This window comes from Massilia sp. UYP11, from assembly GCF_050434805.1.
Lineage (GTDB): Bacteria > Pseudomonadota > Gammaproteobacteria > Burkholderiales > Burkholderiaceae_D > Telluria.
Genome location: NZ_JBNDJE010000016.1, coordinates 56361 through 113024 on the forward strand (window position 1 = coordinate 56361; position 56664 = coordinate 113024).

52 protein-coding genes (2 of these 52 running past the window's edge) are annotated in these 56664 nt (G+C 65.1%); 22 read left to right on the forward strand and 30 right to left on the reverse strand.

The window, feature by feature from the left end; translation table 11 throughout:
- The 5 genes from flgF to flgB form a co-directional block, all read right to left on the reverse strand.
- A protein-coding gene (flgF, locus tag ABIB38_RS18515; protein WP_429206091.1) for a flagellar basal-body rod protein FlgF crosses the window boundary here: on the reverse strand, window positions 1–247 show its 5' portion. The gene continues 494 nt to the left of window position 1, outside the view; the window shows 247 of its 741 coding nt (coding positions 1–247); the start codon lies at window positions 245–247; its stop codon lies off the left edge, out of view.
- Between the two features lie 64 nt (window positions 248–311).
- Window positions 312–1835, reverse strand: coding sequence for a flagellar hook protein FlgE (locus ABIB38_RS18520; RefSeq protein ID WP_429206093.1), 1524 nt, complete (start codon window positions 1833–1835; stop codon window positions 312–314).
- Between the two features lie 38 nt (window positions 1836–1873).
- Window positions 1874–2587 (reverse strand): flagellar hook assembly protein FlgD, encoded by a 714-nt coding sequence (locus ABIB38_RS18525; RefSeq protein ID WP_429206095.1) that lies wholly within the window; start codon window positions 2585–2587, stop codon window positions 1874–1876.
- A 14-nt stretch (window positions 2588–2601) separates the two neighbouring features.
- Window positions 2602–3003, reverse strand: coding sequence for a flagellar basal body rod protein FlgC (flgC, locus tag ABIB38_RS18530; RefSeq protein ID WP_429206096.1), 402 nt, complete (start codon window positions 3001–3003; stop codon window positions 2602–2604).
- A gap of 14 nt (window positions 3004–3017) precedes the next feature.
- On the reverse strand, window positions 3018–3434 hold the full coding sequence (flgB, locus tag ABIB38_RS18535; RefSeq protein ID WP_429206098.1) for a flagellar basal body rod protein FlgB: 417 nt from the start codon (window positions 3432–3434) through the stop codon (window positions 3018–3020).
- A gap of 167 nt (window positions 3435–3601) precedes the next feature.
- Between flgB and flgA the strand changes: the two genes are divergently transcribed.
- The 3 genes from flgA to ABIB38_RS18550 all read left to right on the forward strand — a co-directional run bounded on the left by flgA (window position 3602) and on the right by ABIB38_RS18550 (window position 5205).
- Entirely contained in the window at window positions 3602–4303 is a 702-nt protein-coding gene (gene flgA, locus ABIB38_RS18540; RefSeq protein WP_429206100.1) for a flagellar basal body P-ring formation chaperone FlgA, read from the forward strand.
- A 116-nt stretch (window positions 4304–4419) separates the two neighbouring features.
- Window positions 4420–4731 (forward strand): flagellar biosynthesis anti-sigma factor FlgM, encoded by a 312-nt coding sequence (gene flgM, locus ABIB38_RS18545; RefSeq protein ID WP_429206102.1) that lies wholly within the window; start codon window positions 4420–4422, stop codon window positions 4729–4731.
- Window positions 4732–4734: 3 nt separating this feature from the next.
- Window positions 4735–5205: a flagella synthesis protein FlgN gene (locus tag ABIB38_RS18550; protein ID WP_429206104.1), complete on the forward strand. Its 471-nt coding sequence runs from the start codon at window positions 4735–4737 to the stop codon at window positions 5203–5205.
- 30 nt (window positions 5206–5235) lie between these two features.
- Here the strand turns inward: ABIB38_RS18550 and ABIB38_RS18555 are convergent, their stop codons facing one another.
- Window positions 5236–6120, reverse strand: coding sequence for a LysR family transcriptional regulator (locus ABIB38_RS18555; RefSeq protein ID WP_429206106.1), 885 nt, complete (start codon window positions 6118–6120; stop codon window positions 5236–5238).
- A gap of 133 nt (window positions 6121–6253) precedes the next feature.
- Here ABIB38_RS18555 and ABIB38_RS18560 point away from each other — a divergent pair, with 133 nt between their 5' ends.
- The 3 genes from ABIB38_RS18560 (at window position 6254) to ABIB38_RS18570 (ending at window position 9404) form a co-directional block, all read left to right on the forward strand.
- Window positions 6254–7351 carry an NADH:flavin oxidoreductase gene (locus ABIB38_RS18560; RefSeq protein WP_429206108.1) on the forward strand — a complete coding sequence of 366 codons (1098 nt, stop codon included), beginning with the start codon at window positions 6254–6256 and terminating at the stop codon, window positions 7349–7351.
- 96 nt (window positions 7352–7447) lie between these two features.
- Window positions 7448–7876 carry a hypothetical protein gene (locus tag ABIB38_RS18565; RefSeq protein ID WP_429206109.1) on the forward strand — a complete coding sequence of 143 codons (429 nt, stop codon included), beginning with the start codon at window positions 7448–7450 and terminating at the stop codon, window positions 7874–7876.
- A gap of 181 nt (window positions 7877–8057) precedes the next feature.
- Window positions 8058–9404: a chloride channel protein gene (locus ABIB38_RS18570; protein ID WP_429206111.1), complete on the forward strand. Its 1347-nt coding sequence runs from the start codon at window positions 8058–8060 to the stop codon at window positions 9402–9404.
- A gap of 196 nt (window positions 9405–9600) precedes the next feature.
- Here ABIB38_RS18570 and rfbC read toward each other — a convergent pair whose 3' ends face one another.
- From rfbC to rfbB, 4 genes are read right to left on the reverse strand one after another with little or no spacing between them, the layout of a single operon-like run.
- Complete coding sequence (gene rfbC / locus ABIB38_RS18575) at window positions 9601–10146, reverse strand: dTDP-4-dehydrorhamnose 3,5-epimerase (protein ID WP_429206113.1); 546 nt, start codon at window positions 10144–10146, stop codon at window positions 9601–9603.
- The gene (gene rfbA, locus ABIB38_RS18580) at window positions 10146–11036 is read right to left on the reverse strand and encodes a glucose-1-phosphate thymidylyltransferase RfbA (protein WP_429206114.1); all 891 of its coding nucleotides are present in this window, start codon (window positions 11034–11036) and stop codon (window positions 10146–10148) included. The genes rfbC and rfbA overlap by 1 nt, the downstream gene beginning before the upstream one ends.
- Window positions 11033–11938, reverse strand: coding sequence for a dTDP-4-dehydrorhamnose reductase (gene rfbD / locus ABIB38_RS18585; protein WP_429206115.1), 906 nt, complete (start codon window positions 11936–11938; stop codon window positions 11033–11035). Before rfbD ends, rfbA begins: the two co-directional genes overlap by 4 nt.
- A complete protein-coding gene (rfbB, locus tag ABIB38_RS18590) occupies window positions 11935–13011 on the reverse strand; it encodes a dTDP-glucose 4,6-dehydratase (protein WP_429206117.1) in 1077 nt (358 codons plus the stop codon). Before rfbB ends, rfbD begins: the two co-directional genes overlap by 4 nt.
- Window positions 13012–13359: 348 nt before the next feature.
- Here rfbB and ABIB38_RS18595 point away from each other — a divergent pair, with 348 nt between their 5' ends.
- Complete coding sequence (locus ABIB38_RS18595; RefSeq protein WP_429206119.1) at window positions 13360–14433, forward strand: M35 family metallo-endopeptidase; 1074 nt, start codon at window positions 13360–13362, stop codon at window positions 14431–14433.
- A 120-nt stretch (window positions 14434–14553) separates the two neighbouring features.
- On the opposite strand, the gene ABIB38_RS18600 is transcribed toward ABIB38_RS18595, so the two are convergent.
- The 6 genes from ABIB38_RS18600 to flhF form a co-directional block, all read right to left on the reverse strand.
- Complete coding sequence (locus tag ABIB38_RS18600) at window positions 14554–15057, reverse strand: hypothetical protein (RefSeq protein ID WP_429206121.1); 504 nt, start codon at window positions 15055–15057, stop codon at window positions 14554–14556.
- A gap of 98 nt (window positions 15058–15155) precedes the next feature.
- On the reverse strand, window positions 15156–15911 hold the full coding sequence (gene motD / locus ABIB38_RS18605; protein WP_429206123.1) for a flagellar motor protein MotD: 756 nt from the start codon (window positions 15909–15911) through the stop codon (window positions 15156–15158).
- Between the two features lie 14 nt (window positions 15912–15925).
- Window positions 15926–16669, reverse strand: coding sequence for a flagellar motor protein (locus ABIB38_RS18610; protein ID WP_429206124.1), 744 nt, complete (start codon window positions 16667–16669; stop codon window positions 15926–15928).
- The gene (locus ABIB38_RS18615) at window positions 16651–17379 is read right to left on the reverse strand and encodes an RNA polymerase sigma factor FliA (protein ID WP_429206126.1); all 729 of its coding nucleotides are present in this window, start codon (window positions 17377–17379) and stop codon (window positions 16651–16653) included. The genes ABIB38_RS18610 and ABIB38_RS18615 overlap by 19 nt, the downstream gene beginning before the upstream one ends.
- 44 nt (window positions 17380–17423) lie before the next feature.
- Window positions 17424–18245 (reverse strand): MinD/ParA family ATP-binding protein, encoded by an 822-nt coding sequence (locus tag ABIB38_RS18620; RefSeq protein ID WP_429206127.1) that lies wholly within the window; start codon window positions 18243–18245, stop codon window positions 17424–17426.
- Complete coding sequence (flhF, locus tag ABIB38_RS18625; protein WP_429206129.1) at window positions 18238–19629, reverse strand: flagellar biosynthesis protein FlhF; 1392 nt, start codon at window positions 19627–19629, stop codon at window positions 18238–18240. Before flhF ends, ABIB38_RS18620 begins: the two co-directional genes overlap by 8 nt.
- 267 nt (window positions 19630–19896) lie before the next feature.
- On the opposite strand from flhF, the gene ABIB38_RS18630 reads away from it, so the two are divergent.
- The 3 genes from ABIB38_RS18630 (at window position 19897) to ABIB38_RS18640 (ending at window position 21072) form a co-directional block, all read left to right on the forward strand.
- Window positions 19897–20244 (forward strand): hypothetical protein, encoded by a 348-nt coding sequence (locus tag ABIB38_RS18630; RefSeq protein ID WP_429206131.1) that lies wholly within the window; start codon window positions 19897–19899, stop codon window positions 20242–20244.
- Window positions 20245–20326: 82 nt separating this feature from the next.
- Entirely contained in the window at window positions 20327–20785 is a 459-nt protein-coding gene (locus ABIB38_RS18635) for a DUF2778 domain-containing protein (RefSeq protein ID WP_429206133.1), read from the forward strand.
- A gap of 23 nt (window positions 20786–20808) precedes the next feature.
- On the forward strand, window positions 20809–21072 hold the full coding sequence (locus ABIB38_RS18640; protein ID WP_429206134.1) for a hypothetical protein: 264 nt from the start codon (window positions 20809–20811) through the stop codon (window positions 21070–21072).
- A 20-nt stretch (window positions 21073–21092) separates the two neighbouring features.
- Here the strand turns inward: ABIB38_RS18640 and flhA are convergent, their stop codons facing one another.
- The 3 genes from flhA to ABIB38_RS18655 form a co-directional block, all read right to left on the reverse strand.
- Window positions 21093–23207 carry a flagellar biosynthesis protein FlhA gene (gene flhA, locus ABIB38_RS18645; protein WP_429206136.1) on the reverse strand — a complete coding sequence of 705 codons (2115 nt, stop codon included), beginning with the start codon at window positions 23205–23207 and terminating at the stop codon, window positions 21093–21095.
- Between the two features lie 4 nt (window positions 23208–23211).
- A complete protein-coding gene (flhB, locus tag ABIB38_RS18650) occupies window positions 23212–24399 on the reverse strand; it encodes a flagellar biosynthesis protein FlhB (RefSeq protein WP_429206137.1) in 1188 nt (395 codons plus the stop codon).
- 125 nt (window positions 24400–24524) lie between these two features.
- Entirely contained in the window at window positions 24525–25808 is a 1284-nt protein-coding gene (locus ABIB38_RS18655) for an MraY family glycosyltransferase (protein ID WP_429206139.1), read from the reverse strand.
- Between the two features lie 397 nt (window positions 25809–26205).
- Here ABIB38_RS18655 and ABIB38_RS18660 point away from each other — a divergent pair, with 397 nt between their 5' ends.
- The gene (locus ABIB38_RS18660) at window positions 26206–27303 is read left to right on the forward strand and encodes a hypothetical protein (protein ID WP_429206141.1); all 1098 of its coding nucleotides are present in this window, start codon (window positions 26206–26208) and stop codon (window positions 27301–27303) included.
- A gap of 74 nt (window positions 27304–27377) precedes the next feature.
- Here ABIB38_RS18660 and ABIB38_RS18665 read toward each other — a convergent pair whose 3' ends face one another.
- The 3 genes from ABIB38_RS18665 to ABIB38_RS18675 form a co-directional block, all read right to left on the reverse strand.
- A complete protein-coding gene (locus ABIB38_RS18665; RefSeq protein ID WP_429206142.1) occupies window positions 27378–28379 on the reverse strand; it encodes a fumarylacetoacetate hydrolase family protein in 1002 nt (333 codons plus the stop codon).
- Window positions 28380–28603: 224 nt separating this feature from the next.
- A complete protein-coding gene (locus ABIB38_RS18670) occupies window positions 28604–29740 on the reverse strand; it encodes a phospholipase A (RefSeq protein WP_429206144.1) in 1137 nt (378 codons plus the stop codon).
- A gap of 153 nt (window positions 29741–29893) precedes the next feature.
- Entirely contained in the window at window positions 29894–30610 is a 717-nt protein-coding gene (locus ABIB38_RS18675; protein WP_429206146.1) for a pseudouridine synthase, read from the reverse strand.
- 215 nt (window positions 30611–30825) lie between these two features.
- Here ABIB38_RS18675 and ABIB38_RS18680 point away from each other — a divergent pair, with 215 nt between their 5' ends.
- Window positions 30826–31248: a hypothetical protein gene (locus ABIB38_RS18680; RefSeq protein WP_429206148.1), complete on the forward strand. Its 423-nt coding sequence runs from the start codon at window positions 30826–30828 to the stop codon at window positions 31246–31248.
- Between the two features lie 351 nt (window positions 31249–31599).
- Here ABIB38_RS18680 and ABIB38_RS18685 read toward each other — a convergent pair whose 3' ends face one another.
- From ABIB38_RS18685 to ABIB38_RS18700, 4 genes are read right to left on the reverse strand one after another with little or no spacing between them, the layout of a single operon-like run.
- On the reverse strand, window positions 31600–32601 hold the full coding sequence (locus tag ABIB38_RS18685; protein WP_429206150.1) for a S49 family peptidase: 1002 nt from the start codon (window positions 32599–32601) through the stop codon (window positions 31600–31602).
- On the reverse strand, window positions 32598–33008 hold the full coding sequence (locus ABIB38_RS18690) for a Rieske (2Fe-2S) protein (protein WP_429206177.1): 411 nt from the start codon (window positions 33006–33008) through the stop codon (window positions 32598–32600). Before ABIB38_RS18690 ends, ABIB38_RS18685 begins: the two co-directional genes overlap by 4 nt.
- A 16-nt stretch (window positions 33009–33024) precedes the next feature.
- The gene (locus ABIB38_RS18695) at window positions 33025–33684 is read right to left on the reverse strand and encodes an HAD-IA family hydrolase (protein WP_429206152.1); all 660 of its coding nucleotides are present in this window, start codon (window positions 33682–33684) and stop codon (window positions 33025–33027) included.
- 58 nt (window positions 33685–33742) lie between these two features.
- Window positions 33743–34780 (reverse strand): RluA family pseudouridine synthase, encoded by a 1038-nt coding sequence (locus ABIB38_RS18700; protein WP_429206154.1) that lies wholly within the window; start codon window positions 34778–34780, stop codon window positions 33743–33745.
- A 656-nt stretch (window positions 34781–35436) separates the two neighbouring features.
- On the opposite strand from ABIB38_RS18700, the gene ABIB38_RS18705 reads away from it, so the two are divergent.
- From ABIB38_RS18705 to ABIB38_RS18720, 4 genes are all read left to right on the forward strand, one after another.
- Window positions 35437–38667, forward strand: a complete 3231-nt coding sequence (locus ABIB38_RS18705) for an Rne/Rng family ribonuclease (protein WP_429206156.1) — start codon at window positions 35437–35439, stop codon at window positions 38665–38667.
- Between the two features lie 249 nt (window positions 38668–38916).
- Window positions 38917–40029, forward strand: coding sequence for a GTP 3',8-cyclase MoaA (gene moaA / locus ABIB38_RS18710; protein WP_429206158.1), 1113 nt, complete (start codon window positions 38917–38919; stop codon window positions 40027–40029).
- A 33-nt stretch (window positions 40030–40062) separates the two neighbouring features.
- Complete coding sequence (moeA, locus tag ABIB38_RS18715; protein ID WP_429206160.1) at window positions 40063–41946, forward strand: molybdopterin molybdotransferase MoeA; 1884 nt, start codon at window positions 40063–40065, stop codon at window positions 41944–41946.
- 129 nt (window positions 41947–42075) lie between these two features.
- Complete coding sequence (locus ABIB38_RS18720) at window positions 42076–42612, forward strand: REP-associated tyrosine transposase (RefSeq protein WP_429206162.1); 537 nt, start codon at window positions 42076–42078, stop codon at window positions 42610–42612.
- 73 nt (window positions 42613–42685) lie between these two features.
- Here the strand turns inward: ABIB38_RS18720 and rmuC are convergent, their stop codons facing one another.
- From rmuC to ABIB38_RS18740, 4 genes are all read right to left on the reverse strand, one after another.
- Window positions 42686–44017, reverse strand: coding sequence for a DNA recombination protein RmuC (rmuC, locus tag ABIB38_RS18725; protein WP_429206163.1), 1332 nt, complete (start codon window positions 44015–44017; stop codon window positions 42686–42688).
- Window positions 44018–44025: 8 nt separating this feature from the next.
- Entirely contained in the window at window positions 44026–44451 is a 426-nt protein-coding gene (locus ABIB38_RS18730; protein ID WP_429206164.1) for a group II truncated hemoglobin, read from the reverse strand.
- Window positions 44452–44596: 145 nt separating this feature from the next.
- Window positions 44597–47128 (reverse strand): ABC transporter permease, encoded by a 2532-nt coding sequence (locus tag ABIB38_RS18735; protein WP_429206165.1) that lies wholly within the window; start codon window positions 47126–47128, stop codon window positions 44597–44599.
- Window positions 47129–47149: 21 nt separating this feature from the next.
- Window positions 47150–48157, reverse strand: coding sequence for an adenosine deaminase (locus tag ABIB38_RS18740; RefSeq protein WP_429206166.1), 1008 nt, complete (start codon window positions 48155–48157; stop codon window positions 47150–47152).
- A 604-nt stretch (window positions 48158–48761) separates the two neighbouring features.
- On the opposite strand from ABIB38_RS18740, the gene ABIB38_RS18745 reads away from it, so the two are divergent.
- The 6 genes from ABIB38_RS18745 to ABIB38_RS18770 form a co-directional block, all read left to right on the forward strand.
- The gene (locus ABIB38_RS18745; protein ID WP_429206167.1) at window positions 48762–50684 is read left to right on the forward strand and encodes a PrkA family serine protein kinase; all 1923 of its coding nucleotides are present in this window, start codon (window positions 48762–48764) and stop codon (window positions 50682–50684) included.
- Window positions 50685–50873: 189 nt separating this feature from the next.
- Window positions 50874–52145 carry a YeaH/YhbH family protein gene (locus tag ABIB38_RS18750; protein WP_429206168.1) on the forward strand — a complete coding sequence of 424 codons (1272 nt, stop codon included), beginning with the start codon at window positions 50874–50876 and terminating at the stop codon, window positions 52143–52145.
- 36 nt (window positions 52146–52181) lie between these two features.
- On the forward strand, window positions 52182–53708 hold the full coding sequence (locus ABIB38_RS18755; protein WP_429206170.1) for a SpoVR family protein: 1527 nt from the start codon (window positions 52182–52184) through the stop codon (window positions 53706–53708).
- A gap of 869 nt (window positions 53709–54577) precedes the next feature.
- Window positions 54578–55240 (forward strand): energy transducer TonB, encoded by a 663-nt coding sequence (locus ABIB38_RS18760; protein ID WP_005665793.1) that lies wholly within the window; start codon window positions 54578–54580, stop codon window positions 55238–55240.
- An 85-nt stretch (window positions 55241–55325) separates the two neighbouring features.
- Window positions 55326–56267, forward strand: coding sequence for a MotA/TolQ/ExbB proton channel family protein (locus tag ABIB38_RS18765; RefSeq protein WP_429206172.1), 942 nt, complete (start codon window positions 55326–55328; stop codon window positions 56265–56267).
- A gap of 3 nt (window positions 56268–56270) precedes the next feature.
- Window positions 56271–56664, forward strand: the 5' portion of a protein-coding gene (locus ABIB38_RS18770) for an ExbD/TolR family protein (protein WP_005665791.1). The gene runs 26 nt beyond the window's last position; only the first 394 of its 420 coding nucleotides appear in the window; it begins with the start codon at window positions 56271–56273; its stop codon lies off the right edge, out of view.

The window sequence follows — 56664 nt, forward strand, 5'->3', positions numbered from 1 at the left end:
TCACTGCCACGTCCAGGTCGCGGCCCGTGACCTGCAGCGCGCCCGACGAGAAGTCGTTGCCAGCGGTCGAGTCGACCACGAAGGCGCGCGTCGGCAAGCCCGGACCCTGCACCGGCGCCGAGCGGAACACGTCGAGCTGGGCGCGAAAGCCCGTGGTGCTGACGTTGGCCAGGTTGTTCGAGGTCGTGGCCTGCTGTTCGAGGATGTGCTTGGCGCCGGAGGCGGCGGTGTAGATCAGGCGGTCCATGTCGTGGTCCTTGAGGTGGGCAAAATGCGGCGGTGCTTGAACGCACCGCCGGCACGTTCAGTCATCAGCGCAGGTTCACCAGCGTCTGCAGCACCGAGTCCTGGGTCTTGATGGTCTGCGCATTGGCCTGGTACACGCGCTGCGCGGTGATCATGTTGACCAGCTCGGCGGTCAGGTCGACGCTCGAAGCTTCAGTGGCGCCTGCCTGCAGCACGCCCATGCCGCCGGTGCCGGCGGTGCCGATCAGCGGGGTGCCGGAATCGGCCGATTCGGCCCAGGCGTTGTTACCGAGCGGCTCCAGCCCGTTCGGGTTGGTGAAGTTGGCCAGGATCACCTGGCCCAACGGCTTGGTCTGGCCATTGCTGTACTGGCCCAGGATGATGCCGTCGGCGCCGGTGGTGAAGCGCTGCAGGGCGCCCGGCTTGTAACCGTCCTGGTCCAGGCGTTTCTCGCTGGTGGCGTTGCCGTACTGGGTGCTCTTGGCGAAGTCGAGCGTGACCGGGATCTGCAGCTCGGCGCCGGTCGACGGCACCACCGGCAGCGAGGCGGCGAACTTGCCGTTGAAGCCCGGGCCAGTGCCGCTGGTGGCCATGTTCAACGCGCCATTGGTGTCGAAATTCAGGGTGCCGAGCGGTTTCGGCGCCACGGCCAGCGAGTCCAGGATGGCGGCGTTGACCTGTTCCGGCGTGGCGCCGGGCACCGCGGCGGCGGCGTTGGCGGCGGCGCCGATCTTGGCCTGGTCGGCCGCGCTCATGGCCGGGTCGGCGGCGACGGCGGCGGCCAGCACGGCGTTGGCCGCCGAGGTGGCGTAGGCATTGATGGCGCCGGCCTTGCCCGCCGGGGCCGCGGTGTCCCAGGCGGTGCGCGCGCCCAGCACGCCGGCGTCGGTCAGGGTGACGCTGGCGGCCTGCGCCGATTCCATCTCGGTGCCGTCCATGCTGGTGTAGACGTCCCACTCGCCGGCCTGGGTCTTGACGTAGTACAGCGACAGGGTGTGCGGGTTGCCCAGCGTGTCGTATACGCTCACCGGGCTCTGCTTGTTGTAGGTGGTCGGATCGGCCGCGTTGAACGGCTTGTTGGCCGGCGGCTGGGTGCGCGAATCGAGCTGGATCTCGGCGAAGATGCTCGAGGTGACCTTCGGCGGCTGGTCCGAGGTGTCGATCTGGATCGGCACCGGCGCGCCGGCGGCCAGCTGGCCGTTCGGGCCCAGGCCGTAGCCGGTCAGCTTGGCGCCCTGGGCATTGACGACGTAGCCGCCCTTGTCGAGCGAGAACTGGCCATTGCGCGAATACTGGACCACGCCGGCCTGCTCGATGCGGAAGAATCCGGCGCCGTTGATGGCGATGTCGAGCGGGTTGCCCGAGGATTCGATATTGCCCTGATTGAATTGCTGGGCGATGGCCGCGACCTTCACGCCGATGCCGGCCTGGCTGCCGCCGGCGCCATTGAGCGCATTGGCGTAGACGTCGGCGAACTGGGTGGTCGAGCCCTTGAAGCCGACCGTGCTGGCGTTGGCGATGTTGTTGCCGATGACGTCAAGCGATTTGGCGGCGCCGTTCAAGCCGCTCAAGCCTTGTTGGAAAGACATGGTAATGCTCCTGATGAGGTAACAGGTAAGCGGCTTGCTTACATGACTTGTTTAATGTCGGCCAGGGTCACGGAACCCTTGCCCGGAAGGTTGAGCTTGACGCCATCCTTGCCGCCGGTGGTGACGCTGGCGACGCTGTCGAAGGCCAGCGCCTTGGCATCCCTGAGCGTCTCGCCGCCGCGGCTGGCCACCACGCGGAACGAATACGCCCCGTCGGGCAGCACGACCGGCTTGCCTTCGCTGCCGAGCTTGTTCGGGTCCGGCACGCCGTCCCAGGCGACCGGGACGATGCCCGCTTCCTGTTCGCCCAGCTCCAGCGAGGCGACGTCCTTGCCGCTCGCGTCGGTGATCACGATCTGCACCTTGTCGGCCGGGGTGTCCAGCTCCACGCCCAGGATCGCCTGGCTCTTGTGCAACAGGATGCCGTCGCCCTCGACCAGCACGCCGGAACCGATCAGCTGGGTGGCCTGCAGCGCCTCGGTCGACTGGTAGCTCGACTTGAGCGTTTCCAGGGTCGTGTTCAGCTTGTTCACGCCGGTCACGGTCTGCAGCTGGGCCAGCTGGCTGGTCATCTGCGCATTGTCCATCGGGTTCAACGGATCCTGGTTCTGCAGCTGGGTGACGAGCAGGGTCATGAACTTGTCGGTATCGGCCTGGACGCTGTCGGTCCCGGTCTTGGCCTTGGCGTTCATCGCCGCCTGCAGGTCGGAAATATTCGAGGTCGGGTTCTGGGAGCTGATCGGGCTGGTCATGGTCGCTGGGAAGGTTATTGGCCGATGGTCAGGGTCTTGAGCAGCATGGTCTTGGCTGCGTTCATGGTCTCGACGTTGGTCTGATAGGAACGCGAGGCCGACAGCATGTTCACCATCTCGTCGACCACGTTCACGTTGGGCATCGATACATACCCCTTGTCGTCGGCCATCGGGTGCTTGGGATCGTAGACCTGCTTGAGCGGCGACGGGTCTTCGACCACTTCGCGCACGCGCACGCCGGTGGCGCCCGAGGCGGTCGGCACCGACTCGAACACGACCGCCTTGGCGCGGTAGGCTTCGCCGCTGGGCGAGGTGGCGCTGTCGGCGTTGGCAAGGTTGCTGGCGGTAGTGTTCAGGCGCTGGGCCTGAGCGCTCATCGCCGAGCCCGACACATTGAAGATATTAAATAGCGACATGGTCAATCAGCTCCTTATTGGCTCTGCAGCGCCGTCATCAGGCCCTTCAACTGGCTGTTGATCATCATGACCCCGGCCTCGTAGCGCAGCGCGTTGTCGGCGAACTGGTTGCGTTCGACGTCCATGTCGACGGTATTGCCGTCGACGCTGCCCTGCACCACGCCGCGGTACAGCACCGGCGTGCCATTGGCCAGGGTGGCGCCGGCGGCGGCGCCGCGCGGGATGTGGCTGTTGCTGGTGGTGTTCATCGCGCCGGCATTCTTGCCACCCGCCATCGCGTTTTGCAGGGCGCTGGCGAAGTCGATGTCGCGCGCCTTGTAGTTGGGCGTGTCGGCGTTGGCGATGTTCGACGCCAGCAGTTCCTGGCGCTGCGAGCGCAGGGACAGTGCGGTTTCATTGAAACGCAGGTAGTTGTCGAGATTGCCGATCATGCTGCCTCCGGGTCTTGGGCTGGTTGGGACAGAAGCGATCATACGGACCGGCCTGCAACACCAATCGACGGAGAAGGAGGTGGAAATCCCCCGCTATTCAATGTTTCACTACGGAATCATTCGACCTAAGATGGCAGCATTCCGATCTCCCATCCACTGGAATCTCCATGAAACAGCAACTCGTCGCTTTTTCGCTGCTCGCCCTGGCGCTCGGCGGCGCGCAGGCGCAGCAACCATCCGGCGCCGCACGCCAGAAGGCGGAAGACCTGCGCAAGGTCGCCGAACAGTTCCTGAAGACCCAGAGCGCCGGCCTGCCGGGCCAGGTGACGGTGACGGTGGGCGGCGTCGACCCAAGACTGAGCCTGCCGGCCTGCCCGGCGCCGGAAGCCTTCCTGCAACCCGGCGCGCGCCCGTGGGGCAAGACCACCGTCGGCGTGCGCTGCGCCGCCCCGGCCTGGTCGTTGTATCTGCAGGCGCAGGTGAGCGTGGTGGCCGACTACGTCGCCGCCGCCGTGCCGCTGGCCCAGGGCCAGCCGCTGGACGCGCACCAGCTGGTGCTGGTGCAGGCCGACATCGCGGCGATGCCGAACGGCATCATCACCGACATGACGCAGGCAATCGGCCGCACCCCGACCATCTCGCTGCCGGCCGGCACCGCGCTGCGCATGGACACCCTGCGCAGCCAGCAGGTGATCAAGCAGGGCCAGTCGGTACGGCTGGTATCGCGCGGTTCGAACTTCTCGGTCACAAGCGAGGCAAAGGCGATCAACAACGCCAGCGACGGCCAGGTAGTGCAGGTACGCACCCAATCCGGCACCGTCGTCAGCGGCCTGGCGCGCAACGGCGGGATGGTGGAAATAGTTCTATAAAGAAATGTGATTTCGCGGCATCGAAATCGTGCTCGATCGCTAAAGTTTGTAAAGGCAGCGCCGTTACATCAAGCAGATCCCGGAGCTTGTAGCTTCGAACCGAGAAGGATGATGCTGTGAAAATCAACGATACGCTCAAGGGCAACCCCGGCCTCCAGCCGGCGACCACCCAGACGAATACCGCGCGCGGCGCCGACAAGGCCGCAACGACGGCGCCGACGACCCAGGCGCAGACCGACAGCGTGCGATTGTCCTCGCAGGGCCAGGCCATGGCCAATGCGGTGGGCGGCGCGCAGGTGTTCGACGCGAAGAAGGTCGAACGCATCAAGATGGCCATCGCCGATGGCCAGTTTCAAGTCAACTCCGAGAAAGTGGCGGACGGCTTGCTGGAAACCGTACGCGACTTGCTCCATTCAAGACAACGCTAAACCATGACGCCGAGCCCGACCCAGACCATTGCAGCCGAACACCAGCACCTCGACGCCCTCGTGGCATTGATGAAACAGGAACAGCAATCGCTGGTCGCGCTCGACGCCGACGAGCTGTCCAGCCTGACCACGCAAAAGAACGCCCTGCTGGCCAGTCTGTCGAGCCTGTCGCAACAGCGCCACGCGGCGCTGCGGGAAGCCGGATGCGAGGGGTCGGAAGCGGGCATGGCGCCATGGCTGGCCGCCAGCGGCGATGGCGAACTGCGGGAACGCTGGGAGCGCATGCTGGACGTGGCCCGCGAAGCCAAGGAACTCAATCGCGTCAACGGCATGCTGATCAGCAAGCAGCTGGCGCACAACCAGGGCGTGCTCAACGCCCTACGCACCCCGACCAATGCGCCGACCGGCGCGATCTATGGCGCCAGCGGCCAGACCGTGGGCCTGGGGGCATCGAAGCGGTATGTGATCGGCTGAAAAGCGCGCTGAACATCGGCAACGCCGGATTCAGCCGCCCAGGCGGGTCAGCTCTTCCTCCAGCGCATCCAGGAACACCTTGACCCGTTCCGGCACGTAGCGCCGGGTCGGCGTCATGGCCCACACCGACAGCTCTTCCATCGTTGCATCCTCCAGCTCGACGCGCACCAGGCTGCCCGCGCGCAGGTGTTCGTGCACGTCCCAGAAAGTCAGCATCGCCAGGCCGAGCCCCTGCACGGCGGCGGTGCGCGCGGCATCGACGCTGCTGGTCAGCACGCGCGCATCGACGCGCCTGCGCTGCAGGCTGGCGTCCACCACGAAGGGCCAGCGCGCCACCGCGTGCAGGCCGATGCACTGGTGGCGCTCGAGATCGGCCAGGGTGGCGGGGGTGCCGTGCGCGCGCAGGTAGCGCGGCGCCGCGCACAGCAGGCGCGGATTGGCGGCCAGGCGCCGCGCCACCAGTTCCGAATCGCCCAGGGTGGCTACCCGCAGCGCCAGGTCCAGGCCCTGGCCGACGATGTCCTGCACCCGGTCGGACAGGTCGAGGTCGACGCGCAGGTCGGGATGGCGCTCGAGCAGGGACGGCAGCAGCGGCAGCACGATGGCCTGGCCGAACACGCTGGGCGCCGTCAGGCGCAGCAGGCCGGAGGCGCGCATGCCGCTGGGCCGCAGGGCGCCGCGCGCGCTTCCCTCGGCCTCGGCCAGGGTGGCCGCATATGGCGCGAAGGTCTCGCCCTCGGCGGTCAGCGCCAGCGAACGCGTGGTGCGGTGAAACAGCCGCACGCCCAGGTCGGCTTCGAGCGCCGCGATGCGGCGCGACGCCTGCATCGGACCGATGCCGAGCTGGCGCGCGGCTGCCGACAAGGTGCCGCCGGCTGCCACCGCAAGAAAGATGCGCACATCCGAAATCTGCATGTTTATAACCGTATATGTTAAAGCGGCTGCTCACCGGCTCGTCTTTATCGTTCACTGGCGCTCGCCTAGCATGACTTCATCGTCGCCAAGCGACACCACCCGAGCGAGAACCGGCATGAGCGATACCCAGAACATGATTTTATCCGCAACCGATATAAAAGGCGCCAAGCTGCGCAACCGGCTGGCGGTGGCGCCAATGACCCGCGTCTCGGCGACGCCGGAAGGCGCCCCGACCCGTGCCATGCATGACTACTACCTGCGCTTCGCCCGCGGCGGCTTCGGGCTCGTGATTACCGAGGGCCTGTACACCGACCAGGCGTTTTCGCAGGGCTACCTGAACCAGCCCGGCCTGGCCGATGACGAACAGGCGCGCGGCTGGGCGCCCATCACGGCGGCGCTGCGCGACCAGGGCGCCCTCGCCTTCGCCCAGCTGATGCATGCTGGCGCGCTGAGCCAGGGCAATCGCTTCCGCAGCCACGGCGTGGCGCCATCGGCCATCCAGCCGAAGGGACAGCAGATGACCTTTTACTACGGCAAAGGCGAGTATGCCGTGCCGCACGAGATCAGCGAGGAAGAGATCGCGCAGGTCGTGCAGGGCTTCGTCGACAGCGCCGTGCGCGCGGTGCGCATCGCCGGCTTCGACGGCATCGAGATCCACGGCGCCAACGGTTATCTGCTGGACCAGTTCCTGAGCGCGCATACCAATCTGCGCACCGACCGCTGGGGCGGGCCGGTCGAGCGACGCGTCGGCCTGCTGGTCGAGGTGCTGACGGCGGTCAAGGCGGCCGTGGGCCCTGGGGTGCCGGTCGGCATCCGGATCTCGCAAGGCAAGGTGAACGATTTCACCAGCAAGTGGCCAGGCGGCGAACGCGACGCGCAGGCGATCTTCGGCGCGCTGGCGCGGGCCGGCGCCGACTTCATCCACGTTACCGAGTTCGAGGCATGGCAACCGGCCTTCACCGACGGCCGCGACAGCCTGGTGGCGCAGGCGCGCAAGCACGCGCCTAGCGTGTCCATCATCGCCAATGGCGGCTTGCATGACGCGCACCGCGCCAACCAGGTGTGCGCGGACGGCGCCGACGTGGTGGCGCTGGGGCGCGGCGCCCTGGCCAATCCCGACATGCCGAGCTTGTGGCAGCGCGGACTGGCGCCCCGCGCCTTCGACGGCGCCATCCTGGGACCGATCGCCGACATCAAGCAAAGTGAGCTGGCGCTGACTGGGCTCGACTGAACGGAAAGTCCTACGCGCAGGCGCTCTCTGCTCCTATTGGGAACACTGACGGGTGAACCCAGATGGGCATTTTGTCAGTGTGCCAAGGAGAACATGATGGAAGATCAACAACCGAAGGACGCCCGGCAAGACAATCCCGACCAGGGCCTGCGCCAGGGCCGCGCCGATTCCTCTGCGGGCTTCGTGACCGACGACAGGGGCGGCGCGTCGAGCATCGGTTCGGGCAACCAGCAGTCCGGCAACTTCGCCATGGCTGCGCCTGAAAGCAACGTCGGCCCGGCCGGCGCGGCGCAAAGCAGCCGTGGCACTGCCTCCGGGCCGATTCCCGGCGGCGCGCTGGGCAAGGCGCAGGCCGGGCAGGACGGCCAGTCGGAGATCGGCGGCGCGGCGACCGGCGGTTCGCCCGGTACCCACTTCGACCGGGCGGCGCAGGATTACGTGGGGCGCGCCAGCGAAGACAAGATCAGCGAGCGGCTGGCCGACGGGGCCGAAAGTTCCGGGACGCCGGGAGACGGGCCGCGGTAGCCGGACCGGGTGAACGCGCGCCAGGGCGCCATCCCGCCCGCCGTCGCCGCCATCGGGGCAAGACGTTGTCGCCATGGCGGATGACGGGCGGATGCCGCTCCAGGCGTCCCGGTTGCGCACCGAACAGCAATACATTCCTACAAATGCTTATAATGATGGCTCCGATCACTGTCCGGCCATCATGCCGCCCGAACCCTCTTCGCACGACGTGCGCTCCGCCTTCCGGCGTGAATTCGTTTCTCCCCATCTGTGGCGCACCCGGTTCGTCGTGGTCAGCATGGCCGCCGTCGCCGGCCTGGTCGTGGTCGCCTTCACCTGGCTCGCCGAATCGGCCTTCGGACAATTCCAGCAACTCAATGACCTGGCATGGTGGGCGCCGCTGATCTGGACGCCGCTGTGCTGCGCCGCCATCGTCTGGGTGACGCGCCGTTATGCGCGCGGCGCCGGCGGCTCCGGCATTCCGCAAGTGATGGCGGCGCTCGATCCCGCGCTGTCGGGCGGACGCCGGCCCCTGCTCGTGTCGCTCAAGCTGAGCCTGGCCAAGATCGGCCTGACCTCGGCCGGCCTGCTGGGCGGCCTGTCGCTCGGGCGCGAAGGCCCGTCGGTGCAGATCGCGGCCGGGGTGATGCTGTCGGCCCGGCGCTGGCTGCCGCGGCGCAGCAGCATCAGCGCCCATTCCCTGCTGGTGGCGGGCGGCGCCGCCGGCATCGCAGCCGCCTTCAACACCCCGCTGGCGGGCATCATGTTCGCGATCGAAGAGCTGTCGCGCACACCCGAGCAGCGCAACAGCGGCCTGATCGTCGCCGGCATCGTGCTGGCCGGCCTGATCGCGGTCTCGGTGCACGGCAACGGCCCCCATTTCGGCGTGATCCATGCCGGCCCGATCGGCCTGTCGCTGCTGTGGCCGGGACTGCTGGCGGCCGTGGTGTGCGGCTTTGCCGGCGGCCTGTTCGCGCGCCTGCTGCTGGCCAGCCTGCGCGGCACCTCCCCTGACCTGCCCAGCCGCTGGCGCGCCCGCTATCCGGTGCGCTTCGCGCTCGGCTGCGGCCTGGCGGTCGCCATCATCGGCATCGCCAGCGGCGGCGCCACCTACGGCAGCGGCAACGAAGCCACCCGCAGCCTGCTGGAAAACGAAGCCAGCGTGCCGGTCGCGTTCGCCCTGTTCAAGTTCGCCGCCACCTGGCTGACCGCGTGGTCGGGGGTGCCGGCCGGGATTTTCGCGCCATCGCTGTCGATCGGCGCCGCCCTCGGCCACGACATCGCCGTGCTGACCGGCTATCCGCATGCGCCGGCGCTGATCGCGCTGGGCATGGTCGGCTTCCTGGCCGCGGCAACCCAGGCGCCGCTGACGGCATTCATCATCGTCATGGAAATGGTCGACGGCCATGGCATGGTGCTGAGCCTGATGGCGTGCGCGGTGGTGGCCAGCACCGTGTCGCGGGTGCTCAGCCCGCCGCTGTATGGGGCGCTGGCGGCGATCCAGTTGCCGCCGCGGCTGCTGCGCGAAGGGAACGGCGAACGCGCATGACGGGCCCGGACTGAGGGAAGCGCTGATTTATTCTGGCGGATGGGATTGGCGACGGAAAAAGGCGCCCGGCAAGGCGTAAACCGCAGCCATACCGCGTGGTATGGCGAGGATTTACAACGCAGCAGGGCGTCTTCTTTCCGTGCCAAGACCGCCGCCATGAATAAATCAGCGCTTCCCTAGGCATCGGGATGACGCGTCAGTCGAACAGTTCGGCCGACGCGAATGGCACGCCCTGGCGGTCCTTGGCCGAGACGACCGGCGCGCCCGTGCGCGGCCACCCGATCGCCAGCTGCGGATCGTCCCAGGCGATGCAGCGCTCGTGCTCGGGCGCGTAGTAATCGGTCGCCTTGTAGACCGTCTCGGCGCTGGCGGACAGCACGATGAAACCGTGGGCGAACCCTTCGGGCACCCACAGTTGCGCCCGGTTTTCGGCGCTCAGCACTTCGCCCACCCACTGGCCGAAGGTCGGCGACGAGCGGCGCAGATCGACCGCCACGTCGAACACGCTGCCCCGCACGACGCGCACCAGCTTGCCCTGCGCCTGCCGCACCTGGTAATGCAGGCCGCGCAGCACGTTGCCGGCCGAACCGGAATGGTTGTCCTGGACAAACGCCACCGTGCGGCCCACTGCGGCGTCGAACAGATCCTGGCGAAAGCTCTCGTAGAAGAAGCCGCGCTCGTCGGCGAATGCGCGCGGAACGATGCGCAGGACGTCAGGGATCGCCAGCCGCGTAATCTGCATCAGCGTCCTTCTTTTGCCGTGCGCAACAGATATTGTCCATAATTGTTGCCCTTCATTGACGCTGCCAGCACTTCCAGCTGCCGTGCGTCGATCCAACCTTTGCGAAAAGCAATTTCCTCAGGACACGACACTTTCAGGCCCTGGCGTCGTTCGATCGTCGCGATGAACTGGCTGGCGTCGAGGAGCGATTCGTGGGTGCCGGTATCGAGCCACGCATAGCCTCGCCCCATGACTTCCACATGCAGCTTGCCGCTCTCCAGATACATGCGGTTCAAGTCGGTGATTTCGAGTTCGCCCCGCGCGGACGGCTTCAGTTCGCGCGCCATCGCCACGACGTCGCGGTCGTAGTAGTACAAGCCCGTGACGGCATAATTCGAGCGCGGCGCGGCCGGCTTTTCCTCGAGGCTGACCGCCTTGCCTTCGCCGTCGAACTCGACCACGCCATAGCGCTCCGGGTCCTGGACATGGTAGGCGAATATGGTTGCGATGTCGTGACGCGCATCGGCGCGCTCGAGCATTGGATGAAGATTGTGGCCATAGAACAGGTTGTCGCCCAGTACCAGCGCCGACGGCGCATCGCCGATGAAGCGCTCGCCGATGAGGAAGGCCTGCGCCAGGCCATCGGGCGACGCCTGCACCGCGTACGAGAGATTCAGCCCCCAGCGCGCACCGTCCCCCAGCAATTGCTGGAACCGCGGCGTATCCTGCGGCGTCGAAATGATCAGGATGTCGCGGATCCCGCCCAGCATGAGCGTGCTCAGCGGATAGTAGATCATCGGCTTGTCGAATACCGGCAACAGCTGCTTCGACATCGCCAGCGTGGCCGGATGCAGCCGGGTGCCGCTGCCGCCGGCCAGGATGATGCCCTTGCGTTTCACGGGTTCGCTCATAGGTTTCCTTGCGCCGACAACTCGGCGATCATGCGGTTCACGTGGTAGCGCCAGTCGGGCGGCGCCAGGCCGAAAGTGGCGCAGAATTTGCTGCAATCCAGACGCGAATTCGCCGGTCGCACGGCCGGCGCCGGCAATGCGCCGGCGGCGATCGGCTGCACGGCATCCGGTCCCGCTGCCAGCACCGCGCCATGCGCCTGCGCCTGCGCCAGCACATGCCGGGCGTACGCATGCCAGGTGGTGCTGCCGCTCGCGGCGACGTGATAAGTGCCGGACAGGCGGCGCGCGTCGTCCTTCTGGGCCGCGATGCGATACAGCGCCAGCGCCGTGGCGTCGGCCAGCAGTTCGGCGCCGGTCGGCGCGCCATGCTGGTCGGCGACCACGCTCAGGGATGCGCGTTCCTTTGCCAGCCGCAGCATGGTCTTGGCAAAATTGCTGCCGCGCGCAGCGAATACCCAGCTGGTGCGCAGGATCAGGTGCATGGCGCCACTGGCGCGGATCCGTTCCTCGCCGCCGGCCTTGGTATGGCCGTACACCGACAGCGGATTGACGGCGTCGGTCTCGACCCAGGCGCCCTCTTTCGCGCCGTCGAAGACATAGTCGGTCGAGTAATGCACCAGCCAGGCGCCCAAGGCGGCGGCCTCTTCGGCCAGGACGCCGGGCGCGACCGTGTTGCAAGCGTGCGCGGCGTCGCGGTCGCTTTCGGCCGCGTCCACTGCCGTGTAAGCGGCGGCGTTAACGATCACATCGGGCCCGACGGCGCGCACCAGCGCCCGCAGCGACGCGGAGTCGGCGATATCGGCTTCGCCGCGGCCACAGGCACGCAGCTCGCCCAGCGGCGCCAGCGCACGCTGCAGCTCCCAGCCGACCTGGCCATCCTTGCCGAGCAACAGGATCTTCATGCGGCCGGCCGTCCATCGGCGTAGTGCCGGTCGATCCAGTCGCGGTAGCCGCCGCTGGTCACGTTGCGCACCCATTCGCCGTTGGCCAGATACCACTCGACGGTCTTGCGGATGCCGGTCTCGAACGTCTCGGCCGGGCGCCAGCCCAGCTCGCGCTCCAGCTTGCCCGCATCGATCGCGTAACGGCGGTCGTGGCCGGGGCGGTCCTTCACGAACGTCATCTGCGCGGCATACGACTGGCCGTCGCCGCGCGGACGCAACTCGTCGAGGATCGCGCACAAGGCGCGCACCACGTCGATATTGGCCTTCTCGTTGCCGCCGCCGACGTTGTAGGTCTCGCCCGGCCGGCCGTCGGCCAGCACGCGCCGGATGGCGCTGCAGTGGTCGAGCACGTACAGCCAGTCGCGGATCTGCCGGCCGTCGCCATAGATCGGCAGCGGCTTGCCGGCCAGCGCATGGTGGATCACCAGCGGGATCAATTTTTCCGGGAAATGGAACGGGCCGTAATTGTTCGAGCAGTTGGTGGTCAGTACCGGCAACCCATAGGTATGGTGGTAGGCGCGCACCAGGTGGTCCGACGCCGCCTTGCTGGCGGAGTAAGGGCTGTTCGGCTCGTAGCGGTTCTGCTCGTTGAACGCCGGCGCGTCGCTGGACAGCGAGCCATACACCTCGTCGGTGGACACGTGCAGGAAGCGGAACGTCTCACGCAGCCCGGGCGCCAGGCCGTTCCAGTAGGCGCGCACCGCCTCGAGCAGATTGAAGGTGCCGACGATATTGGTCTGGATGAAGGCGCCGGGGCCGTCGATCGAGCGATCGACGTGGCTTTCGGCCGCGAGATTCACTACCGCACGCACCCGGTGTTCGGCCAGCAGGCGGCCTACCAGCGCGCCATCGCCGATATCGCCGCGCACGAAGTGGTGGCGCGGATTGCCCTCGAGGCTGGCGAGGTTCTGGAGATTGCCGGCGTAGGTCAGCTTGTCGAGGTTGACGACTGGCTCGTCATGCTGCGCCAGCCAGTCGATGACGAAGTTCGAGCCGATGAAGCCCGCTCCGCCGGTCACGAGGATGGTCATTCCTGCGGTTCCTGGTAAAAGTGTACATGGTCAGGCGGCGCCAGGGCGCCTTCCTGAGCCCAAAATCCAACGCACCATTCTCGGGGCGATATAGCTCGATTGTCAATGAGCGGCATGGCCCCCGGACAGCGCCGTACGCCAGGCGCGCCTACGCGGCTGCGTCGCTCGCCAGCCGCACGCCCATGGTCGCCCGCCTGCCAGCGGTCGCTGTTCTGTTACTTATTTGTATTAGTTTCGCCAGCCCATTGACTTGGTTTAAGAAGAGTAACAATGAACGTTGCATCAGCGCAAGATGCAGCACCTGTATGGGGTGACAGTGGGGAATCGCCATCATTTCAGGAGCCCGCCATGTCCCTCCACCCTGTCCTCCCGTCGGCCGCCGTCGCGGCCCTGGTGCTGTCGTTCTGCAGCAGCGCCGCGGCCGCCGTCGAGGTCACCGTCACGCCGGTGAAACCCGCCGTCGAGCGTGGCGACGACGTGCTGGTGCGCGTCACCCTCACCAATGCGTCCGGGGCCGCCCAGCACCTGCTGCGCTGGCGCACGCCGCTCTATGGGGTCGAGGCGTCCCTGTTCGAGGTGCGGCGCGACGGCCAGCCGGTGCGCTACCTCGGCCGGCGCATCAAGCGCGCGGCGCCCGGCCCGTCGGACTACGTGCGCCTGGATCCCGGCGCCTCGCTCAGCAAGACCGTCGAGCTGTCGCGGCTGTACGAGATGAGCGTGACCGGCAGTTACACGATCCGCTACCACAGCGCCGCCATGCCGGCGCCGGGCGCCGGTGTCCAGGCGGTGGTTGGCGAGCTGGTCTCGAAGCCGGTCAGCATCTGGGTCGACGGCCGCCTGCCGCGCGGCGCCAAGCCGGCCGCCATCGCGCCGGAACCGGGCGGGGCCGGCCTGAGCTACGCCAACTGCTCGAACGCTCAGCAAGAGCAATTGGTGACGGCGATGGATGCAGGACGCGCGATGACGCGGGATGCCCACGCCTACCTCACCTCGGGCAAGCAGTATGGCGAGCGCTACACGACCTGGTTCGGCGCGCCCGACGCCGCGCGCGGCGCCAAGGTCAGCGGCAATTTCACGGCCATCAAGGACGCGTTCGAGAACAAGCCGGTCAAGATCGACTGCGATTGCGACGAACCGTATTTCGCCTATGTGTATCCGGCGCGTCCCTATACCGTGTGGGTGTGCAGGGCGTTCTGGGCCGCGGCCGTGACCGGCACCGATTCGCGCGGCGGCACCCTGTTGCACGAGCTCAGCCATTTCGACGTGGTGGCGGCGACCGATGACCACGTGTACGGCCAGTCCGGCGCCGCCGAACTGGCGCGCACGGCGCCCGAGCGGGCGATCAACAACGCCGATTCACATGAGTATTTTGGGGAGAACACGCCGGCAGTAGGGTTGGCGGCTTCGCCGCCGACGCGGTGATGGTTATCGGTGCCCTTTTCGCGCCGGATGATCTTGCCGCTACCTATCACCGCGTTGGGTAATCTGGTCCAGTGGACCAGATTACGAGCCGCCGACCCTACGGTTCAAGCAAGCGTTGATTCACCGCTGCGTAAACGAAAACTTCACCGGAATCGCCGGACTGCTCTTGATGCTGCCCGCATCGACCTTGCCCAGGCTGGACAGCCACGGTCCGGCATAGCGGATCTCGTAGCTGTGCTGCCCTGGTTTGAAGGCATAGGCCTGGGTGATGTCGATTGTGTTCAGGTGCGTGGTCTGCGGCTTGACCTCGAGGTAGTCGGCCGGGCCCAGGGCCGCGCGCTTGACCATGCGGCCGGTGTAGGCCACTTCTGCCCCGGGTGTGCGCAGGTCGAAGCGCGGAGCGGTCAGGTCGTCGCCCAGGGCGATCTCGCGCGGGATCCACACCGACTGGTCGCCGCGGTTTTCGATCAGCACCCGCACCTTGACCGACTTGGCGCCGGTCTTCACTTCGAGCCGGTGATGCACGTTCACCTTGGCCTCCACGGCCTTGACCGCGCCGGCCAGGCCGCCCAGCGCCAGCAGCGTCGCCAGCACAGCTGCCGGCATGCTTCGTTTGACATGCATCTTGCCTCCTTCCGGGACGGGGCCACCACGGTTTGACAGACTCGCCGCCGCGGGCGCGACAACGGTCTTCCAATTATGACACGGGTAGTCGTGACAGTTCAGGGCAGAATGTTACCGCCTGTTTCAGGCAAGGCCGCCAGGATGGTCACCGCCACCCGCCGGTTGCGGGTCTGCCCGGACACGTCCGTATTCGGCGCCACCGGCCGCGTGTCGGCAAAGCCGATCGCCGACAGCCGCGCCGGCGGCAGTCCGTGGTCGATGAACAGGCGCACCACGCTCGAGGCGCGCGCGGTCGACAGTTCCCAGTTCGACGGATACACCGGGCTGGCGATCGGCACGTCGTCGGTATGGCCCTCGACCTCGATGCGGTGGCTGTCATCCCGGAGCAGGCCCGCCACCGCGCCCAGCACTTCGCGCGCTTCGGGATCGAGCAAGGCCTGGCCCTGCGCGAACAGCACGCTGGCGTTGATCTCGACGCTGATGCCGCGCGCGTTCTGGGTCACCCGCACCTGGCCCGACTTCACCAGCGGCAGCAGGGTCGCCGACAGCGCGCGCGCCATCGCGCCCATGCGCTCCTGCTCGCGCCGCGCGGCCTCGTTGCGCTTGCGGTTGATGATGTGCGACAGCGGCAGCACCGGCTCGACATTGGTGTTCACCTGCGTGGCCGCGCCGCGCCCGCCGAAGGCGTCGCCCAGGGCGTCGGACAGCACCTGGTACTTGCCCTCGTTGACGATGGAGATCGCGTACATCACCACGAAGAAGGCGAACAGCAAGGTGATCAGGTCGGCGTACGAGATCAGCCAGCGCTCGTGGTGTTCCTGCGGGACGTCCTCGTCGTAGCGCTTGCGGGCCATGATCTCGCGTGCCGTCAGTGGCGCGCCAGCAGGCTGGCGACGCGCTCGTCGACCACGCGGCCGTGGTCGCCGCTGGCCAGGTCGGCGAACACCTCGGCCAGGATCTCGTACTGCGCGACCCGGTCGTTGACGATCGCCTTCAATTTATTGCCGACCGGGTAGAGGAACAGGTTGGCCAGGCCCACGCCGTACACGGTCGAGACGAAAGCGACCGCGATGCCCGAACCCAGGCGCGCCGGGTCGGACAGGTTTTCCATCACCTGGATCAGGCCCAGCACGGCGCCCAGGATGCCGATCGTCGGCGCATAGCCGGCCGCCGATTCCCAGATGCGCGCCGCTTGCCGCTGGGCGAATTCATAGCCGTTGATCTCGTGCTCGAGCAGGCTGCGCAGCTTGTCGGGCGCGATGCCGTCCACCACCAGGCGCAGGCCCTTGGCCACGAACGGATCGGCCCTGCCCATATATTGTTCCAGCGACAGCAGGCCGTCGCGGCGCGCCGACTGGCTCCACAGCGCGATGTCGCGCGACAGCTTCTGGCGGCCGTTTTTTGGCGGCACGAACACCCAGCGCAGCATGCCGAGGCCGCGCAGGAACGTGCGCGACTCGCTCTGCAGCAGCACGGCGCCGAAGGTGCCGACGACGACGATGGCGAAGGCCGCCGGCTGCATCAGCGATGCGAACCTGCCGCCGTCGAGCGTGTAGCCGAGGAAAATGCCGGCGATCGCCAGCACCAGGCCGCCTACGCTGGCCCAGTCCATATATGCTCTCTCAAGGTGGTGCGCAGGCGCGCGACGGCCTGGGTGTGCAGCTGCGACACCCGCGATTCGGAGACGCCCATGACGGCGCCGATTTCCTTCAGGTTCAGCTCTTCTTCGTAATACAGGCCCATCAACAGCTTCTCGCGCGGCGGCAGGTTGTCGATGGCCTCGATCACGGCGTGGCGGAAGTCGGTTTCCATCAGGCCGCGCAAGGGGTCGCTGTCGTCCACCGCATAGCGGTCGAGGAAATTGCCGTCGCCGTCGTCGTCATGGAAATCTTCGTAATAGAGCAGCTGGTGGCCGCCCGAGTCGGCCAGCATGTCCTGGTAATCCTCGAGCGAGAGCTTGAGCGAGCCGGCCACCTCGGATTCGCTCGGCGGGCGGCCCAGCCGCTGCTGCAGCGCGTGCATTGCGGTCTCGACCTTGCGCATGTTCTGGCGCGTACTGCGCGGCATCCAGTCGCTGCTGCGCAATTCGTCGAGCATCGCGCCGCGGATGCGCAACACCGCATAGGTCTCGAATTGCGCGCCGTGGGTGTCTTCGTAGCGGTTGATCGCGTCCAGCAGGCCGATCATGCCTGCTTGCACCAGGTCATCGACTTCCACGGAAGGCGGCAACTTGGCCTTCATGTGGTGGGCAAGGCGCTTTACCAACGGCATATGCTCCGTCAGCAAAGAATTCTTGTCCGTTTTCCCTTTGACCGTGTACATGCTGGTGTCAGTCTTCTCTCTACTTGTTCTATTGCCGATGCCGGTCACGAACCTAAGCGGGCTGCGCCGCCCTGCTTGCCGAACTGCGGCATGGCGTTCAGCGCGAACTTGCCTGCGAGCTGGCGAAACGCCACCGACGCACCGGCCAGCGGAAAGGCATCGACCACGGCCCGGCCCAGGCGCGCGGCCCGGTGCAGGTATTCGTCGGCCGGCACAGAGCCCATGAAGCTGAGCTTGACGGCAAGATAACGTGTTGCTGCCGCTGACATATTATCGTATACCACCTTGGCCTCAGTCTCTGTCGCGCCGGTAACAAGGATCCCGAAAGGGCGCCGGCCCAGTTGCTGCGACAAGCGCTTGATCAGTGCGTAGGCATTCGTGATCGACGCCGCGCTGGTGGATACCTGCACCACGATCTCGGAATCCACCATCGAAGCCACCGGGAAATCGCCGTCGGGGCCGAGTTCGGCGTCGACGATCACGATTCCCGTTTGCAGCGCCAGCACGTCGAAGGTCTTGCCCAGGCGGCGCGCTTCGGCCGCCGTGTCGGGCACGCCCATCGGCACCACCGAAAAGCCTTGAGGCGCCGGGCGGATCACCTGGTTCAAAGCGCTTTCCTGGCGCGCCACCTGCAGCAGCGAGGCGCTGCGGTTCATGCCAAGCCGGCGCGCGACGCCGTAGTCCACTTCGCAGGCGTCGACGATCAGCACGTCGTTGCCGGCCTGGGCCAGCGAAGCGCCCAGGTTGACCAGCATGGCGCCCTTGTCGTCTTCGGGCGTGGCCGAGAGGAAGGTGACCACGCGCGGACGCGGGCCCTGCAGCATGCGGCGCAGGCCTTCGGCCTGGTCGAAATCGAAACTAGCCAAGGCTCACCTCGCGCGCGGCTTGGGCTGCCGCCATCATCAGCGGCAGGTCGGCGTCGGTAGTAGCGTTGCCGCGGTTGCGGAAGGCGCGGTCGACCAGCAGGGTGCGGTCGGCCACGTGCAGGTCTTCCGGCACACGCTGGCCGTTCGAGATGTAGTGCAGGTTCAGCTTCTGGCGGATCACGATGTCGAGCACGCCGCCGATCGACGTGGCTTCGTCCAACTTGGTCATGATGGCGCCGTGCAGGCCGCTGCCCTGGTAGGCGCGCACCACTTCGTTCAGCGTTTCGCCCGTCGAGGTCGAGTTCAGGCACAGCAGGCGCTTCACGTCGGCGCCCGAGCCGGACAGCATGGCGACCTGCTCGGCCACCATGTGGTCGCGCTGCGACATGCCGATGGTGTCGATCAGCACGGTGTGCTTGTTGCGCAATTCCTTCAGGGCGATGCGCAGGTCGGCTTCGTCCTTCACCGAGTGCACCATCACGCCCAGGATCTTGCCGTAGATGCGCAGCTGCTCGTGGCCGCCGATACGATAGGCGTCGGTGGTGATCAGGGCCAGCTTGTCCGGGCCGTGGCGCATCACGCAGCGCGCGGCCAGCTTGGCGGTGGTGGTGGTCTTGCCGACGCCGGTCGGGCCGACCAGCGCGTACACGCCGCCCTGCTCGAGCAGCGCGTCTTCGTTGCCGATGGTGGTCAGGTTACGGGCCAGCACGGTCTTTACCCAACGCATGGCCTCGAGCGCATCCTTGGTTGCCGACATTTTCTCGATCAGATAACGCGCCAGGGTGGCCGAAAAACCGGCAGCCAGCATCTCGCGCAGCACGGTGGCCTTGTGCGGCTCGCGCTGGGCGGTGGCGTTCCACGACAGTTCGGCCAGCTGGGTTTCCATCAGGCCGCGCATGGCGCGGATCTCGCTCATCATGCCGTTCATTTCGGCGGCGGCCGATTCCTTGGCCTGGGCGATGGCGGCGCTCATCATCGAGGTCATGGCGCTCATGTCGATCGCCGGCTCGGCGCTCGGGGCGCGGCGCTCGGCGTAGGTCGGGGCCGGGGTCACTTCGGTATAGGCTGGCGCGACCGGCGCCCTCGGCGCGGCCGGGGCGGCGTCCTGCAGGCGGCGCGACAGGAAGGCCGGAGCGGCTGCGGGGGCCGCTGCCTTGGCTGGCGCCAGGTCGTCGAAGTGCTGCAATTGCGGCGCCGGCTGGGCCATTTCCGAATCGGCGGCCGGCGCGGCCAGCGAGGCCACGTCATCGTTGTCCAGCGCCAGGATCTCGACCTGGCCGTCGACCGGACGGTTGGAGAGGATGACGGCGTCCGGCCCCAGGGCTTCGCGCACCTTGCGCAAGGCATCTCGGGACGTTGCTGCCGTAAATTTCTTCACCTTCATCTGGTTCTCCGCGCTTCAATCTGGTTCTGCATGACGGCACGATGCCTGTCGATAGGAACCATTATTGACGATGCTCTAGGGAAACCATCAGGGGAAAAGGATGGGGAAAAGGGCCTATTTCATCGACATCGGCAACAGCGATACATTTTGATTGAATGGCAAGCCGGTATTGTCGTCAGAAGGCGTCGCGGCCGGGCGATCTTTGTCCTACAAGAGAGGTCTAAGTGGGCAAGACAGGCTGACTGTCGATGGCCCCCGGGAGGCACCATGGTCAAATCGATTCGGCTGTTGTATCGCAAGGTCCAGGGCCGCGTGCGATGCAATTACAACTGGGACTGGCAAAAGATGTGCGAGCGCTCCGCCGTCATGGTCACCGCCGTCGAGTGGAGCGCCGGGACCGGGACCGGCGCCGCGGCCTATCCCCACGATTCCTCGCCCGGCCGCCCCCACCTGGGCCGGGCGAACGTGTATGTGACCAATATCGGACCGCACGATTCCGAGGGCGGGCCAGGCGGCGTCGAGTTCTATCTGCACGCCGACTCGGAGGTTCCGCTCGACGTGCTGGTGACCATTACCGACCTTGGGCTGGTCGAGCGCACGATCACCATCAAGTGATGAGCCTGTTGTTGCGGCTCAGCGAGCGAACGCGATCTATCTCCCATCATTAGCGTGTGCCAAAGCTTTTAGGAGATAGAGAATGATCGAATGCGCGTTTGAACTCAACGGACGGCCGATGAGCATGTTCAAAATGAATGCTTTGCAGTTCCCAGCTTTTTCAGGACTGGACAACCATGCCAACCAGCCGAGATTTGCATGCAATCCAGATCTCGGGCCGATTCCGCCTGGTGCTTACTACATCGTGGACCGGCGGTCAGGCGGCCGGTTGGGGCCGCTGCGCGATTTTTTCGTCGATCGTTCGGAATGGTTCGCCCTCTACGCAACGGATGGCAAAATCGACGACGAGACTTTCTGCAATGGCGTGAAACGAGGAAACTTTCGACTTCATCCACGCGGAGCGGCAGGTATTAGTAGAGGATGCATTACCATTCAACATCAAGCTGACTTCAACATCATTCGCGCGCACCTGAGAGCAGGCCGGCAGATCAACATACCAGGCAGTTCCATGACAGCTTACGGGCGGGTGACGGTCAAGTGAACAAGGTAATGACACGGACACTGATGACGATCTGGGTATTCGTAGCGACAGTCATGCTTGCTCGCTTCTGGCTACACTACTACTATCTCTTTCCACAAATACCTGAATCATTCGCCATCTGGCTGAGTACTCTTTACGGCGCTCGCAACGCAGAGGAAATAGCCGATATGGAAACCCTTCTCGCTTTGAGCACCGCTTTAGTCATTGTAGGGGCTGTCACCTTGTTCGCACGATGGATCTGGCGCAAATTCCGCCCGCTGGTGTTGCAGTCTGAACGATCAGGGTAACTCCACGCCTCCCTGCGCAATCACATCGGCACACCCACCAGGCTGGTCACCCGAATCGTCTTGGTTTCCGGCACTTCCGCATGCGACAGCACCTTCAGCTGCGGCACGGCGCGGCGCAGGAAGCGCGACAGGAGCACGCGCAGCGGGGCCGGCACCAGCAGCACCGGGGTGTGGCCCATCTGCTCCTGCTGGTTGGCCGAATGGGCCGCCTGCTGGGCGATGGTGTCGGCCAGGCCCGGCTCGATGCCGGTGCCGTCGCCGCCGGCGCCCATCGCCTGCATCAGGAGGCGCTCGAGGCGGTTGTCCAGGGTCATCACCGACAACTCGTTCTCGCCCGGGAACAGCTGCTGGACGATGGCGCGGCCCAGGGCCACGCGCACCACGGCGGTCAGTTCCGACGGATCCTGCGTCATGTTCGCGTGCTCCGACAGCGCCTCGATGATCGAGCGCATGTCGCGGATGTGCACGCCCTCGACCAGCAGGTTCTGCAGCACTTTCTGCAGGATCGACAGCGAGACGACCTTCGGCACCAGGTCTTCGACCAGCTTCGGCGTTTCCTTGCCCAGGTGGTCCAGCAGCGCCTGCACTTCCATGCGGCCCAGCAGTTCCGACGCGTGCATCGTGATCAGGTGGTTCAGGTGGGTCGCCACCACGGTGCCGGCGTCGACCACGGTGTAGCCCATGCTCTGCGCTTCGTCGCGCAAGCCGGCGTCGATCCAGGTGGCCGGCAGGCCGAAGGCCGGATCGACCGTCACCAGGCCTGGCAGGGTGCCGCTGGCCATGCCCGGGTTGATCGCCAGGAACTGGCCGTTCAGCGCTTCGCCGCTGCCCACTTCCACGCCCTTGAGGGTGATGCGGTAGGCCGATGGCTTCAGTTCCAGGTTGTCGCGGATGTGCACCGGCGGCGCCAGGAAGCCCACTTCTTGCGCGAACTTCTTGCGGATGCCCTTGATACGCTTGAGCAGCTCGCCGCCCTGGTTCTTGTCGACCAGCGGGATCAGGCGGTAGCCCACTTCCAGGCCCAGGGTGTCGACCGGCATGACATCCTGCCAGGTCGCTTCTTCGCTCTCGGCCGGGGCGCGGCTTGCCGCGGCGGCATCGGCGGCGGCAGCGGCGGCCGCTTCTTCCTTGGCCGGCCCTTCCTTGCGGCGCTTGGAAATCATGTAGCCGGCGCCGGCCAGCGAACCGCCCAGCAGCAGGAATACCAGATTGGGCATGCCCGGGATCATGCCCAGGGCGCCGATGATGGCGGCGGTGATGTACATCGTTTCGGGCTTGGCCATCAGCTGGTTGGTCAGCTGCGAGCTCACGTCCTCGTCGTTGGCGACGCGCGACACGACCATGCCGGCCGCGATCGAGATGATCAGGGAAGGGATCTGCGCCACCAGGCCGTCGCCGATGGCCAGCAGGGTGTAGATCTTGGTCGCCTCGCCGATCGCCAGGTCGTGCATCACCACGCCCACGATCAGGCCCGCCACCACGTTGATCACCGTGATCATGATGCCGGCGACGGCGTCGCCCTTCACGTACTTCGAGGCGCCGTCCATAGCGCCGTAGAACTCGGCTTCCTGCGCGACTTCCTGGCGGCGCTTGCGGGCGTCGGCTTCGCCGATCAGGCCGGCGTTCAGGTCGGCATCGATCGCCATCTGCTTGCCAGGCATCGCGTCCAGCGCGAAGCGTGCGCCGACTTCGGCGATGCGGCCGGCACCCTTGGTCACGACCGAGAAGTTGATGATGGTGAGGATGATGAAGACGACGATACCGACGGTGTAGTTACCGCCGATCAGGAAGTGGCCGAAGGCTTCGATGACCTTGCCGGCCGCGGCGGAGCCGGTGTGGCCTTCGGTCAGGACGATACGGGTGGAAGCGACGTTCAACGCCAGGCGCAGCATGGTCGAGACCAGCAGGATGGCCGGGAAGGCCAGGAAGTCGAGCGGCTTGACCGTATACAGTGCGGTCAAGAGCACGATGATCGACAGCGCGATATTGAAGCTGAAGAACACGTCGAGCGCGAAGGCCGGCAACGGCAGGATCATCATCGCCAGCAGCATGATGATCAGGACCGGCGCTGCCGCCTTGCTGCCTTGCGCACCAAGGCCGCTCATCCAGGCTGGCAGTTTCATGCTGTTGGTCATTCATTCACTCCGTGTTCAGTTCAGTTCGGCCCCCCCCTGGCTTGGGCGGCGCGTGCGACGCCGGGTTCAGCGGGTCCATCTCGTCAGGCACCTTCAACTTCGTCGGGCGATCCGGGTACTCCCCTTCGCCCTTCTTGTAGGCGCGCAGCTGGTAGACGTAGGCCAGCACTTCCGCCACCGCCGAATACAGCTTTTCCGGAATCTCGTCGTCGATGTCGGTATGCTTGTACAGGGCGCGGGCCAGGGCCGGGGCTTCCATCAGCGTGACCTTGTGTTCCTGGCCCAGCTCGCGGATCCTGGCGGCCACGTCGTCGATGCCCTTGGCCACGACCCGCGGCGCGCCCTTGCCATCCGCATACTTCAGCGCCACTGCATAGTGAGTCGGATTGGTCACGATCACATCTGCAGTAGGTACATTCTGCATCATCCGGCCCCGGGCCATTTCGCGCTGCAACTGGCGAATCTTCCCCTTAATCTGAGGATTGCCGTCCGACTCCTTCGATTCCTGGATCACTTCCTGGCGCGTCATCTTGAGTTTGTCCTTCCAGTGCCATAACTGGTAAGGCCCGTCGATCAGGGCGATGACGCCCAGCGCGCCGACGATGAACAGGAAGGATTTGCCGATCATGGCGCCCACGTGGGCGCTGCTTGCATTGAGCGGCTCGACCGCCAGGCCCAGCATCGCCTCCTTCTGGCTGCTGACGACGATATAGGCCACCACGCCCACCACGATGGTCTTGGCGACCGCCTTGAGCAGCTCGACCAGGGCGTTTTTCGAAAACATATTGCCAATACCCTTGATCGGGTTCAGCTTCATGAAGTTGGGCATGAACGCCTTGGACGAGAACAGCCAGCCGCCGATCAGGAGCGGCGACACCAGGGCGATGACCATGATGGCGACCGCGATCGGCAGGCAGGCCAGCAGCACCCCCACCAGGTCGCCCAGGATGCGCTCGATCAGGATGGCGGGATTGAAGACCTGTTCGCGGTCGAGCGACAGGCCGGACTTGAGCGCCAGGCTCAATTCACCGACGAGCATGCCGCCGAAGGCCCACAGGCAAGCCCCGGCGGTCATCAGGACGGTAAAGGTGGCCAGCTCCCGCGACCTGGGAACGTCGCCTTCCTCGCGCGCCTTCTCGATCTTCCGGGGCGATGCGTCTTCTGTCTTTTCTGCGTCGCTATCTTCCGCCATTCCTGCTCCGTCAAACTATTTCACATGCGCCTTTGCACTGCGCAAATGAAATTATCGCCGGAATTGCCGTGCGGCCAGGAAGAAAACAAGAGGGGAAATCGGCCGCTGTTCGCGGCCGGCAGGCATTACATACGGCGGTGGACGAAGGCCGCGGCCGGCTGTTCGCGTCCACGGTCGGCCAGGGGCGCCGCCTGGGTGGCCGCGGTCGGCTTGGCGATGCGGGCGGACACGATCACCGGCGCAATCACCGGAGCGATCGGAGCGATCGGAGCGATCGGGCCGACCATGGGCTTGACCAGCTTGACGGTGGACGCGGTGGCCGGCGCCAGTGCGGCGGCAGCCACATGCGCCGGCAGGCGGCGGCGGGCGCGCCAGGCGGCGACCACCAGCCCGTACACCGCCAGGTACAGCGCGAAACTGGCGACCACGCCCTGCATCAGCACGCCGGGCGTGCCGGCGTGGTTGACGGCCAGCGCGGCCGGCACCAGGGCGATGCTCCACGACACCGGCGATACGCAGGCATTGCGCAGCGGCGCCGGCAACATGCGCAGGTAGCGCGCGGTGATCGCCGTCTTGACCAGGCTGTGCAGGTGCCAGCTGTCCGGATGGCCCGGATGGCGACGGCACCACAGGCGGCGGCAGATGGTAAACACGGTTTCGAAGACCGGATAGGCGCAGGCCAGCAGCGGAGCCCAGGCCGAGACCGACGGGTTGCGATAGACCAGCATCACCGACAGCCAGGCCAGCAGGAAGCCCAGCAGGTAGGCGCCGCCGTCGCCGAGGAACAATTTCCCAAGGGGGAAATTGACGACAAAGAATCCGGCCGTCACCGCGCAGATCACGAAGCACAGCTGGGCCAGGTGGACGTCGCCGGCGCCCAGGGCGATCAGGCCCAGGGTGGCCAGGCCGATCACGACCGTGCCGCTGGCCAGGCCGTTGAAACCGTCGATGATGTTGACCGCGTTGGCCACGCCGCCGACCGCGAAGGCGGTGAACAGCACCGAGAACGGCAGCCAGCCCAGCAGGCTGTCGAGCGGCGCCAGGCCGGTGTATTGCAGGGTGACGCCGGTCAGGAACCAGCAGACCGCGCCGCTGGCCATAGTCGCCAGCAGACGCGCGCGCACCGACACGGTGCGGGTCAGGTCTTCGGCCAGACCGAACACGAAGGCCGGCAACGAGGCGATCAGCACCGGCAGCAGCAATTCTTGCTGCGCCTGCGGCAGGACGCCCAGCGCCATCCACAGGCCGGTCATGATGGCGGCGCCGCCGATGCGTGGGGTTGGCGTGATATGGAATTTCTGCACACCGCGGGTCGCGTCGAGCGAATAGCGCCCATGCCAGCGTGTAGTGAACACGAGCAGGAGGGAACAGATCAGCGATGTAATAAAGCCAATTTCGAGGCCGGCCATGGGAAGGTTATTAATACTCATAGAACCACTTTGTTAACTCGTCAATTCTATCGCATTTCTCGTTGATCTTCCGACAAACGTGCTGGGCCACGGATTCTATCCCAATGTCACAACAGTGCCGTTTCGTTATACAAGCCATTGATTGTGCAGCAACAATTCGACGATTCTAGGTAGATTGCGATCTGCCAATCAATCTCCCTGAAACTTCTCCTAATATTTCTCGACAAATTGTTACACTTTTCTCCAGTGAAATTTAGATAGATTAATTTCTTGTTCACAAATAAGGTGGGCCATGGCAAAACATAATCGACGGCCGTATAGTTTCATTTTCTATATTGTTTTATGCCTGAGTGCGCTTTATCCTGGCCTGGCCCGATCGCAAGCCCCTTCCCCCGAATTGCTGGAAGCCCGGGCCCGCCTGCTGGAAGCGGAAACCCGGCAGGCGCTGGCCGAAGCCGAGCGCGCCGAACTGCTGGCGCGCCTGCCGCCGGCCCAGACCAGGGCCCTGAGCGGCAACGTCGACGCCGCCAAATTCGGCGCCGCCGGACTGGCGCGCGCGTTCGACCTGGCGCTGGAACTCGCGGAGCAGGTCTGCGCCGGCCTGCCCCAGGAGCGCCAGGTCATCCTGTACGACCCGGCCGTCAGCCAGGGCGTGGTGGCGGCGCGCATCGTCGACGGCGCGCTCGCACGCACCGCGCAGGAATTAACCGAGCGCAATCTCGAGCTGCAACACTACATTAACGCGCAGACCCCGGAATCGGCTGACCGCCGGCCGGCGATACCGCTGATCTGGCTGACCGCGCCCACGGTATTGCTGCGCGCCGGCGCCGATCTGGCCAGCCTGTTCAAGAGCGACGCCACCTTCACCGGCATCGCCTATGGCGACGGCGCGCGCGCCCTGTTCGCCAGCGCGCTGGCGCGTTCCTGCCCCGCCCGCCTGGCCGGACTGAACGGCGGCTATATGGGCGAACTCGACACGGCGCGGCACGCCAGCCTGCTCGAGCGGGTCAGGCTGGTGGGAGTGGCACGCTCGGTGCTGGCCCAGCACGCGGCGCGGCTGGAAGTGCTGGCCGACGCCGCCAAGGGCGAGCGCAAGAAGGAGCTGCAGGCCGTCGAAACCGCCGCCAGGGCCCAGTTGAAGGCGGTCGACGCGTTCACCGAGGGGCTGCGCGCGGGCGAAGCCAGCGACAAAAGTCCCCTGTTCACCGCGGCGCGCTACCTCGGCCAGGCCGAGCGCAGCGCCGGCGCCCTGGTGCTGGACGTCGACCTGCGGCTGGAAGGCCTGACCCAGGTGCGCGGCAACCTGTTCGGCGGCGAACGCCTGTCCTTGTCCGGCGTGGCCTTCCTGTGGTACCGGCTGCACGAGCCGGACGGCCGGCTGCTGCGCGCCGACGCGCTGCGCCGGGTGAGCGCACCGGTCGAGGTCCGGCTACGTGGCGCACGGGCGGATGAAGAATTCTGGCACGCAGGGTCGGCGGCTCCGCCAGCGAGGTGATAGTTGACACAAGATCATCCGGCGCGATATCGGAGCCGGCAACGATCACCGCGTCGGCGGCGAAGCCGCCGACCCTACGGGGATCTCAAGGTCTGCTCGATCGCGCCGAATAACGATTTGCCGTTCTCATCGAGCATCTCGATGCGCACCGTGTCGCCGAAACGCAGGTACTGGGTGACGGCCGCGCCGCCATCGAGTATTTCTTGCCAGCGCTGTGTGGCGATGCTGGCGTAGCCCGGCGTGTGGCGGCGCGTCGCGCGGTTCGCCATCACGCCCGCGCCGACGATGGTGCCCGCCTCGACCTTGCGGCTGCCGGCCAGCGCCGCCAGCAGTTGCGGAAAACTGAAGACCATGTCTTCGCCCGCTTCCAGGGTCCCGACCGGATTGCCGTTCCATACCACCCGCAACGGCAGCGCGGCCTTGCCGCCGCGCCAGGCCTCGCCCAGCTCGTCCGGCGTCACCGCCACTGGCGCGAAGGCCGTCGCCGGCTTCGCATGCAGCAGGCCCAGGCCGGCGGCCCGCTCATTAGCCACGATATTCTCCGCCAGGTTCTGCAAGGTGACGTCATTGGCAAGGAGCAGCAGGCGGATCTGTCCATGTGCCGCGTCCGGCGTCGCGCCTTGCGCCAGGTCGCCGCTCACGATCGCCAGTTCGGCGCCGAAGTCGATGCCCCACTCTTCGCGCGCCAGCACCAGGTCTTGCCGCGGCCCGAGGAGGCCGTCGCCGGCCGCCCAGGCCAGCTGCGGCGCGTCGCGCCAGGCCGCCGGCAGTTCGGCGCCGGCGGCGCGGCGCTCCAGTTCGTGGTGATGCAGGTAGGCGGCGCCGCACACCCGCCCGCTGGCGCGCGGCAGTGGCGCCAGGCAGCGGGCCGGATCGAAGTCGAACGGACGACGCGCCCTGCCCTCGTTCAGCTGGCGGTACAGGACGTCGAGCTGGGGAGCGATGAAGGCCCAGTCGTCGAGGGCGGCGCGCAGGCTGGGCGCGATGCCGTCGGCGACGTGGCCGGTTTTCAGGTCACGCGACACCACGGCCAGCTGGCCGTCGCGGGTGCCGTCGTCGAGCGTGGCGAGTTTCATGAAAGGGGCCTTTAGAACCTATCCCGGTAGGTGGGAGGAAGTTCATGTCGATGCATGGCGGGCGTGAGCAAGGCGCGAGGAGGCCGCATGGCGAGCCATGCAACGACGAGGTAGCATGGCATGGGGTGCCATGCTACACAGCACCTGCCTGCCAGGCGCTCTCGGCCCGACTCTCACCTACCGGGATAGGTTCTCAGTGCGAGCCCGCCATTCTACGATACGGCTCAGTACTTGACGATCACGCCGGCGCCGAGGACGCGCTGGAAGTAGTTATAGTCGATCATGCTCTGGCCATAGCCCGAGAAGGCGTGGATATAGCCTTTGACCGGGCCCGCCAGCGGGAAGGCCCAGCCGAGCTGGACCGCGCCCTTGTCGGTGCTGAAGTTACGCCGCACCATGGCCGAAAGCTCGTGGCCGCCACCCAGGCGGTAATTGCCTTCCAGTTCGAAACGGCCCATGTAGTCGACGATGTCCGGATTGTCGTCATCCTCGTTCGACTCATTGATGCGTTTCCACATCTTGGCCGTCATCGTCAGCGGACCGCGTTCCAGGCCCAGCTGGGCATACACGCGGTTCCAGCTGCGCGACAGTTCCGACGACTGGCCATTCGACTGGTGCACGAAGCCCAGGTTCAGGAAGCGCACGTTGACGCCCGCCAGCGCGAAGTCGAGCGGCGTCACCGCCATGACTTCAGGCTGGTAATTCGTCTCGCGGAACGGGCTGGAAGCGCGGTGGTTGGCCGCCTGCCAGAAGCTGTTCTGGGTGTAGCCGAACCAGACGTCGACCGGCAGTTCGAACAGCGTCTCGACCATCTTCATCTTGAAACTGAGCTGGAACTCCAGCTCGGCCTTCGACAGGCCCTCGGCATCCGGATCGGAGGCCAGGAAGTCGCGGTACGGCTCTTCGTTCGGCCGGTGGGTGCGGGTCGCCATCAGGTAGCTCGGGCGGTGCGGACGGAACTTGAACACGCCGCGCTTGTCACGCGCGTCGAGCTCCCAGTGGCTGCTCAGCGTGTACTGCGACGCGGCCTGCACGACGGGGTCGACCGAGGCGGTCTGGTCCACCGCGCTGCTGCGCGGCGCGTCGAACGCGCCCTGCGCCACCGGCGCCGTGGTCGGCACCGGCGGCACGGCGGCCGGAGTAGCGGACGTGGCAACCGCCGCGCTGGCCGGACCAGGGCCGGCGGCGGACGCCTCCTGGCTGGCGGCAATGCCGTCGAAGCAGGCCAGGCGCTGGCTGCCTTCGGCGATGGCGGAGCATGCCGCCAGGGTTTGCGGTGCGGTCTGGGCCAATGCCGGCAGGGCCAGCAGGAGCGGAACCAGGGCGATGGCATGAGAAAGTTTCGGGCGATAGGCGTGCATATTTATTGTTTTATATCATAACGTTCGTGCAGCAACTGATGTTCAGTTGCCATCGCGCGTAAGTGTCGCGGAAATTTCTTATTGATGTCGCACGTATTGCATCCAGGCATGCGAATATCGCCCGCCCTGCGCCCCGCCCTGCTCGGAGAGCGTTCAGGCCGGCGCCAGCAGGTCGAGCTGGGCCTGGTCGAGGAAGCACCATTCGCCCTCTTCGAGGCCGAGCGATGCCAGGGTCAGGCCGCCGATTTGCGAGCGGTGCAGCGCGCTGCAATGGTTGCCGGCGGCGGCCAGCATCCGCTTGACCTGGTGGTATTTGCCCTGTTCCAGGACGATCTCGAGGGTATGTTCGCCGCGCTGGACGCAGGACACCGCCTTCAGGGGCGCCGGCTCGTCGTTCAGTTGCACGCCGGACAGCATCTGGGCGACCAGTTCGGCGGTCACCGGCTCGGCGGTCGTGGCCTGGTACACCTTGGGCACATGGCGCTTGGGCGAGGACTGGGCGTGGATGAAGGGGCCGTCGTCCGACATCAGGAGCATGCCCGTGGTGTCGTGGTCGAGGCGGCCGACCGGCTGCACGTCGCGCCAAGTGAACTGTTCCGGCAGCAGGGTCAGCACGCCCGGATGGTGGCTCGGTTTCCGCGAACATTCGAAATTGGCCGGCTTGTACAGCGCGATATAGACGTGCTCGCGATAAGGCCACGCTTCGCCGAACACGGTCAGGACCAGGCCGTCGGTGTCGAAGGTGGCCTTGTAGCTGTCGACGGTTTCGCCATTGACGGCGACGTCGCCGTCTTCGATCAGCGCACGGCAATATTTGCGGGTGCCGAATCCCTGCGATTGCAGGATACGGTCTAGGGACAATTTACTCATGGGCCGAGACTTTACCAGATGCGCGCGCCCCTTTGGGAAAGCATTGCCGGCCAACTTTGTTACCGTTACCTCGGACCCATTTTGCATGCCTACGTTCATTTGAGCAGTATCAAGCCTGCTGAGATTCGCATTGATAGACTTCAACACGTTAGGAATCCGCCTAACGGCAACTAGGGCGTCTTTGATCGAGGGGCGGCCGTAGCCAAAGGATAGGAATGAACGTGAACGACGATCTCAACCCAGTGAATGGAAAGCTTTCCGCGGATGAGGCCCATTGTGCGCGCCAACGGCTCGCCCAGGACCATGCGGCGCTTTTCCCCACCCGACTCGCCATGGCGCGTTGGTCCGGCGGCGGCCTTCCGCACCTGCACGGCGGCCTTCCAGCGCTACGCGCCGCCTGGTATGCCCGCACCGTGCGCGACCACCAGGCTTGGCTCGACCGTGGCGGTTTTGCCCAGCACGACGACATGATACCGTTGCGAAAACCGACCATGTGGCACCCACCGAAGGTGAGCTTGCCACAAGGCGCATTGACGGTTCAGCAACAAGACAGCCATTCCCCGACGCAGCAGAATTCGCAGTCACCGTGCCGTTCGGATCGCGATGGCGATGCCCGTCAGTGCGGCACTTATACCTGAACCGGCACGCCTCCTGGCAGGACGCCAGAGGCACCCCGATGAGACCGGGAAAACAGGGCGACGGAAAAACTGGAAGAGCGCAGCAGGCGTCCCGATCAGGTGGCGTCGATGAGTTATAAATGGAAACGACGGCGCAAGGCCGTCGTTTCCGTTCCTGCGGCCGGCACGCCATGCGGCAAGCCTCCGAGGGATGTACTACCGTGAGGAATGGAATTCTCTCGAAAACCGCAGCACGTGCGGTGGATAGCGTGTCGCCCTCCGGGCCGATCGAAGCGTCTGCCTCCCCGCCCTTGCTGCTCACGCTACCGTTCCACTATAGCCATTTGCCGTCTGTATTCAAGGACAAAATGCTCAGCGCAATTTCGGCACGGCTCCGTGGTAGGCCGCCTTGACCGCGCTTTCGCCGACCGCGGCGCCAAACTTCTTGAGCACCCTTTCCGGCAAGCCTTCGTGCGCCGTGTAGTCGACGATGTCCTCGGCCTTGACGATGTCGCGCGCCACCGTGTCGACGGTGCCGAAGGCGTCGGCCAGGCCCATGTCCACCGCCCTGGCGCCGGTCCAGTACAGGCCCGAGAAGGTTTCGGGGGTCTCCTTCAGGCGCTTGCCGCGCCCGGCGCGCACCACGGCAATGAATTGCTGGTGGATTTCATTGAGCATCTCCTGGGCATGTTCGCGATGCTTCTCGGACTGCGGACTGAACGGATCGAGGAAACCCTTGTTCTCGCCGGCCGTCAGCAGGCGCCGCTCGACGCCGAGCTTGTCCATGGTGCCGGTGAAGCCGAAGCTGTCCATCAGCACGCCGACCGAACCGACGATCGAGGCCTTGTTGACATAGATGCGGTCGGCCGCCGAGGCGATGTAGTAGCCGCCCGAGGCGCAGATCTCGTCCACCACCACATACAGGGGTTTATCGGGGTAGCCGCGCTTGAGGCGCTGGATCTCGTCCACGATGATGCCGGCCTGTACCGGGCTGCCGCCGGGGCTGTCGATGCGCAGCACGACCGCCGCCGACCCGGGGTCGGAAAACGCCTTATTCAGCGACGGGATCACGGTGTCGGCCGCGCCGCTGCCTTCCGCTTCGATTTCGCCGTTAATTTCGATCAGGGCCGTGTGGCGGCCCAGGTTTTCGACGTCGCCGCTGCCAAAATTGAAGTCGTAGTATGCCCACAGCGCCAGCAGGGCGACGCTGAGGAAGCTCAGTTTGAAGAAAATGCTCCAGCGCCGGGCGCGGCGCCGTTCCTGGACGGTGGCAAACACCAGTTTCTCGAGCGTTTCGCGCTCCCAGTTGCCGATCGTCGGATGCGATGCGAGCCGGCTGTCGCCGGGTTGGTCATGGCTCGTTTGGTCACTCATAAAGTCGAATGGGGGGTCGAAGGCGAGCGCTGTTCCTGCGCAGGGGCGCGGAACCGCTCGTCGGGCCGCCAGTATATCTTGCCCGCGCCTTCGTGTACGGCGATCGGATGCAGGCGCCCACCGCGACACGGACCGCCGGCGCACCTGCCGCTGCCGGGCTCGTAGACCGCGCCGTGGGTGGCGCACATCAGGTACTGACCGCCGGACTCGAAGAACTCCCCTTCCCTCCAATCGAGCTCGACCGGAACGTGGGCGCAGCGGTTGAGGTAGCCATACACCTGACCGCCGTGGCGGATCACGAACCCGGTGGCCGGCTGCCCCCAGGCCAGCAGCGCAAAGCGCATGCCACGGCCGCCATCGAGCAAACCATCTGCATCGCACACGAACAGGGATTCATCTTCCGCCATCTGCGCGCTCGCGGATTCAGGCATGCGCGAGCAGCCAGGCATGCAGCTCGGGGATCGAGCGCGCCGAGAACAGCGGCTGGCAAGCCTGCAGCTGGGCCACCGGATGCGCGCCGAACTCGACGGCAATGCCGGACGCGCCAGCATTGCTCGCCATCATGAGATCATGGGTGGTGTCGCCGATCATCACCGTGCGGCGCAGGTCCTGGCCCAGTTCACGGGTCAGTTCTTGCAGCATCGCGGGATGGGGCTTCGAGAATGTCTCGTCCGCACAACGGGTAGCGTCGAAGATCGACAGCAGGCCGGTCGCGTTCAGCGCCCGGTTGAGACCCACCCGGCTCTTGCCGGTAGCCACCGCCAGGAAGTAGCCCTCGTTGTCAAGATCGGCCAACATCTCCCGAACGCCCTTGAACAGTACCAGTTCGTGGTCCTTGGTGAGAAAGTGATAGCGGTAGCGCTCGACCATGCGCGGGTACATGGCCGGCTGGATGTCCGGCATCGCCGCCTGCATCGCCTCGGCCAGGCCGAGCCCGATGACGTGGGCGGCCGAAGCGTCGCTCGGGACCGGCAGGCCCAGGTCGCGCGCCGCCGCCTGGATGCACTTGACGATCGCCGCCGTGCTGTCCATCAGCGTGCCGTCCCAGTCGAACACGATCAGATCAAATTGTTTTCTTGCCATTGTTTAGCGGCAGCCCAAGGCGCCGGTCTCCGTCGTTTTTTGATCGTCCAAGCGTCTATCATGCATCTGGCGCCCTTATGCCGGGCGCGCCCAAGCTTATCAGGAACCGCTCGCATTCTTCCGGCATCGGCGCGCGCAAGGTCATGCGCTCGCCGCTGTCCGGGTGGGTAAACGTGATCTGGTGCGCGTGCAGGAACATGCGCTTGAGCGCCCCGCGTCCCGCGCCAGCCTTGTGCAACTGTTTATTGAAGGCGAAGTCGCCATACTTCTCGTCGCCCAGGATCGGAAAGCCGCTCGACGCCAGGTGAACCCGGATCTGGTGCGTGCGGCCCGTCTTGAGTTCGGCTTCGAGCAAGGCGAAATCATGCCATTTTTTTAATAGATTGAAAATGGTATGCGCTTCCTGGCCGCCCGCCTGGACCACGACCCGCTTTTCGCCATCCGCCGTCGTGTATTTATGCAGCGGCAATTTGACATGCTGGCGCTTGTTTTGCCAGTCGCCCTTCACCGCTGCGAAGTAACGCTTGTCGGTCGTCCCGTCGCGCATCTGGTCGTGCAGGTGGGTCAAGGCGCTGCGCTTTTTGCCGATCAGGAGCAGGCCCGAGGTTTCGCGGTCGAGCCGGTGCACCAGTTCCAGGAACTTGGCTTGCGGCCGCGCCGCGCGCAGTTGCTCGATCACGCCGTAGGACACGCCGGAGCCGCCATGCACGGCCACGCCGGCCGGCTTGTTAATGACGAGCAAGTGCGCGTCTTCGTACACGACCGGGAATTCGGTGCCCGGCACGGTCTCGTTGCTGGCTTTCTCGGCGACGCGGATCGGCGGGATGCGGACCATGTCGCCCTCGGCCAGGCGGTACAGCTGGTCGATCCGGCCCTTGTTGACGCGCACTTCTCCCGAACGGAGGATGCGATAAATATGACTCTTCGGTACGCCTTTGCAGACACGCAACAAGTAGTTATCGATACGCTGTCCGGCGTCTTCTTCGCCGATTGTGACAAATTGCGCCTGCAGAGCCTGTTGTGATGAAGGGGGAACAACACCGTTTTGAATCGCCATTCGCTCTGTCTTCCCAGAAATTCTCTCTAAGTCCTTCATTTTGAATATATAATCGACAGGCGGCGGTCAAACCTCTGCTGGTGTAAGAATTAAAACGATATTTTACACAGGGGCGCGCTCCATCGGCCCCGCTTATTGCAAATTCGATGGAAAGTAACGTGTACGCACATCCTTGCGCCGATCAAGGTTGCACCTGCAGTTGTAATCGGGTTGCGCGCAGAGATGCAGGATTGGATTGTCAGGATTCTTAAGGATAAGTACCGGCAAGCAAATCTTGCTTGTCGGGTGATGGTGTCGATAACGCTTGTCGTTTTCGCCAGGCTAGACGCGAGGTCCTCCTCCAGACTTGTGAGTCAGGCTGTCTTTTCGCCTCCAGGTCCTGGACGGTCGTCGGCGTCGAGCCGGGCTGGTTTTAGCACACCCCCCTCGCTCCGCTGTGCCACCCCAACGTGGTGGCAGGCGGCCAGCGCAGGTCGCGGCGTGCATGGACAATGACGTTCGGCCCCACAGCGCCCCGTTGCGGCAGCGACCCGGTGTTTACTCGCGGTTTCATTCGCGATGATCACTGTTTCCAGCTGCATCGCACGCTACGGGCATTCCCCTCTCCTGGATTCCCATCCCCGCATACATCCCTGTAGCTGCGCCGCCCGCGAGGGCGGCCATCACACGGCCCACGGGTCGCGGAGTTTATAAAAATGAAACGCATGTTGTTTAACGCTACGCAGCAAGAGGAGCTGCGCGTAGCGATTGTCGACGGTCAAAAGCTGATCGACATCGATATCGAGACCGCCGGTCGCGAGCAACGCAAGTCCAACATCTACAAGGGTGTCATCACCCGCATCGAACCCTCCCTCGAAGCCTGCTTCGTCTCCTACGGCGAAGACCGCCACGGATTCCTCCCCTTCAAAGAAGTCGCCCGCACGTATTTCCGCGAGGGCGTCGACGTGCGCAACTGCACCATCAAGGAAGCGCTGAAGGAAGGCCAGGAAATCATGGTCCAGGTCGAGAAAGAGGAACGCGGCAACAAGGGCGCCGCCCTGACCTCGTTCATCTCGCTGGCCGGCCGCTACCTGGTCCTGATGCCGAACAATCCACGCGGCGGCGGCGTGTCGCGCCGGGTCGAAGGCGAAGAGCGCCAGGAACTGCGCGAGACCATGGACAAGCTCGACCTGCCGCAAGGCATGTCGGTGATCGCCCGCACCGCCGGCATCGGCCGCAACGTCGAAGAGCTGCAGTGGGACTTGAACTACCTGATGCAGCTGTGGCGCGCGATCGAAGGCGCCGGCAAGTCGGCCTCTGGCGCCTTCCTGATCTATCAGGAGTCGTCGCTGGTCATCCGCGCCATCCGTGACTATTTCCAGCCCGACATCGGCGAAGTCCTGATCGACACCGACGAGATCTACGAACAGGCCCAGCAGTTCATGAGCCACGTGATGCCCGACATGGCGCACCGCGTAAAGCGTTACAGCGATGACGTGCCGCTGTTCTCGCGTTTCCAGATCGAACACCAGATCGAGACCGCGTATGCGCGCACCGTGCCGCTGCCATCGGGCGGCGCGATCGTGATCGACCACACCGAAGCCCTGGTCTCGATCGACGTCAACTCGGCGCGCGCCACCCGTGGCTCGGACATCGAAACCACCGCCTTCAACACCAACTGCGAAGCGGCCGACGAAGTCGCCCGCCAGCTGCGCCTGCGCGACCTGGGCGGCCTGATCGTGATCGACTTCATCGACATGGAAGTGGCCAAGAACCAGCGCGAAGTCGAGCAGCGCCTGAAGGACGCCCTGCACCACGACCGCGCCCGCGTCCAGATGGGCAAGATCTCGCGGTTTGGCTTAATGGAGCTTTCGCGCCAGCGCCTGCGTCCTTCGCTGTCGGAAGGCTCGCACGTGACCTGCCCGCGCTGCTCGGGCACCGGCCACATCCGTGATACCGAATCGTCGGCCCTGCAAGTCCTGCGCATCATCCAGGAAGAGGCCATGAAAGAGAATTCGGCCGCGATCCACGTGCAGGTGCCGGTCGACGTCGCCGCCTTCCTGCTGAACGAAAAGCGCGGCGAAGTGCTCAAGATCGAGAACCGCCACCGCATCACCGTGATCCTGATCCCGAACAAGCATCTGGACACCCCGCACTACAAGCTCGAGCGCATCAAGCACGACGATCCACGCCTGGAAGACGCGCACGCCAGCTATGCGATGGCCGAGACCGCCGACACGGACATGGCCTACGCCAAGCGCCAGAAGGAAGAAGCCAAGCCGCGCCAGGAAGCCGTGGTCAAGACCATCACCCCGGCCCAGCCGGCCCCGGTGGTCGACCGCAGCGAGGCGGCCAAGCCGGCCAAAGCCGCCGCCGCTCCTGCCGCCGCCCCCGTCCCCGCTCCCGCTCCAGTCGAGAAAGGTTTCTTCGCCCGCCTGCGCGACTTCTTCTTCGGTAAACCAGAAGAACCGGCCCCGGCGCCAGTCGTGGCCGACAAGCCGGCCGCGCCGGCGCCGGCCGAGCGCGGCGACCGCAACAACCGCAACAAGGGTGGCCGCAACGGTGGCCGCAACGGCGAACGCGGCGCCAAGCCAGGCCGTGAGCGCGAAGAGCGCGACGCGGTTGCCGCCACCGCCCCCAAGGGCGCGCCGGGCGAGGAAGCCATCAAGGGTGCACCGGGCGCACAGGCCGACGAGGCCCGCGAAGGCCGCCAGCCGCGCCAGCCGCGCGAGCGCAAGCCGCGTGAACCGCGCGAACAACTGGAAGGCGCAGCGCGCGTCGAGGGCGCCGAGCGTCCCGATCGTGCAGAACGCGGCGGCGAGCGCAAGGAACGCCAGCCACGCCAGCCGCGCGAGCGCACCGAGCGTACCGAACGCACCACCCAGGCCATCGAAGCCAGGCTCGACGAAGTGAGCGTGAGCCAGGTCGTCTCGACCGCCACGGTGGCAGTGAGCACCAGCGGTCCGGAAGGCACCCAGGAAGTCGTGCAGCAGGTCGTCAAGTCGGTGACGACGATCGGCCCGGACGGCGAGGACCTCGAAGGCGAAGGCGACGAACCGCGCCGCCGCCGCCGTCGTGGCGGCCGGAACCGCAATCGCCGTGACCGCGACCAGATCGAGGGCGGCGAGGCGCTGGAAGGTTCGGACGAAGCGCCGGCATTCACCCCGGTAGCCGACGAGGAAGCCGCCAAGGTTGCCGCTGCCGCCAGGGCCGCGAAGACCAGGCCGGCGCGCGCCACCAGGCAAGATGCATGGCCGTTCCCGACCGCGGCGTCGGTGGCCGCTGCGAAGGCGGCGCACGAGAAGGCTGCTGCGCCTGCGCCGGTCGCACCGGCGCCGGTTGCTGCCGAGCCGATCCCGTTCCCGACGGCAGCCTCGGTTGCTGCTCAGCAGAACATGTTCCCGACCGCGGCATCGATAGCTGCTCAGCAGAACATGTTCCCGACCGCAGCGTCGGTGGCTGCGGCGCATGCCGCGGTCGAACCGGCCCCGGCCCCGGCACCAGCTCCAGCTCCAGCTCCGGCCGAACAGCCTCCGGCTCCGGCCGAGCAGGCGCCAGTGGCGCAGGCGGCGCCAGTGCTTGCTCCCGTGGTCGAGACCGCGCCGGTGGCTGCACCGGTCGCCGCGTCGGCGGTCGAGACGGCTCCGGCAGCCGCACCGGCCATCACCGTCGCGCCGACGCCAGCCGCCGCGCCTGCGGCCAGCGCGCCGGCGCCCGGCGCGGCCCTGGCCGCAGCGCCGGTCGTCACGGCGGCGCCGGCCGAAGCACCGGCCAAGCTCGACGACGTGCTGGCCCAGGCCGGCCTGCAACTGGCATCGACCGACCCTGAAAAACTGCGCGCCGCGCAGGAAGCTTCCGTGGCAACCCCGGTTCGCCTGGGCCGCGCCCGCAAGCCGGTCGCCGCGCCGGTCGACGAGCCGCTGGTGCAGGTCGATACGCGCCAGTAAGCCCCGGTTAGCTGTCCCGGCAGGGCGATCCCGCGCAGGCGGGAACCCAGGTTCGCAAGCGCTGCACGGCGCCGCCAAACCTGGGTTCCCGCCTCGCGGGATGTCTTTTTTGGCGCCGCCCAACAAGACGTTCGCAGACTCACGGATCATGTCGCATTCACTGAACGCATTCACTGAGCGGCATGCTGTATCCACCCCGTTCCCCAAGCGTCACGGGCAGCTTCATCAGCCCCGTGCTATCGTACTGAAATGGCTGAAAAAATCATTCTGATCAACGACCTGCGCTCGTCCGCGCTGCGGGTCCCGGCCGTGCCTGAAGCGCCGACTGGCCTGCTCAGCGACGCGCTCGGCCGGCCCCTGCACGACCTGCGCATCTCGGTCACGGACCGCTGCAACTTCCGCTGCGTGTACTGCATGCCGAAGGAAGTCTTCGACAAGGATTACCAGTACCTGCCGCACGGCGAGCTGCTGTCGTTCGAGGAAATCACGCGCGTGGCGCGGCTGTTCATCGCGCACGGCGTCGAAAAGCTGCGCCTGACGGGCGGCGAGCCGCTCTTGCGCAAGAACCTCGAGCGCCTGGTCGCGATGCTGCGCGCACTGCCGACGCCGAGCGGCCGTCCGCTCGACCTGACGCTCACCACCAATGGCTCGCTCCTGGCGCGCAAGGCGCAGGCGCTGAAAGACGCCGGCCTGGACCGCGTCACGGTCTCGCTCGACGCGATGGACGACCAGGTGTTTCGCAGGATGAATGACGTCGACTTCGCCGTCGCCGACGTGCTGCGCGGCATCGACGCCGCCCACGCGGCCGGCCTGGGGCCGGTCAAGGTCAACATGGTGGTCAAGGGCGGCACCAACGACGACCAGATCCTGCCCATGGCGCGCCACTTCAAGGGCACGCCGACCATCCTGCGCTTCATCGAATTCATGGACGTCGGCGCCTCGAACGGCTGGAACATGCGCGAGGTCGTGCCGTCGCAAGAGGTGGTGCGGCGCATCGCGGCCGAGCTGCCGCTGGTCCCCAGTGCGGCCAATTACGTCGGCGAGACCGCCTCGCGCTGGCGCTACGTGGACGGCGGCGGCGAGATCGGCGTCATCTCGAGCGTCACCCAGGCCTTCTGCGGCGACTGTTCGCGCCTGCGCCTGTCGACCGAGGGCAAGCTGTATACCTGCCTGTTCGCCACCCGCGGCCACGACCTGCGTGCGCTGCTGCGCGCGGATCGCAGCGACCTCGAGCTGTCGGGCGCCATCGCCCAGCTGTGGCGCGCGCGGGCCGACCGCTATTCCGAGACGCGTACCGCGGAAACGGGCATCGGGCAGCGCGACGGTGCGCGCAAGGTCGAAATGTCCTACATCGGCGGTTAATGCGGGGAGAATAAAAAAGACATGGAGACAGGGATGATCAGCGGACTGGTACTGGCGGGCGGGCGCGCCTCGCGCATGGGCAATGTCGACAAGGGCTTGCAGCCTTTCCGATCCAGCACCATGGTCGAGCACGTGCTCGCGCGCCTGCGGCCGCAGGTTGGCCCGGTGGCGATCAGCGCCAACCGCAACCTGGATACCTATCGCGCTTTCGACGCGACGGTGTTGCCCGATGAAATCGCGGACGGGGTGGAACCGTATCCAGGCCCCCTGGCCGGCCTGGAAACGGGCTTGCGCCACTGCGCGACGCCCTACCTGCTGGCCGTGCCCTGCGATTCACCGTTCCTGCCGCCGGACCTGGCATCGCGCCTCTTCGCCGCGCTGCAGGAGGCGGATGCCGACCTCGCCTACGCCGCCACCCGGGAGCCGGGCATGCGCACACAAGCGCATCCCGTGTTCTGCCTGGTGCGCGCGGACCGCTTGCCTGCGCTGACCTCGTACCTGGTCGAGGGCGGCCGCCGCGTCGACGGCTGGTATCGCGACCTGAAAGCGGTCGAGGTCGTCTTCGACGATACCGATGCCTTCCGCAACATCAATACCCTGGACGAGCTGCGCGGGCTGGACGACGCCGCGCCGCCCTTCCCTGCCAGTCTGGCCCAGGTAGCCAGCTGCATCAACGGCTACGATCCGGATGCCCTGCGCGTGCAGGACGCCCAGCGCATCATCCGTGATTTCGTGCAACCCGTGCGCGCGGTCGAGATGGTCGCGCTGCGCGCTTGCCTCGGCCGCGTGCTGGCGCGCGACCTGGTCTCGCCGATCGACGTGCCGGCGCACGACAACTCGGCCATGGACGGCTACGCGCTGCGCGGCGGCGACCTGCCGGCCGAAGGCGCCGTGACCCTGAAGGTGGTCGGCGTCGCCTATGCCGGCAAGCCGCTGGGATTGCGCCCAGGGCCCGGCGAATGCGTGCGCATCATGACCGGCGGCGTGATGCCGGCCGGGTGCGACAGCGTGCTGCCGCAGGAATTCGCCGAAAGCGCCACCGACGATACCGTCACCCTGCGCGCGGGCGCGATCCGTGCGGGCGACAACCGGCGCCTGGCGGGCGAAGACCTGAAAGCCGGCAGCGCCGCCCTGAAGGCCGGCCGCGTGATCCGCCCGGCCGACCTGGGCTTGTGCGCTTCGCTGGGCTTCGCCGAGATCCCCGTCCAGCGCCGCCTGCGCGTGGCCTTCTTCTCGACCGGCGACGAGCTGCGCTCGATCGGCGAGCGGCTCGACGAGGGCTGCGTGTATGACAGCAACCGCTACACGATCTACGGCATGCTGCAGCGCCTGGGCTGCGAGATCATCGACATGGGCGTGGTGCGCGACAGCCCGGAGGCGCTGGAAGAAGCGCTGCGCACCGCCTGCGAGAACGCCGACGCGATCATCACTTCGGGCGGCGTCTCGGTCGGCGCGGCCGACTACACCAGGCAGGTGATGGCCCGCCTGGGCGACGTCACGTTCTGGAAGATCGGCATGCGTCCGGGCCGGCCGCTGGCTTTCGGCCGGGTAGCGTCCAACGGCCGCAGCGCCTTTTTATTCGGCCTGCCGGGCAATCCGGTGGCGGTGATGGTCTCGTTCTACTTTTTCGCGCGCGAGGCGCTGCTGCGCATGATGGGGGCCGAGGCGCCGCTGCCGCTGCTGCGCGCGCGCAGCGTCGACGCGATCCGCAAGAAGCCGGGGCGCACCGAGTACCAGCGCGGCATCGTCGCGCGCGGCGCCGACGGCGAGCCGGAGGTGCGCATCACCGGATCGCAGGGCTCGGGCATCCTGCGCTCGATGTCGGAGGCGAACTGCATGGTGGTGCTGCACGATGGGCAAGGCAACGTCGCGGCGGGGGAGATGGTGGATATCTTGCCGTTCGAGGGGTTGTTCTGACGATCGCTGAACGCGTCGGCGGAGAACCCGCCGACGCTACCGTAGGGTTGGCGGCTCTGCCGCCGACGCGTTCGACACACATTTGATCTGCCACATCTGCTTGCCGGATCGCTTCTTTACGATCTCGGCATGGCCCGCTACCGCCGTGCCCTCGATGGCGCCACCTACTTCTTCACGGTTGTCACCTACCGGCGACGCGCCATCCTGTGCGACGAACCTGTACGCCTTGCGCTGCGGGCGGCTTTCGGACGCGTTCGTGCCCGCCTACCCTTCCATATCGATGCGATCGTCCTGCTGCCCGATCACCTGCACTGCATCTGGACATTGCCCGACGGCGACGTGAATTTTTCCGCACGGTGGTCGCAGATCAAACATCATGTCGCATTTGCTTGCCGGGATAAGTACGGAAATTTTACGGTGACGGCCGCCCAGCGGCACCGCCGAGAAGCGCCGATATGGCAACGAAAATACTGGGAACACCGGATTCGGGATGAACGCGACATGGAAAAACATGTCGATTACATTCATTACAATCCGGTCAAGCACGGATTGGCCACGTGCGCCGCGTCATGGGAATATTCATCGTTCAACCGATATGTCGAGAACGGGGTTTATCCAACCGACTGGGGTGGGACGGATCAAGCGCGCAAAATGACGTTGGAGTGATTTACGAGCAGGTTGAACGCGTCGGCGGCGGAGCCGCCAACCCTACGGAAGCGTTCATCCTTCGGATTTAAAATCAATCGTCCCGCTCCGACTCATCCGGCCCCAGCATCAACTGCGCCGCCTCGCTCGGCAACGCCTCCACCGATTTCAACTTGCGCGCCATCTGACGGCTGCGTACCTCGGCGCTCTCGATGTTCTTGGCCGCCTTTTCCAGTGTCAGCTTGGTGGTGGCCAGCACGTCGCCGAACTTGGTGAACTCGGTCTTGACCGCCCCCAGCACCTGCCACACCTCGGACGAGCGCTTCTCGAGCGCCAGCGTGCGAAAGCCCATCTGCAGGCTGTTGAGCAGCGCGCTCAGGGTCGACGGGCCCGCGATCGTCACCCGCAAAGTGCGCTGCAGATCGTCGGCCAGGCCGGGACGGCGCATCACCTCGGCGTACAGGCCCTCGGTCGGCAAGAACAATATGGCGAAGTCGGTCGTCTGCGGCGGCGACAGGTATTTGTCGCAAATGGTGCGCGCTTCGCCCCGCACCGCCCGTTCCAGCTCGGCGCCGGCGCGCGCCACGCCCTCCAGGTCGGCCTGGTCGCTCGCCAGCAGCAGGCGTTCGTACTGCTCCTTGGGGAACTTGGCGTCGATCGGCAGCCATAGCGGCGCACCGCCGTCGACCACGCCGGGCAGCTTGATCGCGAACTCGACCCGCGCATTCGATCCGGCCACGGTCTCGACGTTCTTGGCGTACTGGTCGACGGTGAGCACTTGCTCGAGCAGCATCTCGAGCTGCACCTCGCCCCAGGTGCCGCGGGTCTTGACGTTGGTGAGCACCCGCTTCAGGTCGCCCACGCCGATCGCCAGCTGCTGCATCTCGCCCAGGCCCTGGTGCACTTTTTCCAGCCGCTCCGACACCTGGCGGAACGATTCGGAGAGGCGCGTCTCCAGCGTCGCATGCAGTTTTTCGTCGACCGTCTGGCGCATCTCTTCGAGGCGCCTGGCGTTGTCGGTCTGGAGATCGCGGATCTTGGTTTCCAGCGTGTTGCGCACTTCGAGCATGCGCTGGGCGTTCGATTCGGTGAGACTGCCCAGCGTCTGCTGCAGGGTGTCGGCGAAGCGCTTCAGCGCGCGCGCCTGTTCCTCGCGCCCGCTGCTCGAGTGCAGCTGCATCTGCTGGCGCATGCTGTCGAGCTGCTGGACCGTGGCGCTCAGGTTCTGCGCCATGGACTGGGTCAGGTGGGCCGTCAGCTCCTGGCGCGTCGACTGCGCGCTCGATTGCAGCTCCTGGCGCAGCTCGCGCTCCAGGCGTTCGACATGGTGGCCGTCGCCGCTGCCGCGCATGCGCAGGAGGACGGCCACCAGCAGTCCGGCCACAATGACGAGGCCGGCCAGGATGAGGATGTCGGCAACGGTCATGGCGCCGCTCAATCGGGTTTGTTGCGCATCCAGTCCGCGGTCTGGAAGAAGGAATTCATCATGCGCACGCGCAGCGCGTCGTCGTAGCCCAGGTCTTCCATGGCCCACGCCATGCAGCGCAGCCACTGGTCGCGCTCCTTGCTGCCGATCGCGAACGGCAGGTGGCGCGCGCGCAGGCGCGGGTGGCCGTAGCGCTCGATGTACAGGTTGGGGCCGCCCATCCAGCCGGACAGGAACATGAAGGTTTTCTCGCGCGAGCCGTCGTTGGGCACCGGGTGCATGGCGTGGATGCCGGCGAATTCCGGCTCCAGCTGCATCAGGTCATAGAAGCGGTCGACCAGCGCGCGCAGGCGCTCGCCGCCGCCCATCATCTCGTACAGGGTCTGGGATTCGGCCTGCACGTCGGTCTGTGTTTCGGTGTTGTGTTCGGACATTCCGCCATCATAGCGTAGGGTTGGCGGCTTTGCCGCCGACGCGGCGATGGTTGGCCGAAAAATTATCCGGCACGACATCGGCGCCGATAACAATCACCGCGTCGGCGGCCGAGCCGCCAACCCTACGTCGGGAGCCAAGCCCGAATCAAGCTTCGCGCAGCGTCTGCAACGGCGGCTGCCGTAGCACCCCGCGCAGGCCCAGCCAGCCCCCCACGATCGCGCACAGCGCGCCAACCAGCAGGCCCGCGACCCATACGCCCGGTTCGAACACCCAGGGGAACTTGAACTGGTAGGTGGCCAGGGCCCAACCCAGCGCCGCCGCGCCGCTCGCCGCCAGCAGGCCGGCCAGGCCGCCCACCAGCACGAACTCGATGCGCTGCGCCTGCGCCAGTTGCTGGCGCGTGGCGCCCAGCGCGCGCAGCAGGCCCGCCTCGCGCGTGCGCTCGGATTGCGACCCCATCAGCGCCGCATACAGCACCAGCACGCCGGAAGCGAGCGTGAACAGGAACAGGAATTCGACCGCCGTCACCACCTGGTCCAGCACGTCCTGCAGCTGGCGGATGATGCCCGAGACATCGATCACCGTCAGGTTCGGATGGTTGCGGGTCAGCGCATTGCCCAGGTTCGCAGCATCCGGCGGCAGGTGGAAGGCCGTCATGTAGGTGGTCGGCGCATCCGCCATCGCCGCCGGATTGATGATGACGAAGAAGTTGGCGCGCATCGAGCCCCATTCGAGCTTGCGCACGCTGGTGATCCTGGCGTCGACCAGCAGGCCCGCCATGTCGAAGCGCATGGTGTCGCCAAGCTTGAGGCCCAGGCGCTCCATGATGCTCTGCTCGACCGAGGCCTCGGCCACGCCGGGCGCGTCCTTGAACCACTCGCCCTGCACCACCTCGTTCGCCTGCGGCAGCACATCCGTGGTCGACAGGTTGAATTCGCGGTTGGCCAGGCGCCGCGCCTCGCCGTCCTGGAAGGTGTCGCGCGTGATCGGGTTGCCGTTGATGGCCGTCAGGCGGCCACGGATCATCGGGTACAGCACGGGTTCCTTGACGTTGGCCGCGAGCAGCTGGCCTTCGACGTCCTGCTTTTGCTCGGGCAGGATGTTGATCACGAAGCGGTTCGGCGCATCGGCTGGCGTGGCCAGTTGCCAGGCCGCCATCAGGTCGCCGCGCACCACGGTCAGCAGGAGCAGCGCCATCAGGCCCAGCGCCAGCGACACCACCTGGACCACGGTGGCGCCGGGCCGGCGCTGCAGCGACGTGACGGCGAAGCGCCAGGCCTGGTTCTTGAACGCGCCGCGTATCCGGCGCAGCCCTTGCAGGCCGAGCCAGGCCACCAGGGCGAAGAAGGCGAAGCCGCCCAGGAAGCCGCCGGCGGTGATCAAGGCCAGGGTCGGGTCGCCCGCCTGCCACAGGAGCAGCAGGAAGAACACGCCGATGCCCAGGCCGTAGGTCGCCAGCGCGGCCGGCTGCGGCGCGCCCTGCTCGCGCCGGATCACGCGGTTGTGCGGCACGTTGCGCAACTGGAGAATCGGCGGCAGCGCGAAGCCGACCAGCAGCAGCATCCCCGTCGCCACGCCCTGCAGCGCGGGCAGCATCGACACCGGCGGCAGCTCGGTCTTGATCAGGGAGGCGATCATCTCGAGCAGCACGAAGTGGGCGCCGAAGCCGACCAGCACCCCGATCACGCTCCCCAGGAGGCCGATGAAGGCGAATTCGAGCAGGTACAGCACGGTGACCTGGTTCTGGGTCAGGCCCAGGCAGCGCAGCATGGCGCAGGCGTCCAGGTGGCGGCCCATGAAGCGGCGCGCCGCCATCGCCACCGCGACCGCCGCCAGCATCGCCGACAACAGGCCCACCAGCGACAGGAACAGGCCGGCGCGATCGAGCGTGGCGCGCATTTCGGGGCGGCCGTTTTCCAGCGTCTCGATGCGCACGCCCTTGATATTGCCGGCGCGGATCTGCGCGCGCACCCACTGCTCGTAGTCGCGCACCGCGGCCATGTCGTTCGCGTCCTTTGACGCGACCATCAGGCGGAAGCTCACGCGCGCGAAGTCGTCGATCAGGCCGGTGGCCTGCAAGTCTTCCAGCGCCAGCATCACGCGCGGCGCGAAGTTGGCGAACGAGGCGCCCTTGTCGGGTTCGGTGGCGATCAGCTGGGCGATGCGGAACTGGCTGTTGCCCAGGGTGAGCATGGCGCCGACCTCGGTGCGCAGCTGCGGCAGCAGGGCGGGATCGACCCAGACCGTGCCGCGCGCCGGCACCGCGCGCGTGGGCGTGCCCTGCGCGCCGGCGGCGGCGACCGGGTCCGTCGTGACGCTCATCTGGCCCCTCAGCGGATAGCCTGTCGACACCGCCTTGATCGACGACAGCTGGGCCAGCGAGTCGTCGCCCTCGCCGGCTTGCGCCATGCTCGGGAAGGTGACGGTCTCGGCCAGCAGCAGGCCCCGTTTCAGGGCTTCGTCGCGCCACGCCTGGCGCACCGGGTCGTCGGTATTGACCAGCAGGTCGGCGCCGAGCAGCTGGTGGGCGTCGCGGTCCATGCCGGCGCGCATGCGGTCGATGAAGAAGCCGACCGAACTCAAAGCCGCGACCGCGACGATCAGCGCCACCAGCAGGAAGCGCAGCTCACCGGCGCGCCAGTCGCGCGCCGTCATGCGAAGAGCCTGGACGAACATGGATTTCGCTCCTGTCTGGAATCAGGGGTTGCCGAAGAAGGCGTCGACTTCGGCGAGGAAGGCGCGCTTGCGCTCCGGGTCGATGAAGGCGGCCTGGAAGCTGTTGCGCGCCAGTTGGCGCGCATGGCGTTCATCCAGCGGCAGCGCGTCGAAGGCGGCGAAGTAGTTCTCGTTGACGTAGCCGCCGAAGTAGGCCGGGTCGTCCGAGTTGACGGTCACCGCCAGATTGGCGTCGAGCAGGGTGCGCAGATTGTGCGAACCCATCACGTCGAACACGCGCAGCTTGATGTTCGACAGCGGGCATACCGTCAGCGCCACCTGCTCGCGCGCCAGGCGCTCGACCAGGGCCGGGCTTTCCAGGCAGCGCACGCCGTGGTCGATGCGCTCGACCTTGAGCACGTCGAGCGCGCTCTCGATGTAGGCTGGTGGGCCCTCCTCGCCCGCATGCGCGACCAGGCGCAGGCCGAGCGAACGGGCGCGCGCGAACACGCGCGCGAATTTCTCGGGCGGGTGGCCGACCTCGGACGAATCGAGGCCGACGCCGATGAATTTGTCGCGGTAGGGGAGCGACTCTTCGAGCGTGGCGATGGCCTCGTCCTCGGACAGGTGGCGCAGGAAGCACATGATCAGGCTGGCGCTGAGCGGCGCGTCCCGGCAGGCGCGCCAGATGCCGTTGATGACCGTCTCGAACGGCACCCCGCGCGCGGTATGGGTTTGCGGATCGAAGAAGATTTCGGCGTGGCGGACATGGTCGGCATGGGCGCGCGCCAGATACGCCGCAGTCATGTCGTAGAAGTCTTGTTCCTTCAGCAGCACGCTGGCGCCGGCATAATAAATGTCGAGGAAAGATTGGAGATCGGTGAAAGCGTAGGCCTCACGCAACGCTTCGACCGAGCTGAAAGCGAGATCGACCCCGTTTCTTTGCGCAAGCTCAAAAATCAGTTCCGGTTCGAGCGAGCCCTCGATGTGGATGTGCAGTTCTGCCTTGGGCATGTTCTGCAGCAGATTGCGCAGGCGTTCGTCGAGCATGGTTTTCTCCAACAAGTACTTCAGTAAAGACGCAATAGTCCGGGTCAGCATGGCCCGACCGACAAGTGTAACGCATGCGCGCCATCCGCCTGCGCCATAGCGAAAATGGCTGCGTTCGGCTTAGTGACATGCACGATTCGCGTGCGCCGCGTGTTGAGCAGTTCGTGCACTATCGGCACACAACGGAAGAAAATAAAGGCGCCGCCGGCTCACCGATCTTTCGTTCAAACCGGCCTCGACGCCGTGCTCCGGCCCCACCTTCCCACGGCCGCCGCGACGCCTGCAAAAACCCGATTTTCGATAGTTGAATCAACTACTTGGCACCGCCTCAACAGCTTGCGCGACACTGCTTTGACTTCGGAAACCAATAGGCACATAATAAATTTCATAAACGCAAAAAAGGCGTTCTCCACCACGCGGATTTGACGAGCCGTTAAATCCACGACAAGCAACCGCACGTGAATTCGACAAACGGCGCCGGCCATTCCGGCGCGGCACGTGACGACCGAACAGGGAGAGCGCGACAAGGATACCGGGGCCCCAGGCAGCTTCGACAGTGGCTGCTGTGACAGTGATTCGTTGTTGGCACATTAAAGGAACTTCAATGAGCATCTTTGAAAACTACGCGGCCCGCTATGAGCGCACCCGGGAAGAGGAATACTCCCTGGCGGAATATCTCCAACTGTGCAAGAAAGACCCGCTGACCTATGCCAGCGCGCCGGAACGCATGCTGGCCGCGATCGGCGAGCCGACCCTGGTCGATACCCGCCTCGATTCGCGCCTGTCGCGTATCTTCGCCAATAAGGTGATCAAGATCTATCCAGCCTTCCGCGAGTTCTACGGCATGGAAGAAGTGATCGAGCAGGTCGTGTCTTATTTCCGCCATGCGGCGCAAGGACTCGAAGAGCGCAAGCAAATCCTGTATTTGCTTGGCCCGGTCGGCGGCGGCAAATCGTCGATCGCCGAGAAACTCAAAAGCCTGATGGAACTCGTGCCCTTTTATGCGATCAAGGGCTCGCCGGTGAATGAATCGCCGCTGGGCCTGTTCAGCGAGGAAGAAGACGGCACCATCCTCGAAGAAGACTACGGCATTCCGCGCCGCTACCTGCGCACCATCCCAAGCCCGTGGGCCGTCAAGCGCCTGCATGAATACGGCGGCGACATCAATAAGTTCCGCGTCGTCAAACGCTATCCGTCGATCCTGAAACAGGTCGCGATTTCCAAGACCGAACCGGGCGACGAAAACAACCAGGACATCTCTTCGCTGGTCGGCAAGGTCGATATCCGCAAGCTCGAGGATTTCCCGCAAGACGATCCGGACGCCTACAGCTATTCCGGCGGCTTGTGCCTGGCGAACCAGGGCCTGATGGAATTCGTCGAGATGTTCAAGGCGCCGATCAAGGTGCTGCACCCGCTCCTGACCGCCACGCAGGAGGGCAACTACAAGGGCACCGAAGGCTTCGGCGCGATCCCTTTCGACGGCATCGTGCTGGCGCACTCGAACGAATCCGAGTGGAAGACCTTCCGCAACAACCGCAACAACGAGGCTTTCCTCGACCGTATCTATATCGTGAAGGTGCCGTATTGCCTGCGCGTGTCCGATGAAATCCAGATCTACGACAAGCTGCTGCGTAATTCGTCGCTCGACAAGGCGCCGTGCGCGCCCGGCACCCTGCGCATGATGTCGCAGTTCGCCGTGCTGTCGCGCCTGAAGGATCCCGAGAACTCGAGCATCTTTTCCAAGATGCTGGTCTACGATGGCGAGAACCTGAAGGACACCGACCCCAAGGCCAAGTCGCTGCACGAATACGTCGACTATGCCGGGGTGGACGAAGGCATGAACGGCCTGTCGACCCGCTTCGCCTTCAAGATCCTGTCCAAGGTCTTCAACTTCGACAATACCGAGGTGGCGGCCAATCCGGTCCACCTGCTGTACGTGCTCGAACAGCAGATCGAGCGCGAGCAATTCCCGCCCGAGACCGAGCAGCGCTATCTGTCCTATATCAAGGAGCACCTGGCGCAGCGCTACGTCGACTTCATCGGCAAGGAGATCCAGACCGCCTACCTGGAAAGCTATTCCGAGTATGGCCAGAACATCTTCGACCGCTACGTGACCTTTGCCGACTTCTGGATCCAGGACCAGGAATTCCGCGACCCGGATACCGGCGAAAGCTTCGACCGCGAATCGCTGAACGCCGAGCTGGAAAAGATCGAAAAGCCGGCCGGGATTTCGAATCCGAAAGATTTCCGCAACGAGATCGTCAACTTCAGCCTCAGGGCGCGCGCCACCAATGCCGGCAAGAATCCGGCCTGGACCAGCTACGAGAAGTTCCGCAGCGTGATCGAGAAGAAGATGTTCTCAAATACCGAGGAACTTTTACCGGTGATTTCCTTCAATGCAAAAGCGAGCGCCGAGGATGCGAACAAGCACGCCGACTTCGTTGCCCGCATGGTGGAGAAAGGCTATACACCCAAGCAGGTGCGTCTGTTGTGCGAATGGTATCTGCGTGTGCGCAAGTCGTCGTAACGATGCGCCTTGCGTGTTGCCGAATGGCTGCAGGCCGCTACCGGCAAGGCGCAACGCCGCGCGTGCGCCGCACGCTCGTTCGCGCAGCGTATTAAGATAGGGGTGCCGTCGCTCGCGACGGCACTGAAGCGCCAGCGACAAGCGCCACATGTCGCCAGTTCCGCGCTTATTATGAGCAGGAGGCCTGTTTTGACTTACCTCATCGACCGTCGCTTGCAGGGCAAGAACAAGTCTGCGGTCAACCGCGAACGTTTCCTGCGCCGCTACAAGGCGCAGATCAAGGATGCCGTCGGCCGCGCCATCAAGGGCCGCTCGATCACCGACATCGAGAACGGTGAAAAGGTCACCATTCCCGTCAAGGACGTGAACGAACCGCATTTCGGCCACGCCCATGGCGGCGTGTACGAAACCGTCAACCCCGGCAATACCGAATATCAAAAGGGCGACCAGTTCAACCGGCCCCGCGGCGGCGCCGGCGGCGCCGGACGCGGGCGCGCCGGCAACAGCGAACAGACCGTCGAAGACGATTTCATCTTCGAGCTGTCGCGCGAAGAATTCATGAATTACTTCTTCGAGGATCTCGAGCTGCCGAACATGGTCAAGACGCAGCTGACCCAGACCATCGAATACAAGAGCCAGCGCGCCGGCTACAACGTGTCCGGCACGCCCTCGAACATCCACGTGCTGCGCTCGCTGCGCGGCGCCCTGGGCCGCCGCATCGCCGTCGGCGGACCGGCGCGACGCCAGCTGGCCGAGGCGGAAGCCGCGCTGCAGGCGCTGCTCGACGAAGGCGCGCCGTCCGACGACGAAGGGGTCGTCGCGCTCAGGGACCGCATCCATCATCTGCACATCCGGCTCAATGCCATCCCGTTCATCGACCCGTTCGACCTGCGTTACTCGAACCGGATCAAGGTCCCCAAGCCCAGCACCCAGGCCGTGATGTTCTGCATCATGGACGTGTCGGGCTCGATGGACGAGACGCGCAAGGATACGGCCAAGCGTTTCTTCATCCTGCTGTATCTGTTCCTCAAGCGGGTCTACGAAAAGATCGACGTCGTCTTCATCCGCCACCACACGGCGGCGGCCGAGGTCGACGAGAACGAGTTCTTCCATTCGCGCGAGTCGGGCGGTACCGTCGTCTCCTCGGCCCTGCACCTGTTGCAGAAGGTGATCACCGAACGCTACGGCAGCGCCGACTGGAACGCCTACGTGGCGCAAGCCTCGGACGGCGACAACTGGGATAACGACTCGGTGCTGTGCAAGCAGATTCTGACCAGCGCGATCATGCCGCGCGTGCAGTATTACACCTATGTCGAGATCACCGACGGCCCGCCGCAGAACCTGTGGGAACAATACTGCGACGTCGCTGCCCAGCACCGCAATTTTGCGATGCAAAAGATCGTGACCCCGGCCGACATCTACCCGGTATTCCGGGAACTGTTCAAGAAGCAGGCCAAATAGCCTGCGACACGGACGCAGCAAACAGCGAGGCGCCCCATGCCAAGAGATCCAAGCAATCCGCGCGCCCTGCCCGAACAGTCGGAGTGGACCTTCGACCTGATCGAACAGGCGCACGAAGAAATCAAGCGGGTGGCCAGGCGCTACGGCCTGGACACCTATCCGAACCAGCTCGAGATCATTACCGCCGAGCAAATGATGGATGCCTACACCTCAGTCGGCATGCCGGTGTCCTATAACCATTGGTCTTTCGGCAAACACTTCCTGAGTACCGAGAAGAGCTACCGCCGCGGACAGATGGGCCTGGCTTACGAGATCGTCATCAACTCGAATCCCTGCATCGCCTACCTGATGGAAGAAAACAGCCTGACGATGCAGGCGCTGGTGATCGCCCACGCCGCCTATGGCCACAATTCTTTCTTCAAGGGAAATTATCTGTTCCGCAGCTGGACCGACGCCGACGCCATCGTCGACTATATGGTGTTTGCCAAGAACTATATCGCCGAGTGTGAGCAGCGCTATGGCATCGATGCGGTCGAAGAGCTGCTCGATTCCTGCCATGCGCTGCAAAACTACGGTGTCGACCGCTACAAACGGCCGGCCAAGCTGTCGGTGGCGCAAGAAGCGGCGCGCACCAAGGAGCGCGAGGAATACGCCCAGTCCCAGGTCAATTCGATCTGGCGCACCCTGCCCCAGCGCGAAGAACAGGTGGCGGCGGATGCGCCGACCCGCCGCTTCCCGCCCGAGCCCGAGGAAAACCTGCTGTATTTCATCGAGAAATACGCGCCGCTGCTCGAACCCTGGCAGCGTGAACTGGTGCGGATCACGCGCAAGATTTCGCAGTATTTCTATCCGCAGCGGCAGACCCAGGTGATGAACGAGGGCTGGGCCACTTTTTGGCACTACACGATCCTGCAAGACCTGTATAAAGAAGGGATCGTCGGCGACGGCTTCATGCTCGAGTTCCTGCAAAGCCACACGAACGTGGTCTACCAGCCGCCGGCCAACAGCCCGTATTACAGCGGGATCAATCCCTATGCCCTGGGTTTCGCGATGATGACCGACATCCGGCGCATCTGCGAAAACCCGACCGACGAAGACAGAACCTGGTTCCCCGACATCGCCGGCAGCGACTGGCTCAAGACGCTCGACTTCGCGATGCGCAACTTCAAGGACGAAAGCTTCATTGCCCAGTACCTATCGCCCAAGCTGATTCGCGACTTTCACTTCTTCGCCGTGCTGGATGACGACCGCAGCGACAAACTGACCATCTCGGCGATCCACGACGAGGCCGGCTACCGCTACGTGCGCCACAAGCTGGCCGAGCAGTACAACCTGGGCAGTCGCGAGCCGAACATCCAGGTCTGGCAAGTCAATACCCGCGACGATCGCGCGCTGACGCTGCGCCACACGCAATACAACCGCCGTCCGCTCAACGGACAGGCACAAGAGGTGCTCAGGCACGTGGCCCGTCTGTGGGGCTTCGACGTGCGGCTGGAGACGGCCGACCCGGCCGGGCACGTGGTCAGCTTCCTCGAGTGCCGGCGCGAGAAGCGAGGGCGCTAAAACCGCGCTGCGCTTTTCTCCTCTGCGGTTCGCCTCCACGGCGACGCCCGCTGGCAATCACGGGCGTGGTGGACGGGCTTCCCGTCCCACCACGATTTTCCATTTCGACGGCCCGTCGTGGCGCCCTCCCCTCTCCTTTCATTCCAGTCCACATGCTTCCTGCGTGGCACGAGCACCTTGCCTTGCTTATGCATGTTCAATTCGACTGATCCGCTATCGCCAACATACAGATTTCATGGTATGTTTCCGACATCACATGTTAGTTCTGTCACATCCAAGTCATGGCAATTTGACGGTGAAAGCCCTGGCATCAAACACGTAATATAGTTTGTCGCAGAAGGTGTAGGAGCACGCAGCTTTCATTCCTGTCAAACCGAAATCGTGGAATGACGCACGGTTGAGGCAGCTCAAGCGGCACAAGGGGTTTCAATTCTATCTATATGCCATGGTTGTTCGGGACGGCTTCCAGGGCATTCCCAGAATGCCGGGGGCTGATAAGAATTAGCTATTGTTTGCAGAAAGGCCATTGTAGGGTCATATGAAATTCGCCAAGTCGCTGATTTAGCAAAAGAAATTTGGTGAATACGGCCTCTGCACTGATCTTGTACGCGATGAGGAGAATCTTTACTTAAACTACACATTTTCCGGCCTTCCGGCCCCCCTCAAACCGACCGCGCCAGGCTTGTATAGATGAGCTGGTTTGCCTGCATTTACAGGTAGTTAGCGCACCTTTCGGTGCTGTAAAAATGTATGTGCAAAAAAGAATTCGTAGGTATAATTCCTCGATGTCCCGGATGCGGCTCTAGGCTTATGTCGTGTTTAGTGGGTTTGGTAGCAACAAAAAAGAGTTGGTATTGGAGAAATATGGCATGAATTTTTCGAATGAAAAGCAACCCGGGAAAAATTTCACAGGATTCATCGTAGTCGTCATCCTTCACATCATCGTGGGATGGGCGCTCGTGGCTGGCCTGGGTACCCGGATCGTCAGCACGGTGACCGAAGCTGTGGAAACCAAGCTGATTGAAGAGACCGCCCCGCCGCCGCCGCCGGAAACGCCGCCGCCGCCGCCGCCGCCAGAAATGAAAGCGCCGCCGCCGCCGTTCATCCCGCCGGTCGAAGTGCAGGTGCAGCAACCGCCGCCACCGCAAAACACGATCGCCACCGCGACCAACACGCCGCCGCCAACCACCCAGCTGGCTCCGCCGGCGCCGCCCGCTCCTCCGGCTCCGCCGGCGCCGCCGGCACGTGGTCCTAGCCGCACGGAGGCAGTGGCTGACTTTAATACTTGCGCACGTCCGGAATATCCACGTTCGTCGCAGCGCAATGAAGAAACCGGTACCACGACCCTGCAGTTCCTGATCGGTGTCGATGGTCGGGTGATGGAAGCCAAGCTGGCGAAGTCGAGTGGCTTCCGTGACTTGGACCGAGCCGCGCAATCGGCTCTGAGCAAATGCCGATTCAAGCCCGCCATGATCGATGGCAAGCCGGAACAGGCGTGGACAGCGGTGCAGTACGTCTGGACGCTGGAATAAAACCGAGACAGGTTACCGTCTCAAACTTTGATTGTCGTTGTCGTTAAGTTCAGCGAACTGTCTATTTAATATCTTTGGAGGAAGCATGTTTAAGAATACCCGTTTGTCCGCTTTCCTGGCGGCTGTCCTGTTGTCGGTAACCGCAGCATCGGCTCTGGTCTCGGCCCCTGCCTTCGCTCAAGAAACCCCGGCAACCGACGCAGCTGCACCAGCGGCGACCGACGCAGCAGCTCCAGCTGTTGACCCAGCTGCCGCTCCTGCAGACGCTGCTGCCGCTCCTGCAGACGCTGGCGCGCCAGCCGCTGCGCCAGGTGGCGAGCAAACCGAAGAAGTCTATAACCCGTACGGCCTGCAAGCCATGTGGGAACACGGCGACTTCGTCAACAAGGGCACCCTGATCATCCTGTCGCTGATGTCGATCGGTTCGTGGTACATCATCATCACCAAGCTGATCGATCAGCAGAAGATCATGAAGCAGTCGAAAGACATGCAATCCAAGTTCTGGAAAGCGCCATCGATCGCTGCTGGTTCGGCGCAGCTGAAAGAAGGTTCGCCATTCCGCTTCATCGCTGAAACCGGCACCAAGGCAACCCAGCACCACGACGGCGCCCTGCTCGAGCAGATCGACCTGTCGACCTGGGTCACCATGCAGATCCAGCGCGCCGTGGACCGCGTCCAGTCGCGTCTGCAAGATGGCCTGTCGTTCCTGGCAACCGTCGGTTCGACCTCGCCGTTCATCGGTCTGTTCGGTACCGTCTGGGGCATCTACAACGCACTGACCGCCATCGGCATGTCGGGTAACGCATCGATCGACAAGGTCGCAGGTCCAGTCGGTGAAGCACTGATCATGACCGCCTTCGGTCTGTTCGTTGCAGTTCCTGCCGTTCTGGGTTACAACTGGCTGGTGCGTCGTAACAAGACCGTCCTGGAAGACATCCGTTCGTTCTCGGCTGACGTTCACTCGGTCCTGATCTCGGGCGCCATGTCGACCTCGAACGCAGCTGCCGCAGCTAAAAAGATTGGATAAATTATGTCGATGAGTGTCGGTTCCGATTCCGGCGAAGATGCACTGAATTCAGAGATCAACACGACGCCACTCGTTGACATCATGTTGGTTCTTCTGATCATCTTCCTGATCACTAGCCCGGTGGTGCTGAATCTGCAGAAAGTCACACTGCCTTCAGAAGAGAACCAGGTCACGCTGACCAAGCCGGAAGATGTGAATATCACCGTCAATAAAGACGGCGAGATGTACTACAACCAGACTCACCTCGCGAACACGGACGAGCTGTTCAAGTTCCTCGCGGAGCAGTCGGTGAAGGTGCCGCAACCGGCGGTGAAAGTTCGTGGCGACCAGGAAACCCGCTACGAAGCGATCGGCCGCGTGATCTACACGGCACAACGTGCTGGTGTGCAGAAGGTTG

Coding starts and splice junctions, on each gene's coding strand:
- ABIB38_RS18520 (WP_429206093.1), bottom strand. CDS start 1,835: ATGTCTTTCCAACAAGGCTTGAGCGGCTTGAACGGCGCCGCCAAATCG.
- ABIB38_RS18525 (WP_429206095.1), bottom strand. CDS start 2,587: ATGACCAGCCCGATCAGCTCCCAGAACCCGACCTCGAATATTTCCGAC.
- flgC (WP_429206096.1), bottom strand. CDS start 3,003: ATGTCGCTATTTAATATCTTCAATGTGTCGGGCTCGGCGATGAGCGCT.
- flgB (WP_429206098.1), bottom strand. CDS start 3,434: ATGATCGGCAATCTCGACAACTACCTGCGTTTCAATGAAACCGCACTG.
- flgA (WP_429206100.1), top strand. CDS start 3,602: ATGAAACAGCAACTCGTCGCTTTTTCGCTGCTCGCCCTGGCGCTCGGC.
- ABIB38_RS18550 (WP_429206104.1), top strand. CDS start 4,735: ATGACGCCGAGCCCGACCCAGACCATTGCAGCCGAACACCAGCACCTC.
- ABIB38_RS18555 (WP_429206106.1), bottom strand. CDS start 6,120: ATGCAGATTTCGGATGTGCGCATCTTTCTTGCGGTGGCAGCCGGCGGC.
- ABIB38_RS18560 (WP_429206108.1), top strand. CDS start 6,254: ATGATTTTATCCGCAACCGATATAAAAGGCGCCAAGCTGCGCAACCGG.
- ABIB38_RS18565 (WP_429206109.1), top strand. CDS start 7,448: ATGGAAGATCAACAACCGAAGGACGCCCGGCAAGACAATCCCGACCAG.
- ABIB38_RS18570 (WP_429206111.1), top strand. CDS start 8,058: ATGCCGCCCGAACCCTCTTCGCACGACGTGCGCTCCGCCTTCCGGCGT.
- rfbC (WP_429206113.1), bottom strand. CDS start 10,146: ATGCAGATTACGCGGCTGGCGATCCCTGACGTCCTGCGCATCGTTCCG.
- rfbA (WP_429206114.1), bottom strand. CDS start 11,036: ATGAGCGAACCCGTGAAACGCAAGGGCATCATCCTGGCCGGCGGCAGC.
- rfbD (WP_429206115.1), bottom strand. CDS start 11,938: ATGAAGATCCTGTTGCTCGGCAAGGATGGCCAGGTCGGCTGGGAGCTG.
- rfbB (WP_429206117.1), bottom strand. CDS start 13,011: ATGACCATCCTCGTGACCGGCGGAGCGGGCTTCATCGGCTCGAACTTC.
- ABIB38_RS18595 (WP_429206119.1), top strand. CDS start 13,360: ATGTCCCTCCACCCTGTCCTCCCGTCGGCCGCCGTCGCGGCCCTGGTG.
- ABIB38_RS18600 (WP_429206121.1), bottom strand. CDS start 15,057: ATGCATGTCAAACGAAGCATGCCGGCAGCTGTGCTGGCGACGCTGCTG.
- motD (WP_429206123.1), bottom strand. CDS start 15,911: ATGGCCCGCAAGCGCTACGACGAGGACGTCCCGCAGGAACACCACGAG.
- ABIB38_RS18610 (WP_429206124.1), bottom strand. CDS start 16,669: ATGGACTGGGCCAGCGTAGGCGGCCTGGTGCTGGCGATCGCCGGCATT.
- ABIB38_RS18615 (WP_429206126.1), bottom strand. CDS start 17,379: ATGTACACGGTCAAAGGGAAAACGGACAAGAATTCTTTGCTGACGGAG.
- flhF (WP_429206129.1), bottom strand. CDS start 19,629: ATGAAGGTGAAGAAATTTACGGCAGCAACGTCCCGAGATGCCTTGCGC.
- ABIB38_RS18630 (WP_429206131.1), top strand. CDS start 19,897: ATGGTCAAATCGATTCGGCTGTTGTATCGCAAGGTCCAGGGCCGCGTG.
- ABIB38_RS18635 (WP_429206133.1), top strand. CDS start 20,327: ATGATCGAATGCGCGTTTGAACTCAACGGACGGCCGATGAGCATGTTC.
- ABIB38_RS18640 (WP_429206134.1), top strand. CDS start 20,809: ATGACGATCTGGGTATTCGTAGCGACAGTCATGCTTGCTCGCTTCTGG.
- flhA (WP_429206136.1), bottom strand. CDS start 23,207: ATGACCAACAGCATGAAACTGCCAGCCTGGATGAGCGGCCTTGGTGCG.
- flhB (WP_429206137.1), bottom strand. CDS start 24,399: ATGGCGGAAGATAGCGACGCAGAAAAGACAGAAGACGCATCGCCCCGG.
- ABIB38_RS18655 (WP_429206139.1), bottom strand. CDS start 25,808: ATGGCCGGCCTCGAAATTGGCTTTATTACATCGCTGATCTGTTCCCTC.
- ABIB38_RS18665 (WP_429206142.1), bottom strand. CDS start 28,379: ATGAAACTCGCCACGCTCGACGACGGCACCCGCGACGGCCAGCTGGCC.
- ABIB38_RS18670 (WP_429206144.1), bottom strand. CDS start 29,740: ATGCACGCCTATCGCCCGAAACTTTCTCATGCCATCGCCCTGGTTCCG.
- ABIB38_RS18675 (WP_429206146.1), bottom strand. CDS start 30,610: ATGAGTAAATTGTCCCTAGACCGTATCCTGCAATCGCAGGGATTCGGC.
- ABIB38_RS18680 (WP_429206148.1), top strand. CDS start 30,826: ATGAACGTGAACGACGATCTCAACCCAGTGAATGGAAAGCTTTCCGCG.
- ABIB38_RS18685 (WP_429206150.1), bottom strand. CDS start 32,601: ATGAGTGACCAAACGAGCCATGACCAACCCGGCGACAGCCGGCTCGCA.
- ABIB38_RS18690 (WP_429206177.1), bottom strand. CDS start 33,008: ATGGCGGAAGATGAATCCCTGTTCGTGTGCGATGCAGATGGTTTGCTC.
- ABIB38_RS18695 (WP_429206152.1), bottom strand. CDS start 33,684: ATGGCAAGAAAACAATTTGATCTGATCGTGTTCGACTGGGACGGCACG.
- ABIB38_RS18700 (WP_429206154.1), bottom strand. CDS start 34,780: ATGAAGGACTTAGAGAGAATTTCTGGGAAGACAGAGCGAATGGCGATT.
- ABIB38_RS18705 (WP_429206156.1), top strand. CDS start 35,437: ATGAAACGCATGTTGTTTAACGCTACGCAGCAAGAGGAGCTGCGCGTA.
- moaA (WP_429206158.1), top strand. CDS start 38,917: ATGGCTGAAAAAATCATTCTGATCAACGACCTGCGCTCGTCCGCGCTG.
- moeA (WP_429206160.1), top strand. CDS start 40,063: ATGATCAGCGGACTGGTACTGGCGGGCGGGCGCGCCTCGCGCATGGGC.
- ABIB38_RS18720 (WP_429206162.1), top strand. CDS start 42,076: ATGGCCCGCTACCGCCGTGCCCTCGATGGCGCCACCTACTTCTTCACG.
- rmuC (WP_429206163.1), bottom strand. CDS start 44,017: ATGACCGTTGCCGACATCCTCATCCTGGCCGGCCTCGTCATTGTGGCC.
- ABIB38_RS18730 (WP_429206164.1), bottom strand. CDS start 44,451: ATGTCCGAACACAACACCGAAACACAGACCGACGTGCAGGCCGAATCC.
- ABIB38_RS18735 (WP_429206165.1), bottom strand. CDS start 47,128: ATGTTCGTCCAGGCTCTTCGCATGACGGCGCGCGACTGGCGCGCCGGT.
- ABIB38_RS18740 (WP_429206166.1), bottom strand. CDS start 48,157: ATGCTCGACGAACGCCTGCGCAATCTGCTGCAGAACATGCCCAAGGCA.
- ABIB38_RS18745 (WP_429206167.1), top strand. CDS start 48,762: ATGAGCATCTTTGAAAACTACGCGGCCCGCTATGAGCGCACCCGGGAA.
- ABIB38_RS18755 (WP_429206170.1), top strand. CDS start 52,182: ATGCCAAGAGATCCAAGCAATCCGCGCGCCCTGCCCGAACAGTCGGAG.
- ABIB38_RS18760 (WP_005665793.1), top strand. CDS start 54,578: ATGAATTTTTCGAATGAAAAGCAACCCGGGAAAAATTTCACAGGATTC.
- ABIB38_RS18765 (WP_429206172.1), top strand. CDS start 55,326: ATGTTTAAGAATACCCGTTTGTCCGCTTTCCTGGCGGCTGTCCTGTTG.